This is a genomic window from Streptomyces cellostaticus (assembly GCF_023630175.1).
In the GTDB taxonomy this organism is placed as follows: Bacteria; Actinomycetota; Actinomycetes; order Streptomycetales; family Streptomycetaceae; genus Streptomyces; species Streptomyces cellostaticus_A.
In genome coordinates this window covers 1-57,671 of the sequence record NZ_JALLIN010000037.1, presented here as the reverse complement: position 1 = coordinate 57,671, position 57,671 = coordinate 1, and the positions used below count along the sequence as shown (strand labels likewise).

Genomic DNA, 57,671 nt, shown 5'->3' with positions numbered 1-57,671 from the left:
CCGGTGCCACTTCGTGGACGACTCCCGGAAGATGTACGAGGAGTCCGCCCGCCTCGCGGTGGAGACCGGCGGCCACTACATGGACCAGTTCACCTACGCCGAGCGGGCCACCGACTGGCGCGGCAACAACAACATCGCCGAATCCATCTTCCGGCAACTGGAGTTGGAGCGCTTCCCGGAGCCGGCCTGGATCGTCGCCACGGCCGGCACCGGCGGTACCTCGGCGACCCTCGCGCGCTACGTGCACTACATGCAGTACGACACCCGCATCTGTGTCGCCGACCCGGACAACTCCTGTTTCTTCGAGGGCTGGACCACCGGCGACCCGGACGTCACCTGCGACTGCGGCTCCCGGATCGAGGGCATCGGCCGGCCGCGCATGGAGCCGAGCTTCGTGCCCGGCGCGATCGACCGGATGATGAAGGTCCCGGACGCCGCGAGCGTGGCCGCCGTCCGCGCCCTGGAGCGGGCCATCGGCCGCAAGGCGGGCGGCTCGACGGGTACCGGCCTGTGGAGCGCGCTGAAGATCGTCTCCGAGATGGTGGCCGAGGGCCGCACCGGCAGCGTCGTCACCCTGCTGTGCGACCCCGGTGACCGCTACCTGGACAAGTACTACTCCGACTCCTGGCTCGAGGAGCAGGGCCTGGACATCGCCCCGTACACCGCCGCCATCGAGTCGCTGCTGGCCACGGGCGTCTGGCCGGACTGAGACCCCCGGCCGGCGCGCGGTCAGACCTCCTCGTCGCCCTCGGTCTCGCCCGCCACCACCAGCCGGTGCAGATGCTCGGCGATCTCGGTGCGCGCCTCGGCGGGCAGACCCGCGTCGGTGACCAGCGTGTCCACCTGGGCCAGCCCGGCGAACGAACTCAGGCCGACCGTCCCCCATTTGGTGTGGTCGGCCACCACCACGACCCGGCGCGCCGACTGCACGAGCCGGCGGTTCGTCTCGGCCTCCGCGAGGTTCGGCGTGGACAGTCCGGCCTCCACCGATATCCCGTGGACGCCCAGGAAGAGCAGATCGAAGTGGAGCGCGGCGATCGCCTGGTCGGCGACCGGCCCCACCAGCGAGTCGGACGGGGTGCGCACCCCGCCGGTCAGCACCACCGTCGCCGCGCCCTGCCGCTGCCCGGACGTGCGCTGCGCGGCGTGGAAGACGTCGGCGACCCGCACCGAGTTCGTCACCACGGTCAGGTCGGGCACCTCCAGCAGGTGCTGCGCGAGCGCGTAGGTCGTCGTGCCGCCGGACAGGGCGATCGCCGCGCCCGGCATCACCAGCCGGGCGGCGGACCGCGCGATGTCCTCCTTGGCGGTCAGCTCCAGAGCCGACTTCGCCTCGAAACCGGGCTCGTGCGTGCTCGCCTCGACCACCGGTACCGCGCCGCCGTGCACCTTCTCCAGCATTCCCTGACGGGCCAGCGCGTCCAGATCGCGCCGCACCGTCATGTCGGACACGCCGAGCTTGCGGGTCAGCTCGTTGACCCGGACGCCGCCCCGGCGCCGGACCTCGTCCAGGATCAGGGCGCGGCGCTGCTCCGCGAGGAGGTTCTGATTCTCGCTCACGTGCGCTCCGGTCCCTTCGCCGCGATCCGTCGTCCGACCCGCCCGCCGTACCGGCTCCGACCTGGTGGTCCGGCGGCCCGCGGGGCAGGGGCGCTCCATCCTTTCACGGGACGGCGGCGGTCGCGCCACCACCTTCCCGACGCGCACATGCCATCACGGCCGGTATCCGGCGCCGGTGACCCGGGTCCTGTCACACGGATTGGCGGGATTCGCCGGCCGGAGGTGTACGCGGGCCCGGAAACGGAGAACCTGAAGCCCGCGTGGGCAGCTGCCCGGCAGGCGCGTCACGGGGGAGGTGCTGACAGTGGAACGTCCGCGGCAACGCCTCACCGGGCCGCAGACGGACGGCTCCGCCCTACGGCCCGCACCGGCCGGCGCCGAGCTCGAACTCCTGGTGCACGGGGTGGGCGGCGCCACTCCCGAGAAGATGCTCGACGACCCGCGCACCGTCCGGATCACCGGCGACGACACGGCCGCGATCTTCCGGCGCGCCGCCGACGCCGGGAAGCCGGCCGCCGCGCAAGGTCCCCGCGGCGAACCGGTCCGGGAGGCGTACGTCTGGTGCAACCTCACCTCCGGCGACGGCACCCGCGCCCTGTGGCTCCTGCTGCTGCCCTTCATGGTGGTCAACCTCGCCCACTGGATGCGCCCCGCCACCCACGGACGCAGGCGGACCGTCCGGTTCTACGGCGTCCTCGTGCGGCTGGCCGCGCTCACCCTGACCGTGCTGTTCACGGCCGCCGCCTGCGAGGTCGCGCTCGACCTGGTCGCCTGGCAGTGCGCCGGCGTCCCGGACTGCGCCCGCCGCCACACCTGGCTGGGCTTCCTCTCGCCGGCCGTGGCCGGAGACGCCTGGTGGACCCGGCCGGGCCGTCGCCTCGCGCTCGCCGCGCTGGTCCCGGCCGCGCTGACCGCGCTGCTCTGGTACCTCTCGCACCGCACCTGGAACGCCTACGAGTCCCACCGGCCGATGTCCCGCGACCCGGGGCCGCAGACCGACGGGAGCGCCCTGGCCCGGCCCGGGTTCTGGTACGGGCGCCGCCTGGTGGCCCGGCTGCGCGCCGCCCACACCGCGGCCGGTCTGCTCACCGTCGCCGCCGCCGTCGCCGTGCCCACGGCCCGCTTCGACCACCGCCCCGGCGGGCCGGCCGCCCTCGACCTGCTCGGCCGGCTCCTCGGCGCGGCCCTGCTCTGCTGCGCGGCGGCCGTGGTGTGCGTCGTCTGCCGCCGCGGCCGCACCGAGCGGCGCCCCGACCACAGGCTCGACCGCCACCTCGTACGCGGCCTGCCGCTCGGCGCCCTCGTCCTGCTGCTGCTCACCCTCGTCCACGCCGGCTGGTCCCGCCCCGGCTGGCGGTCCGCCGGCCGGCTGCCCGGTGACGCCGCCTTCGGCACCCTCATGCTGGCCCAGGGACTGCTCGTCGTCGTCCTCGCCGTCGTCGCCCGCGACCTGTACCGCCGGCGCCCCGACCCGCGCGCCGCGGGACGCGGCCTCGGCGGGCCGGCGGTGGCACTGCTCGCCTGCGCGCTGGGCGGGGTCATGTCCGGCGGCGTCGCGCAGCGCGTCGCCGACTGGCTGGACGGCACCCGTGTCCTCCTCGACGGGCCGCCGGTGCTGCTGACCTGGCAGGCCTCCGTCATCCCTCCGCTGCTCGCGGTGCTGCTGCCCCTCGCCGCCCACCTGGCCCGGCGCACCGCCCGGCTCGCCCGCACCGAGCGCGACCGGGTACGGCACGAGCATCCGGGCGAACCCGAGGACCCCGCCCGTACCCGCCGTATCGCCCATGCACGGGCCACGGCCACCCTCACCGACCGGGCGCCGCTGGTCATCGGCGTGCTCTGCGCCACCACCCTGTCGCTGGGTACCGTCGCGCTCGCGGGCGCCCTGGCCACCGGCGAGCCTCCCGAAGGAGCGGCCCGCGGGACGTACGGCGTGGTCCGCGCGGTCGCCGAGACCTCGCAGGCGCTGGGTTCCTGGCTGGTCGGAATAGGGTTCCTGCTGTTCGTCACCTGGGGCCGGCGTGCCTACCGGGACGCCTCCGCGCGGCGCACCATCGGCATCCTCTGGGACGTCGGCACGTTCTGGCCGCGCGCCGCCCACCCCTTCGCCCCGCCCTGCTACGCCGAGCGCGCGGTGCCGGACCTGACCTGGCGGATGGCCACCTGGACGGCGCGCACCGGCGGCAGGCTGGTCCTGTCCGGCCACTCCCAGGGCAGCGTGCTGGCCGCGTCCGCCGCCTGGCAGCTCGGCCCGTCGGCCCGCGGACGGGTGGCCCTGCTCACCTACGGCTCCCCGCTGGAGCGCCTCTACGGCCGATGGTTCCCGGCCCACTTCGGCCCGCCCGCGCTGGCCGCGCTGCACCGGGACGTCGCCTGCTGGCGCAACCTCCACCGCCCCACCGACCCCATCGGCGGCCCGGTCCGGGTCCCCGGCGGCCGCGGCCCCGAGGTCGACCACGAGCCCCTGCGCGACCCCCTCGCCTACGGCCGTACCCCCGAGCACCCGCTTCCGGCCCCGGTCCTCGGCCACTCCGACTACCAGGCCGACCCGGCGTTCGCCCGTGAACGAGCACGCCTCCTGGCCCGCCTGCGCCCGGACCTGCCCACACAGCGTCCGGAACACCCCGAACGCTGACGGCCCGGGGCGCTTCGGTCAGGGCAGCTCGGGCAGGTCCTCCCCGTACAGCAGGGTCAGGTCGTCGGTGCTGGGGTCCGCGAGCTGGGCGACCCGGCCGGCGTGCCGTTCCACCATCGCCTCGAAGGTCTGACGCGCCGTCCGGCCGTTGCCGAACGCGGCGCCCTTAGGGATCGCGGTGAAGTACTTCAGCAACTCCTCCGAAGCGCCCGGCGCCAGCCGGTACTCGTGCTCCTCGGCCTGCTGCTCCACGATCCTGAGCAGTTCCTCGGGGCCGTAGTCGCCGAAGGTGATGGTCCGGGAGAAGCGGGAGGCCACACCGGGGTTGACGGAGAGGAACCGCTCCATCTCGGCCGTGTAGCCCGCGACGATCACCACCACCGCGTCCCGGTGGTCCTCCATCAGCTTCACCAGCGTGTCGATGGCCTCCTTGCCGAAGTCGCGCCCGGCGTCCTCCGGGGACAGCGCGTACGCCTCGTCGATGAACAGCACACCGCCGCGCGCCCGCTGGAAGGCCTCCTGGGTGCGGATCGCCGTCGAGCCGATGTGCTCACCCACCAGGTCCACCCGGGACACCTCGACCAGATGGCCCTTCTCCAGCACCCCCAGGGACGCGAGGATCTCGCCGTAGAGCCGGGCCACCGTCGTCTTGCCCGTGCCGGGGGAGCCGGTGAAGACCAGGTGCCGTTTGACCGAGGCCGCCTTCAGGCCGGCCTGCTGCCGGCGCCGGCCCACCTCGATCATGTCGGTCAGCGCCCGGACCTCACGCTTGACGCTCTCCAGGCCCACCAGCGCGTCCAGTTCGCCGAGCACGGCCTGCGACGACCGGGCCGGCTGCTCCGGCTCGACCGCGGCGACGGCCGGTTCGGCGTCCAGGGCGCGCTGACCGGGGATCGCGCCGAGCAGGCCCGCGGCCGAGGGGGACGCCGACTGCCCGGCCGTCGCCCGCGGTGGCGGCGGCCGGAGGCCGCCGCTCTCGTCGCTGGTGCAGTCCTCCACCACCGGACCCGTCCCGGAGTCCGGGTCCGGACCGCCGTCCGCGAACTCGTAGCCACCGCGCGCGCACCGCTCCGTACGGCACTTGCGCAGCGTGGTGCGGCATCCGTCGATCACGTGGAAGCCGTAGCCGCCGCTGCCGCTGACCCGGCAGTCCACGAAGGTGCCCCGGCCGCCCGCGGACACGTAGAAGCCCGCCTCGGCGGGGGAGTCCACCGTGCACCGCTCGACGGTGGGGTCGGCGCCCTTGGTGACGATCACACCCGTCTGGGTGCCGTCCAGGGTGCAGTTGCCCAGGTTGCCGCCGCTGCCGTGGTCGCGGAACCAGGCCCCGGTGGCCGCGTCCCGGATCCGGCAGTCGTCGAGCTGCGCCGTGGCGCCGTCGCTCACCGACACCGCCGTGTTGCGCACCTGGTACAGATCGCTGTCGACGACGTCCACGCGTGAGCCGCGGTCCAGCACGAACAGGGCGTCCGGCACGTCGTGCACCCGGCAGGCGTCGAGCACCGCGGTGGCGCCGTCGCTCACCCACACCGCCGGGTAGTCACCGGTGCTGTCGAAGATCTCGCACTGGTTGGCGTCGACCCGGGTGCCCGGGTCCCACACCGACAGGCCGTTGCGGCCGAACTGCCGGACCGTCGTCCGGGTCAGCGTCAGCACCGAGCGGGACCGCAGGTCGATCGCGTTCTCCGGCACGTCGTGGATCCGGCAGTCGGCGAGCGTGAGCACCGCGTCCGTGTCCAGCGTGACCCCGTCGGCCGTGGTGCGGTGCAGATCGCAGTCGGTCAGGTGAGCCGTGGCCCGGCCGGTGACCTGCACCCCGGAGCCCCGGACCTCGTACACCTCGCAACCGACCGCCTCCAGCGCCGAGTTCTCCCCGGTCGCGGTCAGCCCGTTGCCGGCGGCGTGGTGCACCCGGCAGCGCGCGAGCCGGGGGTGGGCGCCGCCGTGGACCGAGACCCCCGCCTGCCCCGCCGCGACGACCTCGCACTCCTCGAACACCCCGCCGGCGCCGTCGAGCACGGCGATACCGATGCCGGCCGGGTTGTCGACGGTGCAGCGGCGCACGGTCGGGCGCGCCCCGCCCCGCACCTCGATGCCCGCGGCGGACCGGGTGACGATCCGCACGTCCCGCAGTTCGGGTGTGCCCTCCTCCACCAGCAGTGCGGGCGCCGCCGCGTCCTGGCCCTCCACATGCAGGTCCTGCACCACCGCCGAGGCCCGTACGGTCAGCGGGACGCCGTCCGCCGGGGCGATCCGCACCGAGCCGGGCGCGCCCTCGGGACCCCGCAGGGTCACCGGCCGCCGCACGACCAGGTTCTCCCGGTAGGTGCCGGGAGCGATGGTGAGGACGTCGCCGTCGGCGGCGGCCTCCAGGGCTGCGGCGAGCGATGCGTACTCACCCGTGCGGCGACGCCACCGCGACGTACCGCTGTGCGTCACCTGGACCGTGCCCTGTGCCATGGCGTTGCCGTGCCCCCACCTCGTAGTACGCGGGTTTTGGTGCCGAATGCGAGTCGGCCGCTCCACCGTAGCGTGCGCGCGGGTGGTGGGATGACCAGAGCCGGAAGCCGTCAGCTGCCGGTGCCCGCCTTGCCCCAGTCCGGACCGGCCCGGTCCCAGGCCCGGTCCCAACGCGCGTACCGGCGGCGGACCATGCGCCACACGATCAGCCGCCGGCCGCAGTCGACCAGCCCCGTGGTCAGCAACGCGGCGCCCACGCCCGCGAGTACGGCGTGCGTCGTCGCCGTGGGGGAGTCCAGCGGGCGTGTCGTCACCTGGCCGTTCCGGTCCGTCCAGAGCGCGAAGCGGTCGCCCGGACGCGGCGATCTGAGTTTCGCCAGGGCCGGTCCGCGGCGGTGGCCGCCGTCGGGCGCCGTCCAGTCGGCGAGGACCCGGCTGTGGGCGTCCCGCACCGCGCTGGTGTCGGGGTCGGTCTCCACCGGGGCGCCGTCGAGTCCTCGCACCACGGTGGCCTCGACGAGGTGGCGTTCGTGCTGCTGCTCCCGCGCGGAGCGCTGCAGGGAGTCCTGAGCCGCCAGGCCGACCAGGACGCCCGCCACGGGCGCGGCCACGGCGATCAGCACCAGTGCCACGACGGCCACCCAGGCCTCGGTCAGATCGGTCGCGCGGCGCAGCGGATTGTGCCGCCAGCGCCACAGGCCCATGATGGCCCGCACGTCCTCCACCCCCTTCCGCCCCCCGGTGGTCCCCCGAGGAGCCACCCGCCCCCGGGCCCGGGTCGCGGCGGGTGAGCCGCGCCCCGGGCCGTTCACGCCCCGCTCATGGTGCCCCAACGACCGGGCCACGCGCCGCGGTTCCCGTGAGTCACGACAACACCCGTACCGGGTCACCCACCCTGATGGTGCCGGGTGCGAGCGGCACCAGGTTCTGGCCGAACAGCAGCCGGCCGCCGGTCCTGCGGTGCCGGGCCAGGGTGTGCAGCGGCTCCCGGCCGCGCCGGGTGGTGTCCTGGTCGGTCGTGGTCACCACACAGCGCGCGCAGGGCCTGGCCACCCGGAAGTCCACCTCGCCGATGGAGAGGGCGGACCAGCCGTCCTCCGCCCACGGCTCGGTGCCCTCGACGACGACGCTCGGCCGGAAGCGGTTCATCGGCAGCGGACCCTCGGCGGCGTGCTCGCCCCGCGCGATCAGTTCGTTCAGGGCGCCGAGGGAGGCGGCGCCGGTGAGCAGCAGGGGATAGCCGTCGGCGAAGCTCACCGTCTCGCCCGGCCGGGCGAACTCGGGGTCCAGCGGACGGCGGGAGCCCGGCTCGTCCATGTGGACGAGCCGGACATCCTCGCCCAGATGGGCGGAACACCACGCGTGTGAGGTGCCGGACGCCGGGACCGCCGCCACCTCGGTGCCGAAGACGTCCACCGCCACCGTGGCGGCCGGTTCCGGGACCGCGACCTCCAGCGGTTCCCGTCCGGGCGCGGACAGGCGAACGCCGCCGCCGGGCAAGGGCTCGGCGGCGGCGAGCGCGAGACGCGGCTGCTCGCGTCGTGTGACGACCTTTCCCCCGTCGTCGATCAGTGTCCAGCGCCGGTCCCCGGCCAGCCCCCAGGGCTCCACCACGGCCTCCCGGGGCGATACACCCCGGAACGACTTGACCGGATGGACGTGGATCGACCGCAGTCGTGCGTTCCCCATGCGGTCATCGTGCCAGGCGGGGACGGCAGCCGGGGGCGCGGGTCAGTAGCCGCGGTACTGCTGGCCGTTGTACGGGTCCTGGTACGGAGCCGGCGCGGGCCGGGGGGGCGCCGGGCGCATCGCCTCGTACCCCGTGCCGCCGGCCATCGGGCGCTGCTGCTGCGCCTGCGGGCCGGGGTAGCCGCGCGGTGCGCTCGCCTGCTGCGGGATGTACGCCGTGGGCGCCTGCTGCAGCGGGGAGGAGTGCTGCGCCTGCGGATAGCCGTAGGAGGGGACCTGGTGCGACGGACCCGCGGGGAGGGCGGGCAGCGCCGACGGCAGCGCGGGCAGACTGCTGCCCGTGTCGTACGCGGCGGGGACCCGGATCGGGGCGATCTGCGGGGTACCCCGCTCGGCCACGAGGGAGTCGTAGATCGGGGTGTCCGGGAAGGAGGCGGAGTAGTAGCCGCCGCCATAAGTGGAGCGGGGGGAGGTCATGGCACATAAGTTAAGCCCACGATGTGCTGGTTGGGGAGACCGATAAGAGGGTTGTTTTCCGTGTCGGCAGTGACTCGGGATCCCCAATACGAGCGAACTCGGCAAAAATGGACGCCGATCAGGGTTCGGATCGTGTAAAGGCCGAGTTCCTGGCAGGTTACCGACGGTTGACCGGTGATCTTCAGCGGCCGGCCGGCGCCGCTCATGCGCGTTCGCCGCCATCGGGAATAGGTTGGGCGGGTAGCGATCATCCGGGGTGCCCGGGGACGTCCGGGACGCACACCGACACACCATGGGGGCGGACATGACAATGGCGAAAGGATCGAATGCGCCGGTGCCGACCACGGCCCTGCGCGTCGAACTGGGCTGGCGCACGGGACCCTCGGTGCCCGACGCGGACGCCTCGGCGCTGCTGCTGGCGGCCGGAAAGGTCCGCTCCGACGGGGACTTCGTCTTCTACAACCAGCCCGCGCACCCCTCCGGCGCCGTCCGGCACGAGGGCAAGCGGACCGCCGGCGGGCGGGTCACCGACACCCTGCGCGTCGACCTCGCGCGCGTGGAGAGCGGAATCGACCGGATCGTCGTCGCGGCCTCGTCCGACGGCGGGACGTTCGGGCAGGTGCCCGGCCTCTACGTCGAGGTGACCGAGGACGGCGGCGGTGCGGTGGTCGCCCGTTTCGACAGCCCCGGCGCGACCTCCGAGACCGCCTTCCTGCTCGGTGAGTTCTACCGCCGCCAGGGCGGCTGGAAGTTCCGCGCCGTCGGCCAGGGCTACAGCAGCGGACTCGAGGGACTGGCAACGGACTTCGGCATCACCGTCGACGAACCGCAGCGGCCCGCCGCGCCGCCCGCACCCCCGTCCCCGCCCGTGCCGCCGCCTTCCCCCTCCACCGCCCCGCCGCCGGCGCCCGGCGCCCCGTCGGTCACCACGCCGCCGCCGCCCGGCGCTCCGTCGGTCACCACGCCGCCGCCGGCGACCGCGCCCGTCCCGCTGCCGCCGCCCCCGGCCGCGCCGGTCCGCCTCGCCAAGGTCACCCTCACCAAGGCCGCCCCCTCCGTCTCGCTGGCCAAGCAGGGCGGCACCTCCGGAGCCATGCGGGTCAACCTCAACTGGCAGGTGCGCAAGCAGTTCCCGGGCCGGCGCGGCCGATGGGGCGGCGGCCCGGGCGACGTCGACCTCGACCTGTGCGCCCTGTACGAACTCGCCGACGGGCGCAAGGGTGTCGTACAGGCCCTCGGCAACGCCTTCGGCTCGCTGAACCGCCCGCCGTACATCCACCTGGACGGCGACGACCGCACCGGCGCCGTGGCGGGCGGCGAGAACCTCACCGTCAACCTCGACCACAAACAGGACTTCCGGCGCATCCTGGTCTTCGTCACCATCTACGAGGGCGCCGCGTCCTTCGCCGACCTGCACGCCACGGTCACCCTCCAGCCCCGGCACGGCGCCCCGATCGACTTCGCCCTGGACGAGTGCACGGTCCCGTCCACCGTCTGCGCGCTCGCCCTGATCACCAGCGCGGGCGGTGACCTCGTCGTCCAGCGCGAGGCGCGGTACCTGGTGCCCGACCGGGGAGTGAGCCCGCAGCGGACCGTGGACCGCGCCTACGGCTGGGGCATGAACTGGACACCCGGCCGCAAGTGAGCCGGGTCAGCCCTCGTCGGGCCGCACCTCAGGACGCGCGTACGTGCGGCCCTTCCAGGCCGCACCCCGCCCCCGGTAGTGCTGCACGGCCGAGTCCACCGTCATCAGGAGGTAGAGGAGCGCGGTGAACGGCAGCAGCGGCGCCAGCCACGGCGGCTGCCGGTAGTAACGGAGCATCGGCAGGTACGTCCCCGCCATCACCGCCCACGCCGACGCGCCCGCCGCGGCCGTGGCCGTACCGCCCGTGGCCGCTCCCGCCACCACGGCGGCGGGCGGCACCAGGTACACCAGGGCGAGCCCGGCGACCGTGCCGAGCAGCAGGGGCGGGCTGTGCCGCAACTGGGCGTAGGCGCTGCGCGAGACCATCCGCCACAGGTCGTGCAGCCGGGGATAGGGCCGCACGCTGTCCACCCGGTCGGCGAGCCCCAGCCACACGTGACCACCGGCGCGCTTCACCGCGCGCGCCAGGGCGACGTCGTCGATGACGGCGTGCCGGATGGCGTCCGGGATCCCCGCCCGCTCGGCCATGTCCGCGCGCAGCAGCACACAACCGCCCGCAGCGGCCGCCGTACGCGAGCCCCGCCGGCCGATCCGGCGGAACGGATAGAGCTGCGCGAAGAAGTAGACGAAGGCCGGCACCACGAGCCGCTCCCACAGGCTCGCCACCCGCAGCCGCGCCATCTGCGACACCACGTCGAAGCCGCCGGCGGCGGCCGCGGCCACCAGTTCGCGCAGGCTGTCCGGCGCGTGCGCGATGTCGGCGTCCGTCAGGAGCAGGTACTCGGGGGCACGCGCGCGTGCGAGGGCGACGCCGTGCCGCACCGCCCAGAGCTTGCCCGTCCAGCCCGCGGGCGGCTCGCCCGGGGAGTCCACCGTGAGGGGCAGCCCTCCGCAGCGGGCGGCCAGATCGCGGGCCAGTTCCCCGGTGCCGTCCGTGCTCCCGTCGTCCACCAGGACGATCTCGGCGCGCCCCGGATAGTCCTGGGCGAGCAGCGACGGCAGGCTCGCGGGCAGCACCGCGGCCTCGTCGCGGGCCGGGACCACCACGCACACCGACGGCCAGTGGCCCGGAACGCGGCGCGGTGGCAGCCGGACGTCCGTGCGCCAGAAGAAGCCCTGGCACAGCAGCAGCCAGCACCAGGCGGCGAGGGAGGCGACGGCGATCCACACGAGGGCGCTCACGGGCGCAGTCTGCCCCACCCGACCGGCCGCCCGGAGCCCATCGTCTATCGTGGCCGGGTGAAGATCGCGCTCATGGACTCCGGAATCGGCCTGCTGGCGGCCACCGCCGCGGTACGGCGCCTGCGGCCCGACGCGGACCTCGTCCTCTCCCTCGACCCCGACGGCATGCCCTGGGGGCCGCGCACCACCGAGGACCTCACCACACGCGCCCTGGCCGTCGCCGACGCCGCCGCGGCCCACCGGCCGGACGCCCTGATCATCGGCTGCAACACCGCCACCGTGCACGCGCTGCCCGCCCTGCGCGCCCGTCTGGAGCCCGGCATCCCGGTGGTCGGCACGGTCCCGGCGATCAAGCCGGCCGTCGCCGGCGGCGGCCCGGTCGCCATCTGGGCCACGCCCGCCACCACCGGCAGCCCCTACCAGCGCGGCCTCATCGAGGAGTTCGCCGACGGCGTCCGGGTCGCCGAGGTGCCCTGCTGGGGACTGGCCGAGGCAGTGGAGCACGCGGACGAGGCGGCCATCGACGCCGCCGTCGCCGCCGCGGCCGCACTGACCCCGGACGACGTCACGACCGTCGTCCTGGGCTGCACCCACTACGAACTGGTCGCGGACCGCATCCGCGCCGCCGTGCGCACCACCGGCGCCGGCCCGCTCGCGCTGCGCGGCTCCGCCGGGGCGGTCGCCGCCCAGGCGCTGCGCCGCCTCGGCGAACGGCCCGCCCCCGAGGCCCCGGCCGGGGGCACGCTGACGGTCATCCTCAGCGGACGCGAGGGCACGCTGCCCGCGAGCGCGCTGCACTACCCCGAGGGACGGCTGCTGCCCTCCGCCGGCCCGCTCGCCGACCGGCACTGACCTGAGGCGCCCGTCCGGCCGCTGTCCGGGCCGCCGGCACGGTCACCCTCCGCGAGCGGGTACCCGCGCACCGAAACCTGAGTAACCTCGTATCCATGAGCGAGCACCGCCACGCCGAGGACGCCTCGCACTCCGACGTCTGGACCGGCCGCGCCACCAACCGGGTCCAGTGGCTGCTGGCGCTGGCCGGCGCTGCCTGCATGGCGCTCGGCATCGAGCTGGCCGTGGACTCCGCCTGGACCTCCGGCGTCGCCGCGCTGGCGATGTCGGTCGTCGGCTGCATCGCGGCCGGCCTGCTGGTCCTGTTCGGCACGCTGGCCTTCGTACACGTCGACCTGAAGCTCGAGAAGGACTGCCTGGAGGTGCGCTGCGGCCACATCGGCGTGCCGCGCCGCCGTATCCCGCTGTCCGAGGTCGCCGGAGCCGACTTCGCCGCCCTCGTCACGCCCCGCAACTGGGGCGGCTGGGGTTACCGCTGGCGCCCCGAGAAGGGCACCGCGGTCGTCGTCCGTCGCGGCGAGGGCGTCGTGCTCAGGCTCTGGGACGGCCACACCTTCACGATCACCGTGGACAACGCGGAGTCCGCCGTCCGTGTCATCAGAGCCCGGCTGCGGGCGATCACCCCGGGCACCATCAGCTGACGCGTGGCCGGCTCCGCCGTCGCGGACCGGCCACGGCTCCGCGCCGCCCTCCGCCCCGGGACGCGCCGCCTCCCCCCCCCGCCCCGGGACGCGCCGCCCTCCGCCCCGGGACGCGCCGACCGGCCCGCGGGCGTGCCCGCGTCCGCCCGGACCGCCGCGAAGGCCGCCCCTGCCGCCCGCCGCGCGGACCCGTCGTGCACGCACGCGTGACCGGTGCTGTGACCGGAAAGGTCTGCCGGAGAGCTCGCGGCGTCCGGTGGGGTGCAGCGCAAGGCGGAGCGTCGTCCGCGTACTACTGGACGTACTCGGGTGAGGCGACAACGCGGCGAGGCGCCGTGCCGGGCGTCGCGAGCCGGTGAACCTTTCCGGTCGCGGCACTGGCTCCGGGACTCCGCAGGCGCCCGGGACGTCCTGGACGGCGCTGTCGGCATCCGGGGCGACCGCCGTACACTCCCCGGGTGACCGTCACCGCAACTTCCGTGGACCAGTCCGACCAGCTCAGGCCGCCCTCCGCGCGGGCCGCGCGCGGCGGACGGCTGCTGCGTCTGATCCCGGCCGCCGCCTCCGCCCTCTGCGGAGCGCTGCTCTACGTCAGCTTCCCGCCGCGCACCCTGTGGTGGCTGGCCCTGCCCGCATTCGCCGGCTTCGCCTGGGTGCTGCGCGGGCGTGGCTGGAAGGCGGCCCTCGGTCTCGGCTACCTCTTCGGGCTCGGTTTCCTGCTGCCGTTGCTGGTGTGGACGGGCGTCGAGGTCGGTCCCGGGCCCTGGCTCGCCCTGGTCGCGATCGAGGCGGTCTTCGTGGCCCTCGTCGGCGTCGGTGTGGCCGCGGTGTCGAGACTGCCGGCCTGGCCCCTGTGGGCGGCCGCCCTGTGGACGGCCGGCGAGGCCGTACGCGCGCGCGTGCCCTTCCGCGGCTTCCCCTGGGGCAAGATCGCCTTCGGTCAGGCGGACGGCGTCTTCCTGCCGCTCGCCGCGGTGGGCGGCACCCCCGTGCTCGGCTTCGCCGTCGTCCTGTGCGGGTTCGGCCTGTACGAGGCCGGGCGCCTGGTCGCCGAGCGCCGCCGCACCCGGACGCTGCGCCGCGGTGCGGCGGCGGCCGCCCTGCTGAGCGTCGCCGTCCCGGTGGCCGGGGCGCTCGCCGCGCGGCCCCTGGTGAGCGACAAGGCGCAGGACGGCACCGCGACCGTCGCGGTCATCCAGGGCAACGTGCCACGGGCCGGTCTGGAGTTCAGCGCCCAGCGCCGGGCCGTGCTCGACCACCACGTGCGCGAGACGCTCAGGCTCGCCGCCGACATCAAGGCGGGCAGGGCCGCCCGGCCCGACTACGTGCTGTGGCCGGAGAACTCCTCCGACATCGACCCCTTCACCAACCCGGACGCGGCCGCCGTCATCAACGAGGCGGCCAGGGCCGTCGGTGTGCCCATCTCGGTCGGCGGTGTCGTAGAGAAGGACGGCAGGCTGCTCAACGAGCAGATCCTGTGGGACCCGGTCGAGGGACCGACCCAGACCTACGACAAGCGGCAGGTCCAGCCGTTCGGCGAGTACCTTCCGCTGCGCGGCCTGGTCGGTGCGATCAACAAGGACTGGACCGGCATGGTCCGCCAGGACTTCAGCCGGGGCAGCGAACCGGGTGTCTTCGACTTCGGCGGCGCCAGGGTCGGCCTCGCCACCTGCTACGAGGCCGCCTTCGACTGGGCGGTCCGGGACACCGTCACGCACGGCGCCGAGATGATCTCGGTACCGAGCAACAACGCCACCTTCGACCGCAGCGAGATGACCTACCAGCAGCTCGCCATGTCCCGTGTCCGGGCCGTCGAGCACAGCCGGACCGTGACCGTGCCGGTCACCAGCGGCGTCAGCGCGATCATCATGCCGGACGGCACGATCACCGGGAAGACCGGCATGTTCGTGCCCGCCTACCTCGTGCAGAAGGTGCCGCTGCGCACCTCCGAGACGCCCGCGACCCGGCTGGGCGTCCTGCCGGAGATCGCCCTGGTGCTGGTCGCCGCCGGCGGACTTGGCTGGGCGATCGGTTCCGGTGTGCGCGCCCGGCGCGCGGGTGACGCGCAGGCCCACCCGGCCGTACGCCCCTGACGGGCGCGGGTGGCCGCGCACCGGCCCGTTAGGGTCGGTGCATGGCTACTCCTGACTTCATCCGCACCCTGCGGGCCAGCGCCGGTCAGCAACTGCTCTGGCTCCCCGGGGTCACCGCGATCGTCCTCGACGACGACGGCAGGGTGCTGCTGGGCCGGCGGTCGGACACCCGCAGATGGTCGGTGATCGGAGGCATCCCGGAGCCGGGCGAGCAGCCCGCGGCCTGCGCGGTGCGGGAGGTGTTCGAGGAGACGGCGGTGACGTGTGTTCCCGAGCGCGTCGTGCTCGTCCAGGCCCTCGAGCCGGTCACCTACGCCAACGGCGACGTCTGCCAGTACATGGACATCACGTTCCGCTGCCGTGCCGTGGGCGGCGAGGCCCGGGTCAACGACGACGAGTCGCTGGAGGTGGGCTGGTTCACGGTGGACGCCCTGCCGGACCTGAACGAGTTCGGGCTGCTCCGGATCAAGCAGGCCATGTCCGATGCACCCACATGGTTCAGCCCTATGACTATGGGCTGAAGTGTGGGTGGTGACCACATGTGGTGAGGGGTGGGCCCCGCCTATCGTCGGCTCATGACCACGCCCAGCCCGCCACCGGCCGTCCAGCCCCCCGCCCCGCACCCCACCCTCGACCTCGGCGGCCGCACCGCCCTCGTCACCGGAGCCGCCGGTGGCATCGGGCGCGCCTGCGCGCTGCGGCTCGCCGCCGCCGGCGCCGAGGTGAGAGCCGTCGACCGGGACGCGGCCGGCCTCGCCGAACTGGCGGAAGCCGCCCGGCGGGCCGGAGACCTCACCGGCACGGTCGTCCCGCACGCCCTGGACCTGACCGATCTCGACGCCGCCGAGCGCGTCGCCGCCGGCACCGACGTCCTGGTCAACAACGCCGGGCTGCAGCTGGTGCGCCCTCTGGAGCAGTTCCCGCCCGACGTCTTCCACACCGTGCTGACGGTGATGCTGGAGGCACCGTTCCGGCTCATCCGCGGCGCCCTGCCCCACATGTACGCGCAAGGATGGGGGAGGATCGTCAACGTGTCCTCCGTGCACGGACTGCGCGCCTCGGCCTTCAAGTCCGCCTATGTGGCGGCCAAGCACGGCCTCGAGGGCCTGTCCAAGACGGCCGCACTGGAAGGCGCCCCGCACGGGGTGACCTCCAACTGCGTGAACCCCGCCTATGTGCGCACCCCCCTGGTCGAGCAGCAGATCGCCGACCAGGCGCGGGCGCACGGCCTCCCCGAGGAACGCGTCCTGGCCGAGATCCTGCTGAAGGACAGTGCCCTCCGGCGGCTGATCGAACCCGAGGAGGTGGCCCACGCCGTGGCCTACCTGTGCGGCCCGCAGGCCTCCTTCGTCACCGGCACCTCCCTCGTCCTCGACGGTGGCTGGACGGCCCACTGAGCGGGCCGGCGCCGCCGGGCCCGGGAGTTTTCCACAGGCCCGGCAGGCCGGGCCGCCGATGCGGAATCCTGTGACCATGTCTCGCGATCACGTCCAGCCGGCCGGACCCCCCGCCCCCGGGGGCGGCACCGCGGTGCCCGACGACGTCCCGGGCACCCCGTACCTCGAGCTGCTGGCCCGCGACGCCCCCGTGGAGGCCTACGAGCAGCCGGTGCTGCTCGCCCGTGCCGAGGGCCGGCCGGCCGAGAGGGTCGCCGCGCTGGAACGGGCCAAAATGCTCGCCCTGCGGGTCCGCTCCGAGCTGGAGGGGCGCCGCAGACGCGAGGCCGAGCTGTCCGCGCTGTTCGAGACCGCCCACGACCTGGCCGGCCTGCGGGACCTGGACGCCGTCCTGCAGGCCATCGTGCAGCGGGCCCGGTCCCTGCTGGGCACGGACGTCGCCTATCTCAGCCTCAACGACCCGGCCCGCGGCGACACCTACATGCGGGTGACCGAGGGCTCCGTGGCCGCCCGCTTCCAGCAGCTCCGCCTCGGCATGGGCGAGGGGCTCGGCGGACTGGTCGCGCAGACCGCGCGGCCGTACGTCACCGACGACTACTTCAAGGACGCCCGCTTCCAGCACACCCGCGCCATCGACGCCGGCGTCGAGGACGAGGGCCTGGTCGCCATCCTCGGCGTACCGCTGACGCTCGGCCCGAACGTGATCGGGGTCCTCTTCGCCGCCGACCGGCGCGCCCGCGTCTTCGAGCGCGGGCAGATCGCCCTGCTCGGCTCCTTCGCCGCGCTCGCCGCGGCCGCCATCGACACCGCCAACCTGCTCACCGAGACCCGCTCGGCGCTGGCCGGTCTCGAACGGGCCAACGAGATCATCCGCGACCGCAGCGCGGTCATCGAGCGCGCCTCCGAGGCGCACGACCGGCTCGCCGAACTGGTGCTGCGCGGCGGCGGGGTGCACGACGTGGCCGCGGCCGTCTCCCAGGTCATCGCCGGCACAGTCGAGTTCACCGAGACGGGCTCGGCCCCGGCCGGAGCCCTGAAGGCGTCCCGGAACGAGGGGCACGCGGTGCGGCACCGGGGCGACTGGATCGCCGCGGTGGCCGCGGGCGGCGAACTCCTCGGCGCGCTCGTGCTGCGCGGCCACCCGGACCTCGACCCCGTCGACCAGCGCACCCTGGAACGCGCGGCGATGGTGACCTCGCTGCTCCTGCTGGCCCGCCGCTCCGCCGCCGAGGCCGAACACCGTGTGCGGGGCGAACTGCTGGACGACCTCCTGGACGCCCGCGACCGCGATCCGCGCCTGCTGCGCGAGCGCGCCGCCCGGCTGCGCGCCGACCTGGACGCCGCCCACGTCGTCCTCGCCGTCCGGCTCGACGGACCGGCCGCCGACGCCGACGAGGAGGCCGCCGCCCGGCGGCGCCTGTGGTCCGCCGCCTCCCATCTCGCCGCCACCCGGCACGGCCTGGCCGCCGCGCGGGACGGCGGCACGGTCCTGCTCCTGCCGCTCGCCGCCGGCGACAGCGCCACCGAACTGGCCCGCCGGACCGCCCGGCATCTCGGCACGGCCGTCCACCAGCCCGTCACGGTCGGCGCCTCCGCCCCGGTCAGCGATCTCACCGTCCACCACGACACCGTCGCCGGTGCCTACGCGGAGGGCCGCCGCTGCCTGGACGCGCTGCTCCTGCTGGGCCGCGGCGGGGACGGCGCGGCGGCCGAGGACTTCGGCTTCCTCGGCCTGCTGCTCGCCGGAGACCGGGACGTGGGCGGCTTCGTCGGCCGCACCATCGGTCCGGTCGTGGACTACGACGAGCGCCGCGGCACGGAACTGCTGCACACCCTGGACGCCTACTTCGCCTGCGCGATGAGCCCGGCCCGCACCAAGGACGCCCTCCACGTGCACGTGAACACGGTCGCCCAGCGGCTGGAGCGGGTGGGCCGCCTGCTCGGCGGGGACTGGCAGACGCCGGCCCGCACCCTGGAGATCCAGCTCGCCCTGCGGCTGCACCGGCTGGCGACCCCGGAACGGCACTGACCGGCCCCCCGCGAGGGGAGCCGGCCGGTGGGGGAGTCGGCCGGTCAGACGGTGCCCGCCGCCGCGGCGGCGGGCTTCGCGTCGGCGGGCTCGCCGTCCCGGTCCTCCACCCGGGCGAGGTCACGGTGCCGGGTCTCCTTGGCCACGCCCACGGCGATCAGGGTGAGCACGGCCGCCGCGATCACGTACAGGGCGATCGGGGTGGAGCTGCCGTAGTCGGACAGCAGCGCCGTCGCGATCAGCGGGGCGGGCGCACCGGCGGCCACGGAGGCGAACTGGGCGCCGATGGAAGCCCCGGAGTAGCGCATCCGGGTCGCGAACATCTCGGCGAAGAACGCCGCCTGGGGCGCGTACATGGCACCGTGCAGCACCAGCCCGACGGTCACGGCGAGCAGCAGGTACCCGAAGGAACCGGTGTCGACGAGCGAGAAGAACGGGAACATCCACAGTCCGACGCCGGCCGCGCCCAGCAGGTACACGGGCCGCCGTCCGACCCGGTCGGAGAGCGCGCCCCAGGCCGGGATCACGGCGAAGTGCACGGCGGAGGCGATGAGCACGGCGTTCAGCGCGGTCTGCTTCGAGACGCCGGCGGACGTCGTGGCGTAGACGAGGATGAACGCGGTGATCACGTAGTAGCTGATGTTCTCCGCCATGCGGGCACCGACGGCGACCAGCACGTCCTTCCAGTGGTGGCGCAGCACGGAGACGAGCGGCGGCTTCTCCGGCTCTCCGCCGCGCCGGGTCTCGGCCCGCCGCAGCGCCTCCCGGAAGACGGGGGACTCGTCCACGGAGAGACGGATCCACAGACCGACCATCACCAGCACACCGGAGAGCAGGAACGGTATCCGCCATCCCCAGGTGCCGAAGGCGTCGTCCGAGAGCACGGCGGTGAGCAGCGACAGCACACCGGTCGCCAGCAACTGCCCGGCCGGCGCCCCCGTCTGAGGCCACGCGGCCCAGAACCCGCGCCGCCGCGCGTCTCCGTGCTCGGAGACCAGCAGTACGGCACCGCCCCACTCGCCGCCGAGCGCGAATCCCTGCACCAGGCGCAGCGTGGTCAGCAGGACCGGCGCGGCGGAGCCGACGGTCGCGTGCGTGGGCAGCAGACCGATGGCGAAGGTAGCCCCGCCCATCAACAGCAGGCTCAGCACCAGCAGCTTCTTGCGCCCCAGCCGGTCGCCGTAGTGCCCGAACACCAGTGCCCCGATGGGGCGGGCCGCGAATCCGACGGCATACGTCAGGAACGACAGCAGCGTTCCGACGAGCGGGTCGGAGTCCGGGAAGAAGAGCTTGTTGAACACCAGCGCGGCAGCGGAACCGTACAGGAAGAAGTCGTACCACTCGATGGTGGTGCCGATGAGGGACGCGGCGACGATGCGACGGAGGTTGGAGGGCTGTGGGGGAGCGGTCGCGGGGGAGGACATCGGCACCACTTCCTGGCGTGTGACGGGGACGTTTGCGTGTCGCCACACCGTAGAAACACACAGGTCAGAGGCGTATGTGGTGGGACACCATAGTTCCAGGTGTGGGAGTGCGCGCGCCCACCATGGAGCCGGTACTGGGGTCTTCGGTGGAGCCTCAACGAGGCCACGGAGCACGCTGTCCGAGTTGCGCTATTCGGGCATGATTTGAAGGCGCCGTGCTGACTCCCGTGCTGGTTTCGTGCTGACTAAAGGCCCACGTCATCACCCCTTCTCACCGGTCCCGTGCTGACTTGGTGCTGACTACGCCGCGTTGAAGTCCGGCATCTGCGGCAGATCGGATTCTGGACCGGCGGGCCGTGGCTGGGGCGCGGCTGCTCCTGGATGATCGCAGTCGCGGTAGCGCGGACGGTCCCTCGGGCAGGCCGGCGCATTGCCATCGATCGCGTTCCACATGCGTGGCGATGTTGTTCCTGTGGTGTCTGGAAGTCGCCCGTAGATCGGTGATCCACGTCGTAGGCCTTCCCGGACAGCCGCGTACAACTGGGGAGTGTGGCGCGGGGGGATGCGCCTGCGCCCACCTGCGGCGTCGGCCCTTCGGTGGGCGCGCCATGTATCTGGCCACGCTGACGGCTGAGAACTTGCGCGTTTTCGGTGCCCGGAGGTCATCCGGGGACGCGGGAGATTCGCTCGAACTAGAACCGACGCCTGGGGTATCCGTCCTCGGGGACCGTCTCCGCCGCGAGCCGCTCGAAGGCCGGCACGACGTCTGCTATGGACTGCTCGGCGAAGACGATCAGAGCTACCTTGCCGACTGGGGACGAGCGTGGCCGGCACCATCCAGAGGGCCAAGGGGGAAACACACGCCGCAACCCTGATCCTCGACTGCCTCGGACGCACCGGACAGAGACATGATGTCGGGCAGGCGATAGCCTTCCTCGCCGGGCAAGGCGAACCCACTCGGGCTTCGGAGACCGTGAAGCAGGCCATGCAGCTGATATTTGTAGCTGTCACTCGCCCACTCACCTTCTCGCCTTCGCGACCTTGAAGGACCATGCAGCGCCCCACACGGCAGTACTGGAAGACCGCGGTTGGTTGATACGTGACGTATCTCCACCGCGGTGAGCCTGCCGATGCCCGCCCACCACGCGCCAAGGTTGGCGGTTGCGTCCCTGCGCTGTCCGCTGGACACCAGCAGATGCTTCGTCTGCTGGCGGTACACGGCCCAATCCGTCGCTGACCTGAGGAGATGCGTGAAATCGCCGGAGGAGAAGCGAAGTTGGTCCGCTCCTGGTCCGGATCTCGGTGGCGGGGGCCGCGCTGGGCGTTGATGCTGGGAGTGTCCCTGTGGCACCACATGGCTCCGCACAGGCAGGTCCGGCTGTCGTTCCTCGGCTGAGCGGCGCGCCAGGGGAGGCCCGGACGGCGTGCCCCGTGCTAACGTTCCGCTTTTGCTGTGTCGCTGTGTGGGTGCTCCGTTGGGTGTCTCTGGTCGGCGGCCGCGTCCCTGCCGCGCCTTCCTCGGTACGGTCCCTTCGGAGGAAGGCTCTCTGTGAGCGAATCAACACGTGCCGATGCCCGGCGGCAGGACGATGTGTCCGAGGCGTCGGGCGCCACTTCGGCAGTGCCCACGGCGGCGTCCTTCGCCCAGCTGGGGTTGCCGGCCGAGGTTCTGCGGGCGCTCGATGAGCAGGGTGTGACTGTGCCCTTTCCTATCCAGGCGGCGGCGCTGCCGAACACGCTCGCGGGACGGGACGTCCTGGGCCGGGGCCGCACAGGATCCGGCAAGACGCTCGCCTTCGGCCTGGGGATGCTCGCCAGGACGGCCGGGCAGCGCGCGCAGCCGAAAGAGCCGCTGGCGCTCGTTCTGGTGCCCACCAGGGAGCTGGCGCAGCAGGTCGGTGAGGCGCTCACCCCGTACGTCGAGGCGCTGCGACTGCGGCTCGCGACCGTGGTGGGCGGCGTGTCCATCGGACGGCAGGCCGCCGTGCTGCGGGATGGCGCCGAGATCGTCGTCGCCACGCCCGGTCGGCTGCACGACCTCATCGAGCGCAAGGACTGCCGACTGGGACGGGTGCGCATCGCGGTCCTGGACGAGGCCGACCAGATGTGTGACATGGGGTTCCTGCCGCAGGTCACCGGGATCCTGGACCAGGTACGTCCCGGCGGGCAGCGGATGCTGTTCTCCGCCACCCTCGACGGCGACGTCGACCGGCTGGTGCAGCGCTACCTACGCGACCCCGCCGTCCACTCGGTGGATCCTTCGTCCAGCGCCGTCTCCGCGATCGAGCACCACGTCTTCGTCGTGCACGGCCCGGACCGGTACGCCGTGACCACGGAGATCGCCGCTCGGGACGGCCGCGTCCTGCTGTTCCTGGAAACCAAGCACGGCGTCGACCAGCTCACGCGGCATCTGCGGGCCAGCGGCGTGGCCGCCGCCGCCCTGCACAGCGGGAAGTCCCAGCCGCAGCGCACCCGGACCCTGGCCCAGTTCAAGAACGGGCAGGTCACCGCGCTGGTAGCGACGAACGTCGCCGCACGCGGCCTGCACGTCGACGACCTCGACCTCGTGGTCAACGTCGACCCGGCCACCGACCCGAAGGACTATTTGCACCGCGCGGGCCGCACGGCCCGGGCCGGCCGCGCCGGCACCGTCGTGACACTCGTCCTGTCGGGACAGCGCCGCGAGACGAGCCAGGTCATGGCGGACGCCGACGTCGACCCCAAGGTCACCAAAGTGCGGTCCGGCGAGGCGGAGCTGAGCCGGATCACCGGCGCCAAGGCCCCCTCCGGAAAGCCTCTCGCCGACGGGCCGGCCGTACCGCGCCCCAAGAACCACAACGTTCCGTTCGGCGGCCTGGGCAGCACCAAGGACGCGAAGAGCGGTTCCGGTGGCAGGTCGTCGTCCCGCAGGAGCAGCGAGGCCCGCAAGCTCGCGGAGGCCCGCAAGGCGGCCCGGGTGCGGCGCGGCGGCTGAGACCGGCTTCCCGGACTGCCGGGCGGTGTCTTCGTCCACGCTGCCGGACGGATACGCGGGACCGGAGGTCGGCCGGGGTGCATCGGACGGCGTCACGTACGGGTGACCGTGCGCAGAGGGAGGCGTGCAGGCGATGGAGAACGGAGCGGACCTGCCACGGCGGATCGGTGTCTGCACCGTCGAGCGGGAACCGGGCGCGAGCGGCATGGGAAGCGGGGGCGGCCTTCGGCACTCCCGGACACCTCGCGCCCGAGCAGGCGCAAGGCGACGAAGCCGGCGGTGCCGCCGATGTATTTCGCACTCGGGCCGTACTCGTCGCGGCGGCCGGAGGCAGCACGTGCGGCATCGGCACGCCCATGTGGCGTCGACCACACCGCTCTCCAGCTCCTCCGCATCGGTTCGGGCGTCCAGCGGCTGCTTGCGGGCGGCCGATCCGGCGGCCGTGACGTGGCCGACCGGGGCCTGGGCGAGCGGTTCCCGGGAGCGGTGCGGGAACGCCTGCCCGAGCAGCCGACCCGCCGTACGAAGGCATTTTCTGGTGCGAAATACTCTCCCGATGAGTTCACGCCCTTTTCCGATGAGCCAGCCGATCACGATACGGAGGGCCGTCGCGCGGGATGCCAAACGGCTCACGCGGCTCGTGCGTGGCTCAGGTGCCTACGAGGGCAAGTACGCAGCCGCAGTCGCGGGCTACCGGGTCGGTCCTGATTACATCGAGGAACACCGCGCCTTCGTGGCGGTCGGCGCCGATGAGCATGGAGGCCGGGTCCTCGGGTTCTACTCGCTCGTCCTCGCTCCACCGGAGCTCGACCTGCTGTTCGTCGCCGACGAAGTGCAAGGACGGGGTATTGGACGGCTGCTCGTGGCGCACATGCAGTCCGAGGCCCGTGCCGCCGGGCTCGACCGTCTCAAGGTCGTGTCGCATCCTCCCGCCGAGGACTTCTACCACCGCGTTGGTGCGGTGCGGACCGGGACCGCGTTCGCGAACCCGCCCGCCGTGCCGTGGGACCGTCCCGAATTCGAGTTTCGCGTTCCTTCGGAATGATGCGGTGTGCCGGTTGGCGGGGCACCGGCTTCGCCTGCATGGTGGTCGGCATGCAGGAGCCGCCGGACGCCGCGCGCTCCGTGTGCGCCGTCGTCTCTGCCCTGGCGGGTGATCGCTTGCGCCAGCGGCCTCCCCCGGCTACTTCCTTGCCTCCGGCACTCCCAGAGCGTTGAGCTCGTCCATCAGCCTCTCCCGCTCAGGTGGCCGAAAGCCCGCAACATGTGCATCGCGACCGAGGAAGTCTTCGGCCCGGTGGTCACAGTCACCGCGTTCTCCTCAGAGAACGAGGCCGTCGAGATCGCCAACGGATCGGACTACGGACTGCTGGCCGGGGTCTACAGCCGCGACAGCGCGACAGCGTTCCGGGTGGCCAGGCGGCTGGAGGTCGGGATGGTGTTCGCCCGACAACTGTTTCCGCAGCATCCTCGGCGCCCCCTTCGGAGGCACCGAGCACAGCGGCTACGGGCGCGAGCACGCCCCCGGAACACTGCGCACCTGCGCGAGGAGTAATAGTCAAGACTTGTGGATGAGTTGTAGGGCGCGGATCGTCCCTTGGCTACGTGATGCCGGCGGCCGGTGTTTGTCGGCTCAGTCCTTGGTCGGTTCGACGCGAACCAGGATCCCACTCTCGAACCTCGCGCCAGCCCGGACCAGAGGCACCAGGTGCGCTCCCGTGATCGCCCGCCAACGGGCCTGCGCGGACTCGACCAGCTTGAACAGCATCGCCAGGGCCGCGGCCGGACTGCCGGCCCCGCGGGTGACCTTGGTACGTAGCCTGACCGTTGAGAACGTCGACTCGATCGGATTCGTGGTCCGCAGATGGATCCAGTGCTCGGCCGGGAAGTCGTAGAACGCCAGCAGTTCCTCGGCGTCGTCGGTGATCTTCGCGACGGCCTTGGGCCACTTCGCGCCGTAGGTCTTCTCGAACGCCTCGATGGCCTTTTCGGCGTGTGCGCGGTCCTCGGCGTTGTAGATCTCCTGCATCGCCTTCGTTGCACCCGGCTGTGCGGACTTCGGAAGGGAGTTCGTGACGTTGCGGGCCGTGTGGACCCAGCACCGCTGGTGCCGGGCCGCCGGGAACACCTCGGCCAGCGCCTTCCACAGCCCCGTCGCGCCATCGCCGACGACCAACTCAGGATCGCGCATGCCGCGCCGACGGCAGTCGCGCAGCAGTTCGGCCCACGACTCGGTGGACTCGCGCAAGCCCTCGGGCCAGCGCGATCAGCTCCTTGGTGCCGTCCAGCCGGACGCCGGGCAGGACCAGCACACACGAGTGCGCCTGCCCAAGCCGGACCTTGGGGTGCACGCCGTCGGCCCACACGTAGGTGTGGCGGCAGCCGCGTGTGGGACACACCAGGCGCCACACCCGTACGCGGACCACAACCCGCCGGCCGTCGACCGGTACGTCGGCCACCGTCCGCCAGCGATAGCCGTGCACCCGCCCCGACGACGCCCCGCACACCGGACAGACCGCAGTGTCCTGCGGAGTCCGTGCCCGCACGACGACCCGCTCGCCCTCGTCGACCACATCCTCGACGACCAGCGGGGACAGCCCTGAAAACACCGTCTGTACAAGCTCGTTGGCATCCCTACCACGGATGCCAACGACCTCTCACGACTCTGCGTCACCACCGAATGTGGGACAGGGCCGTTAAATTGACACACCCCCTGCCGGGGATTACGGGACAGCCCTTGGCCGTCCCGCCGGGTGGAGGAGGGTCTCCGCCATGGACGGCCGGGCGGGGGCGGATTCCAGGGTGCCGCCCTTGCGGTGCGCGCCCATCTCAGCCGCCCTCCGCCGGCGTCCCGACCTCGCCCGTGCGCCGGAGCTTCTGCCAGCGCAGCCGTCCTCCGGTGAGGGCGGTGACGCAGGAGTGGATCAGGACGAGGTACATCATCTGCCGGTAGGCCAGTTGCTGCAGCGGCAGCATCACCAGGCAGCGGTACTTCTCTCCGTCGAGCCGGAAGGCGTAGGCCGCACAGACCAGTTGAACACCCAGCACCGCAAGCCAGGCCACCAGGCCCGCCTGGAAGTCGACGAAAAGCATCGAGTAGACGGTGAACACGTCGATGAGCGGGGCGAACAGAGGCATGAGGATCTGGAACAGCGCCACCAGCGGCAAGCCCACCCGCCCGAAGCGGCCCGAGGGTCCCTTGTCCAGGATGGAGCGGCGGTGCTTCCACAGCGCCTGCATGGTGCCGTAGGACCAGCGGTAGCGCTGCGACCACAACTGTCCGAACGAACCAGGCGCCTCCGTCCAGGCTCTGGCGTGCTCCTGGTACACGACCCGCCAGCCCGCGCGGTGCATGGCGATGGTGATGTCGGTGTCCTCGGCGAGGGTGTCATCGCTCATCCCGCCGACCGCGAGTACCGCATCCCGACGGAACGCGCCGATCGCGCCGGGGATCGTCGGCATACACCGCAGCAGGTCATACATGCGGCGGTCCAGGTTGAAGCCCATCACATACTCGATGTGCTGCCAGCCACCGATGAGCGTGCGCCGGTTGCCGACCTTCGCGTTGCCCGCGACCGCGCCTACTTGCGGGTCGGCGAAGGGCCGCACCAGTTGCCGTACCGTGTCGGGTTCGAAGACGGTGTCGCCGTCCATCATGACGACGATGCGGTGGCTGGCCTGCCTTACACCGTTGTTGAGAGCGGCGGGCTTTCCTGCGTTCTGCTGCCGTATGACGCGGACGTTCGGCAGACCCAGTGACTCCGCGATGTCGGGGGTGCCGTCGGTCGAGCCGTCGTCCACCACGATGATCTCGATCGGGTGGGTACTGCGCGCCAGCGAGCCGAGCGTGGCCGCGATGCATTCCTTCTCGTTGTACGCCGGGATGATCACGCTCACCGCTTCCGTGACCGGCGGCCCCCAGCTGAACCGCCTTCTGTTGCGCTGCCGGTGGTGACGCCGGGCGAGGATCAACATCATCCCGAAGCGGGCGAACACCGCCACACCGACGACCAGCAGTCCGACGGACAGCGCGGGCACCGTCCACTCGGCGACAAAGACGGCGGCGACGAGGGCCTTGCCCATGTAGAGGGTCGCACCGGTGGCCCGGTGGTGGGCTGCCTGGAGCCTGGAGGCGGCGTTCGGGCCGGCGCCGAGGCCGACACCCGGCACGGTCACCGCGCGCTTCGCGGCGCCGGGCGCCTGCTGTGCCATGACCCCACTGACGGTGGTGAAGACGTAGCCCTTCGCCTTCATCTTCTCGATGTACTCGGGCAGCGCCTCGATCGTCTGTGAGCGGTCGCCGCCCGCGTCATGGAAGAGCACCGACGCGCCCGTGCCGCCCTTGGGCGTAGCCCACTGGACGATCTTCGTGGCGCCCGGCTTCTTCCAGTCGTTACTGTCGGTGTCCACGAATACACTGGTGTAACCGTCCTCGCCGAGCTTCTTGTAGACGGGCCAGCTGTAGTCGTCGATGGCGTCCGTCTGCGAGGAGTACGGTGCGCGGAACAGCGTGGTCGTGATGCCGGCCGCGCCGGCGAGGGCGAGTTGCGACTGCTCCATCTCGCGCTCGACGCGGGCCGCGCTCTGGTACGACAGATCGACGTGCGTGAAGGTATGGATGCCAACCTCGTTGCCCTGGGCGACCATAGTCTTCACGGCCCCCGGGTAGCGCGACACCTGCGAACCCACCAGGAAGAACGTCCCGGGCACGTGGTACTCGTCGAGGATCTTGAGGACCTGGGGCGTCCAGGTCGGATCCGGCCCGTCGTCGAAGGTGAGCGCGATCGTCTTGTCCGGGACGGAGACGGTAGCGGCCCGGCCTCCCCGGAAGGTGAGGATCGGGCCGCCGTCGAGGATCTGCTTCGGCACGCCGTCGGCGCTCGCGTCAGTGCGCACTCGCTGGTCACCGCCGATTTCGGAGCGAAGATAGCCGTCGAGCAGCATCACGCAGGTGAGCGCCAGCAGAAGCAGCAGCGCGAGGATGACGCGCGGTCTCTGCAGCGCCGCCGCCCTGACTGCCGCCCGCTCCATCCGGGTGGGGGCGCGCCGTCGGCCGCGCGCGGGACTCGATGGGGTCATGGGGTGCGGTCCCGTCAGTCTGTGGAGGCGGTCGGGGTCGGAGTGGCGGCGGTCGGGGTCGGCAGCGCACTAGGCGCCAAACCCGGACGACCGGCCGGCCCACCAGGTTTGCTCCAGGGAGGGAGCCGACGCGGCGCCCGCCCCCTGCCGTCCTCCCCGGCGAATGGCAGCAACGTGGATGGCAGGGAAGTGCCCCAGCCCATGAAGGCGGCCCCGAGGATCACGGCGTACGCGAGGCAGGCGACACCGAGCGCCAGGCCGACACGACGCAGCACCTTTGACCGGCGCCCTGAGGAGTCGACGAACACGGGACTCTCCACAGCCCCTTTGCCGCGTTCACGACTGCTACTGCGCTCGCCGGCATGGCTTTCAGTGGCGGATTCGAATTGCATTCCCTGGAGACTAGAGAGCTTTCATGTGAACACCTTTGGATATCATTTGAGTCTCCTGTGAAAGGGCCCTCGACCTCTCCTTTCTCTGAGAATCCCGGGACCGCCGCTCCTGTCGGCGTGTAAGTATGGGGATTCAACTCCGGGCCGCAGCGGCCGCAGGCGGGACGCAGATCACGAGAGCGAGTGCAGAAGCAATGAGGAAATCCCCGATCCTGGCCGCGGTTTCCATCTGTCTGTTCGCACTGGCCGTAACGGGATGCTCCGCGCAACGGCACACGGGCTCGACGGCGTCGGCGGAGCCGACAGAACATGTGGCCCCGGTCACCTCCTACGCTCCCTACGTCAGCGCCACCGACGACTCCGACACCGACACCAGCGGCTCTCCGACGACACTCAACCTGGCCTTCGTGATCTCCGACAGCGACAACTGCACACCGACGTGGGACGGGACGTCCTCCATAGGCAGTACGACGGTGAAGTCCCGGATCAACCGACTGAAGCGGAACGGCGCGACCGTCCGGGTCTCCTTCGGCGGTGCGGACGGCACGGAACTGGCGCGCGCCTGCGACAGTGCGTCCGCCCTGGCGGCGGCCTACGGTGAGGCCCTGGACGCGGCAGGCTCCGAGCAGGCCGACTTCGACATCGAGGGCGACACGCTCACCGACTCCGCCTCGGTGAACCGTCGTTCGGCGGCGATCGCCCTGCTCCAGCACGAACGCCGCGGCTTGGAAGTCACGTTCACGCTGCCAGTGATGCCGTCCGGACTCGACTCCGACGCTGTTGCTCTGTTGGAGTCCGCCAACGAACACGACGTCCAGGTCTCTACCGTGAACATCATGGCGATGAACTACGGCGCTTCCTACGACGACGACATGGGCGATTACGCGATCGCCGCGGCCGAGGCGACACAGCGCCAACTGAAGGAGGTCTTCGGCCTGTCCGACGCGATGGCCTGGCGTGGCATGGCGCTCACCGCGATGCTCGGCGTCAACGACGCGGCGGGCGAGACGTTCACGCTGTCCGACGCGGGCCAGGTCCGGACGTTCGCCGAGGAAAGGCAAATCGGATGGGTGTCGATGTGGGCGACGTTCCGCGACCGGCAGTGCGAGGACGGGAATTCCGAACAGAACGACCCGGCCACCGACTGCAGCGGGGTGAAGCAGGGCACGGGGACGTTCTCGGAGGCCTTCGGTGGCCACTGAGTCCCAAATGGAGTTGGTAACCAGTAGGACTCCGTTAGCCTGCGTGTTTCGCTCGCCACGGTGTCCGGATTTTGAGCGGGAACGCGAAAGTGACTCCTGAGCTGGGACGATGAGGCTTGTCCAAGGTCTCCGTCGTTCTAGCAGGAAGGCACTTCCTGCGTGCACCCCACCGGGTCGCGCCCCAAGCTCGTCGTTTTGCGGGTCAGTTCGAAGAAGGTGCCGCGCTGGATCGTGCCCTTGTTCCTGTTGGGGGCGTGGCTGTAGTTACGGGAGCCGTCCTTGGCGGAGACGTCCTTGCCGATCTTGCCGACGGCCTGGCCGGCGGGGAGCCTGTAGCGCTTGGGTTCCACGGTGTACCAGGTGCTCTTCACGCCCATGGAGCAGATGTGCTGCTTCTTGTACTTGCGGTACTCGATGGGGACCTTGTACTGGTGGGCGTAGTAGGAGCCCTTTTTCATGTAGCCGGTCGACAGGCCGAACTCGTTGGAGAGGTTACGGTTCGCGCCGGCCTTCCAGTTGCCGTTGCTGTTGATGGCGAGTTCGACTGAGCTGTTCATCGAGGAGTCGTACTGGAACGATGCCTTGGCGTCCCAGGTCGCGTGCGCCTCACCGACAACGGTGTACCTGATCTTGCTCCACTGCTCGTACGCCGCGGTCTGGCAGTCGCCGACCTGCGGAGTCACCGTCTCGGCGCTGATGTCCTTGCCCCCTACGGAGTAGGGGTTGTAGTCGGCGGGCAGGATGCTGTGGTCGCTTTGCCACAGGGGCGTCTCCTCGCCGGTCGCCTGGGGTTCGGCTTCCACCTTGGCCGCAAGTGACTGCTGCTCCTGCTCCGCGGAGGAATCCTTGGCGGCGTCGTCCACGGTGTTGGGGATCAGCGGGACCGTGTGGTCGCCGTCGGTCGCCTCTGCGGCTTTGGAGTTAAGGTCTGTCCCGGCGGTGAGGGATGTGCCCTGGGAGGGCACGGGCACTGCCGTGAGGGCGTCGATGCCGAGCACTGGCGCACCTGTGGTCGTGGTGGCCGCGCTGGTGGCGTTGAGGTTGAGCGCGCCACCGTTGTCATCGGTGGCCCGCTGAACGCTTGCCGGAAGCTTGGCGGGCAGGTCCAGCTTCCAAGTGCCGTCCGCCGCGGTGGTCGCGGTGCCCAGGACCGGTTCGTCGACGCCGGCGCTACTGTCGCCGGCGAGGGTGGCGTCAGCTGCGGTGACTGTGACGGTCAGGCCTTGCACGGGCTTTCCATTACCCAGGGCGAATTTGCCGCTCACCGTGTTGGACGGTGTGGTCGGCGAAGGGTCCTCGCTTGGCTGCTGCGCTGTAGGTATGTCGGTGTCGCCGGCCGGTGCCGTGCCGAAGTACGGCACAACCTCCGGGTCCGGGTCGGTGAGGCAGGGGCCTGCGTCGGCCATGATGTCGCCGACGATGCCGGCGCGGACATCGTCGTCCGCGGTGGTCAGCGGGCCGGTGGTGTAGGAACGGACCTGGCCGGTGGTGTCGGGGTCGCTGGTGACCGATTGGGTGCTCAGGGCGTTCGGGCCGGGTGCCCATGCCTGGGCCGCGTCGACGCCGGTGGCCGCAGTGGTGGGCGCTTCCAGCCGGATGCCCGAAGGTGTGATGCTCCCGATGCCGGGAGGCAGGTTGCTGATGGTGCTCTGCTGGACCTTGCCGTCAGTGAGCCACTGAATGGCCGAGTTGACCATCCAGGCACTGTCGGCGGAGGCGAGCGAGGTGGTGACGGACGCCTTCAGGTCGTCCATGACCTTGGTAGTCGTGCCGTCGCCGGTGGCCGGGTTGGACTGGTTGTAGACGTCCGTGGTGCCGTCGGCGCCGATCACCAGGATGCGGGTGCCGTTGGTCAGGATCCACTTGGCTGAGGACCAGTTGAGGCTGTAGGTCTTGACCGAGGCGAGCAGCGGGCCGCCGGTTGCGGTGTTGTCCTTGTAGGTCTTCACCTGCCCGCCGGTGGCCTGCAGAAGGAGAACGCCGAACTCAAGCGGGCCAACGAGATCCTGAAGGCCGCGGCGAGTTTCTTTGCGGCCGAGCTCGACCGGCCGCACACTCGCTCGCAGCGTTCATCGACGAGTACCGGGACCGCTTCGGTGGAGTCGAGCCGATCTGCAGGACGCTCACCGAGCACGACTGCAAGATCGCCCTTCCACCTTTTACGCCCACAAGAAACGCCTCGCAACTCCCTCCGCCCGTTCCGTGCGCGACGAGGAACTCAAAGAGCGGATCCAGGAGGTCCACAGGCCCAACTACCGCGTGTACGGCGCCCGGAAGATCTGGCGCGAGCTGAACCGTCAGAGACATGCGGTGGCCCGCTGCACCGTCGAGCGCCTGATGCGCGAGCTCGGGATCCAGGGGGCGGTGCGCGGCAAGCGCGTCATCACCACGATCCCCGGCGGGCAGGCCGAGCGAGCCCCTGACCTGGTCGACCGTGACTTCGTCGCCGCCGCTCCGAACCGGTGCCGGGTGGCGGACGCGGAGAGCCGCGGCAGCCCCTCACCATCACTCCTCCCTCAAGAGGTCTCTTCGGCGTCCTGCGTCGGCAGCACCCGCAGAGCCGTCACGGTGCCGTCGTCGCCGAAGGAAACGGGACCCCACAGCGGGGCCGTGGTGCTGGTCGGGTAGGTGTCGCGTAGCTCGTACGTCCGGTTCCGGTATGCCTCCACCTGTCCTTTGACCAGCAGGTCGTACAGTTCCTCGGCCATCCCTGAGAACGCCTCGACGCGGATCCGGTTGAGTCGGAACACTTGATCGGTTCCGACGTAGACCGTCGGGCCTATCCTGTGCCGCGCGTCCCGGACGCCGGACGAACCGGCGAAGGTCTGCTGCTTGTAGTGTTTGTGGCCCTGCTTGTCGGTCAGGTACTGGGCGATTTCGGTGCCGGCTCCGGCGAAGGCCAGCCGGCCTGCGGCTCCGGTGCGCGCGAGCAGCCGGCCGTACCAGCCGAGTTCCTTGTGGGGGATGAGGAACCCGTCCTGGATCCGTTCTCCGTGGCCGTCGGCAGGTACCTTCACCGCGCCGGCGTATGCGAGGTTCCGTTCCGAGCGCACTGCGTCCGCGCTCCCTCGCCCTGGGGCCGGCCTCGCGGGCAGCAGTCCCTTGCCCGGCGCCTGCAGGGCGTTGACGGTGATGTCGTCCGGCGCGAGCAGTTCGGTGGACATCAAGAGACACGGCGTGGTGTTCCACTCGGCGAGGTGGAAGTGCTCGGCCCGCTCGCTGCCCCTGGCCAGTTGCTTGGTTCAGGGGACCGGTGGTGGCCGAGACGAGTGCCCTCCGGGACGCGTGGTTCAGGGTGATGACGACTACGCAGTAGCAGGTCAAGGCATCGAGGTGCGGAAGAGTCCGCGTAGTTGGCGACAGGTCCGTGACAGCGTCGGTGACAGGGCGAGAGACCTGCCGGGGGACATCCAGGTCACCGGGCTGCGGACCGCCCACCCACCGGGGTCACCACCCTCGTGGGCGCCACCAAACCCAAGCGGGTGAAACGCATACCAAAGCACTAACTTACCGGCATTGAGGTCAGGAGAAGAGCGAAGAAACCCCGTGTTGCGACATTCGCTCATTACGGGAGTCACTATTCTGCCGGTTACCAGACCAGCGGCAGGCGGCACTGATCCGGACGATTCCGGTTGCCCGCATGCTCCGATCCACGAAAGAGCTGCTTATGACGAGAAATCACTGGGGTGCTGTAAAAAAGATCACGGCGCTAGGCATCGGGCTATTCGTTCCCCTGATGCTGTGCGGCGGCACGAGCGCAGCTCAGACAGCCACCCGTCCTCCCACGCATGCGGCCCGGCAAACGGACAGCACTTTCGCCAAGGGAGACTCCTTCCACCCTGGCATCGGAAGCGGTCCTGTCATCCTGTCCACTGACATGACGATGGGTTTGACCACCGGCAATCGCAACGGCATCGCCCCCACGGTTCCCGACATCGACGACTCCTACGCTTTCGCCCTTGCCGTCGCGCACCATCTCGATGTCCGGGGCATCGTCGTGACGATGGGCAACTCGTTGGTCAAGCCCTCCATGGTCACGGCACAAGCCGCCCGGCGTGCTCTCGGTTCCCGGGTCCCCGTGGTCCAGGGGGCGGACGCCTGGCTGCCGGTCGAGCCCCAGAAGACCACCGGCGGAGCGAACCTCACCAAAACGTGCGTCAACGACGGCGTCCGGTTCATGGCCGACCAGTTGCGTCGGACGCGAGGACTGACCATTCTCGCCATCGGGCCACTGACCGATGTGGCCTGCCTCGCCATGAACTACCCGGCGGAGGCCGCGCACATCAAACGGATTGTCGCGCTGGTCGGCAGCAAACCGACGACACCCCTGGAACTGTTCGGCCATCCGGTGGTGGATTTCAACTACATCATGGATCCCCGCGCGGAAGCGGTCGTACTCGAACAGACGTCAATCCCGTTCACCGCCATCAACTTCGAACTGTCCTCCCTCGCGCCGATCCCGCTCGACCGGCTGCGGAAACTGGCCGCGAGCCCGGACCCGCTCGCGCACTTCTTCGGCCAGTCCTCACTACCGCTGGTGGCCGAATTGGCAGCGGACGGTTTCCCGGCGAAGCCCATCTTCGACGCCGCCGTCGTATGGCACCTGATCCGTCCCGAGGATCACGTCTGCAAGCAGACCGGCTTCCGTCTGACAACCGGCTCGCCAGCGATCACCCAGGCGAGCGACGACAACGTCACCGACTGGTTCTCCCCCGAATTCACGGACACCCGGCAGGTCACCGCGTGCACGGGCTTCACGACTCCACAAGCCGAAGCGGCCTTCAAACAGGCCGTCCTGGCTGCCGTCCACGGGTAGTGCGGCTGTCTCTTGAGCCGATGCGGAGCAGTTCACCCTCCTCGGCGCCGCGGACGACCACGTCGTCCACTGCACCAGCGCGGCTCCCGGCCACGCGGGCGCACTTGATGAGAGTCCCGTCCAGGATCACGTGCGTCATGACTTCGCGTCGGCAGCGGTCCAGGACCTGGCGCAGGTCCGGTGCCTTCCTGGCGAGGACGTCGATGCCTTCGTGCAGGTAGCGGTAGCCGGTGGCCTGGGAGCCGCCGGCGTCGCGGGCCGGGCGGTGCATGCACGCAGTCGCGCTCGCGGAACCAGCGCAGGATCAGCACGGCTTGGCGGAACGGGCCCAGTGCCCGACCGCCGCGTGGGGTGCCGATGTGCCGTCGGTGCGCTGCGAGCAGGCGGGCCAGGTACTCCACGACACGGCGCGGGACGTCGTGCGTGGCAACATGGGTGACCAACGTGAAGCCTCTGGTGGTTGCGGACATGATCTTGTGGTGAGACCTGTCCCACCAGGGGCTTTACGTCTGTCCAGAGCCGGGGCCACCCGGCCCGTTCCACCCGGGCATGCGCCTGCCGGACCGCTTCACGGAGACCATTTAGCCGAGCAACCCTCAGTGCCCCGGTAGCCGTCGTCGGCGATCACGGTAGTGCGGCTGACAGCGTCCGTCGTGCCGGTCAGCCCCGCGCCGTGCGGTCGTTGCTGTTGCCTGGCACCGAACGGCCTTTGCGGACCGGATCGGCTCCCTTGCGCCGCAGCGCGATGGCCGGTTTGCCGAACAGCCGTGGGCCCACCCCGGTGAACGGGTTGTCCAGGAGGAGTCCGACGCCGTCCGCACACCGGGCACACAAAGATCGTCACATCCGAGGCCGGCAGTCATCGGGCGGCCCCTAGGGTGGGTGGGTGATCGAACGTGACGCGCGGGATACGCGGGTCGGACTACCGGCGTACGCGATCGAAGTGGGCACCGAGGCTCTGGCCCAGCCGACGCGGAACTCGGTGGGCGGCTGGCCCTTCCTCGACGAGGGCCAGGAGTGGCCGGAGTGTTTCTGCGGCGAGCGGATGGTGTTGTTCTTCCAGCTCGACGTCCCTCCGGAGCTGGAACCTTTCGGTGGAGAGCATCTGTTGGTCTTCCACTGCCGCGCCCACAACGACGCTTCCAGTCCTGAGCTGACTGATGGCCGGCTTGTCTCCCGGTACTGGGACGCTCCCCAAGCGCCCTACCCGCGCCCCTTCTGGCGGGTATTGCTTCAGCGTGACGCGGTACTGCCGACGACCGAGCCCGAACCCTCCCTGCGCGCCCTGCCACTGTCGCTGCGCCCCTTCACGGACGTCCCCGATGAGCGGGAGCGGGGGGCTCAGACGTTCAAGGTGGGCGGTGCGCCCTCCTGGGCACAGTTTCCCGAGTACTACCACTGCGCGTGCGGCGCGGAGCTGGTGTACGTGTGCCAGGTACCGGAGGACATGGAATTCGCGGCCCATCCCGGCCCATCAGAGCAGCCCTACAGCGTCGCCACCGACACATACAACCTGTTCCTCGGTAACGAGGTCTACCTGCTGGCCTGCCCGGCCCGCTGCGATCCGGCGGCGGTCTGGCCGGTGAACCAGAACTGAGTACGACCGCCGGACACCGCGGGACTCATCGCGACTCGCGTCGAGGCCATGCCGCGTGCTAGATCTCGCGCCGGCGCCGGAAGGCGAATGCCCTGACCGCATTCCGGCCGAGCAGTGGTGAGGGGGGCGCTCCCTCCCCCTTGATCACGGTGGACCCGGTGCGCGTGATGGTGATCACGCCCGCCGAGAAGGCTACGGCGAGAGCTTCCGCCAGCATGCCGTTGACTCCGGCCTCCGGGAACGGAGTGATCGTGTGAAACGCCTCTTGGCCGTAGGGTCCCAGCCAGTCCTTGTCGGCGGTCACGACCAGCCAGTCCCTCTCGGACTGGATGTGAACCGTCTCCGCGCCCAGAGTCAGAGCCTCGGTGGCGATCATCCCTGCCAGTTCGACCGCATCGTAGGTACCCGAGCGGAAGAACCGGCTCTCACCCATGCGCAGGTAGTTCACCGTGTCGAGTGCGGTGATGTCGTCCGGGTGATACTCCACTTTCGCCCTTCTGCCGGAATCGATGGAACAGTTCCAATGCGGTCGGGGGGATGCGGAACTCGCGCGGAGCGGACAGAGACGTCAACGACCAGGCGTGTCAGGGCACACCGGATCACCGTCCCGGCTGCCGAGATAGGCGACCCGCTCCGTTTCCGTGAGATCGCGATGGAGTCCGGTGCACACGGCGTCGCTGATCTCCTGGGCGCCAGGGAGGTCCACGTCCCACAGGCGGACGCTACCGTCGCGGCCGCTGGTCGCGAGGATCTTGCCGTCCGGGTGGAACGCGACCGCGTACACAGGGCCGTAGTGCCCGCTGAGCGTGGCGCGGAGCCTGCCGCTCCGCGTGTCCCACAGCCGTACGGTCGCGTCCCTGTTGTCACTGGCCGTGGCGAGGGTCCTGCCGTCCGGGCTGAACACCACCGAGGACACCCAGTCGCCCTGGCCGGTGAGGGTGGTCAGCAACTCGCCGGTCTCCGCGTCCCACAGCCGCGCGGTCCCGTCCCGGCTGCCGGAGGCGACCATCCGCCCGTCCGGGCTGAACGCGGTCGCCGTCACATAGCCGCGGTGCCCCTTGAGGGTCACACGTGTGCTTCCGGTTTCCATGTCCCACAGGCGCACGTGGTTCCAGCCGCCGGCGAAGGCGATGGTTCTGCGGTCCGGGCTGAAGGACACCGCCCCGCGTATCCGCTCGTCGCGGGGCAGGGTGGCGCGGAGTCCGCCGCTCCGCGTGTCCCACAGGCGCACGGTCGCGTCCCTGCTGTCACCCACCGTGGCGAGGGTCCTGCCGTCCGGGCTGAATGCCACCTCCGACACCCCGTCGTCCCGCCCGGGGACGGTGGTCCGGGTCCGACCGGTACGAGGATCCCGCAGTTGGACGCTCTTCGCTTCGTCGCCGGCGGTCGCGAGGGTTCTCCCGTCCGGGCTGTACGCCATCGCGTAGTGGGCGACCCGCCGGTCCATGAGGACGGTCCGGGCCGCACCCGTCGCCAAGTCCCGCAGTCTCAGGGTCCCGTGGCTCTCCACACTGGCGAGCGTCGAGCCGTCCGGACTGAAGGCCACCGCCGGCGCGATCTGTTCGGCGCCGAACGTGGCGTAGGTCTGGCCGATCCGGGCATCCCACAGGCGCACGGTTCCCTCGTCGGCGGCCGCCAGCGTCGATCCGTCCGGGCTGAACACCATCGAGTGGACGGCACCCTCGTGACCGGTGAAGCCGCCGCGGGACTGGCCGCTGCGCACGTCCCACAGACGCACCGTACCTGCCCGCGTGCCGAAGGCCATGGTCGTGCCGTCAGGGCTGAAGGCGAGCGAGGACACCATGTCGTCGCGACCGGTGAAGGTGCGGATCGGCTTTCCGGTGTCGAGGGCCAGGAGGGGTACGGCCGTCTCCTCGTCGCCGAGAACGGCGAGAGCCCTTCCGCCCGGGTGGAAGGCCACGGCGAGGACCGCATGTTCGAGTTCACCGACGACGGTCCGGGACCTACCGGTGCTGATGTCCAGCAGGCGTACCGACCTGTTCTTGTCGCCGGGCACGGCGAGGGTCGCGCCGTCCGGGCTGAATGCGATCGAATCCGTCGTCAGGAAGTCGGCATGAGTGGTGAGGGAAGCGAGGGCTTCACCGGTCCGCAGGTCCCACACGCGTACGGTCGTGTCGTCGACGGTGGCGAGCATCCTGCCGTCCGGACCGAACAGGGCGGAATCGGCGTGCGATCGGTGTCCGGCCGGGAGGATGCGGGAGCCACCCGTCCGCACGTCCACGAGCTGCACGGTGCTCTCCCCGGGCACGGCGAGTGTGGTGCCGTCCGTGCTGAGGGTCGTGTCGCCGCTCATGTCCTGGTGGTTGTCGGGGGTGGCCCGGCGCTCGCCCGTCTTCGTGTCCCATCGGCGCACGGTGGTGTCGTCGGCGGTGACGAGGGTCGAGCCGTCCGGACTGAAGGCCATCGAACCGACGAGCCCGGAGGGTGGCGGTCCGTGGTGGCCCGCGAGACGGGCGCGGAGGTCGGCCGCGGGGGCCGCGAAGAGTGCTCCGGCTGCTTCGTTGGTGTGTGCCGTTCGCCACGCCATGACGGCCAGGAGCGAGGACAGGTCCGGGTCGTCGCCCCGCAGGGCGGCGGACTGTGCGGCGAGCCGGCGCGAGCGCGCCTCGTGCTGCGCGGCCGTCGCCGTGTGCTGCTGGTAGAGGGCCGCTCCGACGGCGGTGAGGGCGAGCGCGAGCAATCCGGCCAGTACCGAGTTGATGCGCCGTGCGCGGCGTACCGCGGTCTGCTGATGCCTTCGGCTGGCCTCCAGGATCCCGGTGATCTCGGCGGGCAGCGAGCGTCTACCGGCCCAGTCGAGGCCCTCGGCCAGCAGCGTGCCGTCCAGCAGGTCGCCGGCAAGGCCGCTCCGGGCGTGGCGGGTCTGCTGCTCGGCGGCCCGCTGCAGCCAGAGCTGGAACCGGTGGTCCTGGGCCACCCAGTCACGCAGGTCGGCCCATTCGCGGACGAGGGCGTCGTGGACCAGTTCCGCTGTCGCCTCGTCGGCCACCGCGGCACCGGGGTTCGTCCCCCAGGGCGCGGCCGTGCCGACGGTGATGAGGCGGTGGCGGACGAGGGCCGTGAGCACGGTGTCGAACGCCTCGTCGGCGGCGGCTGCGTCGAGCCGCTGGTCGCCGGCGAGAGCGCGCAGCCGGGCGAGGGGTACGGCCTGGCGAGTGGCGGGGATGCCGTCGGGCTCGTCGGCGGGGCGGACGAGTGCCGTGAGGATCCGCCGCGCGATGGGGCGATGGCCGGCGCAGAGCTGACCGAGGGCGGTGTCGCACCAGACCGTCATGCTGCCGATGACCGTGCCGATCCTGCCGTAGGCCTCGTGGGTGAGCCGTCCGTCATCGCCGTTGCGGCGCACCCACAGTTCCCGGAGGGCCAGTTCCAGTGGCGGAAGGAGGGTGACCGGGACGTGCCGGACCGCCGAGTGGGCCTGCATGACATCGCTGATGATCCGGTCCACGAGGCCGTTCTCCAGCGGTAGACCGACGGCCTCGGCGGGGCGGGTGATGATCGCCCTCAGCTCGGGGACGCCCAGGGTGGTGGGGACGTTGAGGATGCCCGGCATGGCGGCGTTCAGGAGAGCGGGGGAGAGGGCGTCGAGTGCGGCGTAGAAGTCGTTGCGCATGATCAGTACTACGGTGACGGGGGCGTGGGAGTCGGTCAGCTCCACCAACTGCTCCGCGGCACGCACACGCCGGTCGGCTGCCGGGTCCGCCGTGCCCGGGGCCGACTGGGTGAGGAGTTCCTCGAACTGGTCGATGACCAACAGCACCCGGTCATGGCCGGGTTCGGCGGCCAGACGCGCCTCGGACGCGGCCAGGACACCGTCGGCGGAGGCACCGGGCAGACCGGCACGTTCCAGTTCGGCCAGAAGGTTTCGGCCCGGACGGGCCAGTACCGGCAGCCAGCGGTCGCTGCCCGGCACCGCCCCCTCGGCCAGGGCCGGCAGTACGCCGGCCTTGACCAGCGACGACTTCCCCGCTCCCGAGGGGCCCAGCAGCATGAGCATCCGCCGGTGTCCGCCGAGTGCCGCCAGCACACTCTCCACGGCCGCCTCCCGGCCGTGGAACCATGCGGCGTGCTGCGCGGTGAACGGTTGCAGTCCCAGGTAGGGGCACACCTGACTGACGGCGAGTTCCGGCCGTGTCTCGCGCAGTACCTCGGCCGGCGTGGCGTAGGCGATGCCCAGACCCCGGTGGTGGGTGTCGGGGGAGGCGATGGAGGTGACCATGCCGATGACCAGACCGGTCACCTCGTCCACGACCGGCCCCCCGCTGAACCCTGTGGTGAGGTCGTTGGCCGCCGACAACTGAAGCAGCCGGCCAGCGCCGCCGCCTTCGGCGAGCAGGCCCCCGGCCGTGCCGTAGCCGAAATGACCGCCGCGCGGCGCCTGCCCGGGAAACCCGTACGACAGCACCCGGTGTCCCCGGCATCCAGCGCTCGCCCCCAACGACAGGGGTCGCGCGCCCGAGGGAGCGCCCTCCAGCCGCAGTACGGCGATGTCCTCGTCCTCCGTCGCCCGCCACCCCTCGGCCAGGACCCGCGCGGTGGTCCGGGGAGCGCCCGGCAGGCGTGCGAAGACCAGTTCCACCTGCCCGCCGCCGTGCTGTCCGGCGAGGCTCACCACGTGCGCGCAGGTGAAGGCGATGCCGTCGCCGGCCAGGAAACCGGCCCCGGCGACGCCGCCGTCCGCCGCGAGCACCTGGAACACCGCGGTGGTCACCGCGATGTCCCCGGTACCGGACGGCACCACCGCGGTGGCGTCCCGGAAGGCCGCGGCCGGCTTCGGCGCGGCACCCGGCGGAGTCCCGGCCTCCGGGGTCATTCGGGTGCCTCGTCCCGGGCCTGCGGTATGGACCCGCCGTCGCGCCACACCACGCGGACCTTCAGGTGGACCGCCGCCTCGCCTGCGGTGATGACGACGCCTGCCTTCGCCGACAGGTCCACCCCGAACTCCACCTCGACCTCCTCGGGACCGGCCTGCCGCAGTTCCTGCAGCACGGTACGGGCGGTCTCGCGGACCGGCCCGAGCAACTCCCGTAAGGAGCGCGGCAATTCCTGCACCGCGTCGCTGATCCGCCCGGCCCGCACCGGCCCGTCGGGTTCCGGTGTCGCCTCGACCAGGATCGCCCCGCCGTCCTCAAGCGGCAGACGCGCAATACCCTTCATCAACTCCCCCTGCAAAGACGTCAAGTCTGCATCGCGAGCGCATGTCCGGACAACGGTCCCCGTTCCGGCGCCCACGCCGGCGTGTCCGCCGGCCGGCAGGTCCGTGGCGGTGCGGACGCGGCACCGGCGGACCTTCGCCGCCGGCATCCCGCACCCCGGGCAGGGCGCCGCGTCGTCCCGCTCGCGGGCCGTGACCACCACCATGCCACCGAGATCCGGTACATCCTCGATCACCAGCACGGACGGCTGGAAAACACCGTAGTCACAGGGGAATCGTCCTGCCATGCCGACCGGCGGGGAGCCGTCCGTGAACAGCGGGTGGTGCGTGGCGGGCCTGTGCGGCTTCGGGGCGGTGCCGGCGCTGGGCGTCCGCCGGGTCCGCTCGCCTGCCCCTGCCGGTACCCGCCCGTCTTCCGGTGCCCGCCTGCCCCTGCCGGTACCCGCCCGTCTTCCGGTGCCCGCCTGCCCCGCTCTCCGCCGCGGTCCCGGCGTGACCGGGGCGGACAGCGGGGCGGTCACGGGGAGGCTGCCGTGGTGCGGGGCATGAGCAGGGCGGCGAGCGTACCGAGAGCGGCCGCCGCCACCGCGCTGCCGATCGCGGTCCAGCGCAGTACGCCGTCGATCGAGGCTCGCAGCCCCGCCGATGCGGCCCACACCTCCATCACCATGGCCGCCGCCGCCACACACATGCCGGCCACGCCGATGACGATGGCCAGGGTGACCCCCGACGCCTGTCCGGCCCGCTCCGCGGGAACGACCGTCTGGGTGCCGACGCTCGCCATCGCCCAGCCGGTGCCGTACCCGAGGCCCACCAGGGCGAGGCCGAGCACATAGCCGCCGGGGGCGTCGGTCAGCGAGACGAGGAGCAGTCCGGCCGCGCCCACCCCGATGGCCAGCGCGATCGTCCGCGGGATGTCGAATCGTTCCCCGAGCCACCCCGAGGCCGGGCCCGCGAATCCGGCGGTGACGGAGGAGCCGAGGAAGATCAGCCCGGACGCGAGGGGTGAGTGGCCCTCGACCTGCTGCAGCGAGAGGGTGACGCCGTACATCGTGACCGCGAAGCCGATGTTGGCCACGGTCGCCATCACCGTGACGATGACGAACGGCTTGTTCCAGAAGAGGTCCAGGGCCATCAGCGGCCACCGCGCGCGGTGCTCGCGCAGCACGAAGGCAGCGAGCACCAGCAGCCCGGCCACAGCGACGCCGACCGTGGCCTCGGCGGGCCAGACGTCCGCCCGGTCGACCGCGAACGTGACGCCGGTGATGCCCACGACGACCGTGACCAGGCCGGGCAGGTCGATGTTCCGGGGCGCAGTGGTGTCCCGGGACTCCCGCACCCCCGCCCGTACCACCAGGAGCGTCACCATGACGGTCGGTACGTTCAGCAGGAGCACCCACCGCCATCCGACCAGCTCCGTCAGTCCGCCGCCCACCAGCGGCCCGAAGGCCAGTGCCAGGGCACCGATACCGTACGCGTTGCCGATGGCGCGCATCGTCCGCTCGCGCGGGTAGGCGTCGGTGACGACCGCGACCGCCAGGGGGAAGAGGATCCCGGCGCCGACACCCTGGAGGATCCGTAGCAGGATGACCACGGTCGCCGACGACGACAGCCCGGCCCCCAGCGAGCAGAGCCCGAAGATCACCAGACCGGTCATCAGGACCTTCCGGCGTCCGAAGATGTCGCCGAGGCGTCCGCCCGGGATGAGGAAAGCGGCCAGTGCGAGCATGTAGCCGCTGAGCACCCACTGCAGGTCGGTGGTGGTGGTGCCCAGCTCGGACGCCATCCGCGGCAACGCCAGGTTGAGCGCGAGGAAGTCGAGCTGCACGACGAAGATGCACAGGGAGGCTGCGGTGAGCGTCAGCCCCAGCCGTGGCTGTCCCCGGCCGCCGACGTCCTCGGCGGATGCTCGGATGTGTGGGCCGCCGTGGGCCATGTCGCTCCCCTTCGTCTCGTCTGCCGAGAGACCGGCCCGACATGGCGCGCCCGGCACGCCGGGCTCCGCCCGTGCGGGCCCGTGACCCCCGGGCGCATCCGTGGCGCGGACGACCACCATGCACGACGGGGGTCCGTATGCCCCGGACATCGCGGCCGGGCGAGGCCGGGTTCCCCCCGGTGGGCCCTCGGCCTCCGCCTCCCCCGCCCGTACCGGGGCCGGTCGGGTCACCCGCAGCCGCTGGTCGGCCGGCCCGGGAAGCACGGCGTCGCGGGTCAGGACGTACTGGCTGATGACGTGGTCGACACGGCCGACGCCCTACGGTGTGCCTCGCCGACGCAGCAGCAGCCGACGAGGGGTGCGGCCTGGCGAGTGGCGGGGATGCCGTCGGGCTCGTCGGCGGGGCCGACGAGCGATGTGCGGATCCGCCGCGCGATGGTGCGATGGCCGGCGCGGAGCCGACCGAGGGCGGTGTTCGCGCCAGACCGTCATGCTGCCGATGACCGTGCCGATCCCGCCGCAGGCCTCGTGGCTGAGCCGTCAGCGCGTCGCCGTGGACGGGCCCACGCTTCGGTGCGCCCGGGGGCGAACCGGGCCGGGGCCGCCCCCCGGCACCCGGCGCGGCGCACGCCTGCCGCTACAGCGGCGCCGGTGAGGAGGCCCCCGCGATCAGCAGGTGGGGAGTTCCCGAGCCGTCGGCGGGCACGGTCCACAGGTCGCTGCCGCCCACCTCGCCCTCGGCGGGCAGGGCGTAGGCGAGGGTGCGGTCGTCCAGCCAGGTGGCCTGGTCGTCGACGCTGTGCCGCTCGGCCAGTGGCGTCCGGCGCAGGGTGCGCAGGTCGAGGACGTACTCGTGCCACAGCGTGGCGCCGGACAGGACCCGCTTCTTGAAGGCGACCCGGGTGCCGTCGGGGGAGAGCGAGGGGCACTCCACGTTCTCGGCCAGGGCGGTGACCGAGCGCCGGGAGAGCGAGCCGCGCACCAGGTACGTCTTGCCGGCGGTGTTGAGGGTGGCGTAGAAGGTGTCGTCGTCGGCGGCGAAGGTGACGCCCCAGAAGTTGATGTCCGAGGCGTGGTACGGCTTGCCGTCCTTGACCACCGAGAACTTCTCCAGGCTGGGGATCAGCCGCATGGTGCGGGTGTCCAGGACGGAGGTCCGGGTGGAGAAGAAGGCGGAGGAGTAGGACTCGCCGGACACGAAGACGGTCCAGGCGGCGAACCGGCCGCTGGGTGAGACCCGGGCCCGGCTCGGTGTGCCCGCGAGCGGGAACTCGCGCCGGGTGCGGAGGTCCGCGTCCACGAGCAGGGCGCGGTTGCTCTGCTTGAGCACGCCCGGGTCGGACTGGAGGCAGACGCCGGTGCCGGCCGCCGCGTAGAAGCGCGCGCACTTCAGGTCCGAGGCGATCCGACGGCCACCGGGGTCGGCCGACGGCACCGAGGCGACCGCGGCGCGGTGGGGTCCGGCGGCCGCGTTGACGAAGGTCAGGCGGTTCTTCTGGGCGAGCGTCAGCCGCCCTACGCCGACGGCGGGGCCGCCGGCCCGCGGCCGGTCGGCGTGGTCGGCGCGGGCGGCGGCGTGCAGGACCACACCGGTGCCCAGGCCCCCGAGCAGCAGGACCGCCACGGCGAGTACGAGCAGACGGCGGTGGAGCGTTGTCATCCGGATCCTTGGGGCTGAGATGGTCATCGGGTCCCGCCGGCCGGCCGCAGCACCAGGCCCGCGACGGCCGCGCACACCAGCAGGCCGACCGCCGATCCGGCCAGGGCCGGGCCGTCCCCCCACACCGTCCAGGCGGCGCCGAAGGCCAGCGAGCAGCAGAACCTTGCCAGTGCCTGACTGGTGCCGACGATGGCGAGGCCGCTGGCGCGCAGTTCCTCGGGCACGACGCCGGCCAGGGCGGCCGGGAGCACGCCGTCGGTGGCCGCGTAGAACGTGCCGTGCAGGGCCAGCACGGCGGGGGCCAGGACCGGCGTGGCCGGCGCCCACAGCAGCAGGGCGTAGGCGATGAGCAGGCCCAGGTGCCCGGCGAGGAAGACGGTGCGCCGCCCGATCCGGTCGGCCAGCGCTCCGGCGGGCACGGCGAGCAGCAGGAACACCGCGGCGGTGCCCAGGGGCAGCAGCGTGAACCACTGCTCGGCGATGCCCGCGCGGCGTTGCAGGAGCAGATAGACGAAGGCGTCGCTGACGGTGGTCAGGCCGAGCAGCGCGGCGCAGCCGGCGAGCGCCCGCAGGCGCGGCAGGCGCAGCAGGGCCAGTGCCTCCCGCACCCGCACCGGCGGCCTGCCGTCCGTCCCGCCCGGTGCGTCCGCCGGCGCCGCCCGCCGCCCGCCGGGTACGAACAGCACCAGCACGAGCACGCCGAGCACGGCGACGCACGCGCTCACCCCGAACACGGCGTCGTAGCCGTCGGCCGCCGCGCGCAGGATCAGGAAGGCCGCGAGCGGGCCGAGCATCGCGCCGGTGGTGTCCATCGCCCGGTGCACGCCGAAGGCACGGCCCTGGTTCGCGGCCGGGGTGGACAGGGAGATCATCGCGTCGCGCGGGGCGGTGCGCAGGCCCTTGCCGGTGCGTTCCAGGGCGAGGACCGTGCCCAGGGTGCCGAGGCTGCCGGCGAGCAGCAGCAGCGGCTTGCAGAGCGCGGACAGGCCGTAGCCGAGCCCCGCCATCAGCTTGTGGTTGCGCACCCGGTCGGCGAGGTGGCCGCCGGTGAGCTGGACCAGGGCGCTGACGCCGTTGTAGACGCCGTCGAGGGCGCCGAACCCCAGCGGGCTGAAGCCGAGTCGGCTCACCAGGTAGAGCGGCAGGACGGCGGTGACCATCTCCGAGGAGACGTCGGTGATGAGGCTGACCGTGCCGAGCACGAGCACGACCGGGGCGACCGCGCGGCCGGGGCCGCGTCCTCGGCCCCGCGCGGTGTCCGCTCCGGCGGGTGCGGAGCGGTCGGTGAGGTACATGATCGGGGACTCCCGGTGCGGTGCGATCAGTTCTGCCGGCTGCTCTCGTCCCGCAGCCAGGTGCCGAAGTCCCCCGCGCCGATGGCCTTTCGGGCCCGCCACCGGGCGACCACCGCCGTGGCGACGAAGACCACGGCACCCGCGAGGAGTCCGGGTTCCTCGCGGACCACGGCCATCAGGTCCGCCCTGCTGGTGCGTGCCGACGCCTCCTGCGGGTCCTGCTGCCGTTCGACCTGGTGCCGTTCGACCTGGGCGGTGGACACCGCGGCCCGGATCCGTCGCCTGAGCAGGTCCGGCCAGGTGCGCGGCGGGTGGACCACCACCCGGGCCGCACCGACCACGAGTCGCTCCTCGGGGGCGAAGGCCAGGGAGGCGGCCAGGTCGTCCGCCATCAGCGGCGGCAGCGCCGCGATCCGGGTGTACCCGGCCTTGGAGACCGCGATGACGCCCCGGCCGAACAGCCCCTCGCGCACGGCCGGGAGCCGCTGCCACACGCGGTAGTAGGCCCGCACCGGCCAGGCGCAGCCGGCGAGTGGGAGCTGCCGCTCGGGGGCGGTGGCGAGGACGCCGGAGGCGTCCTCGCCGAGCGGCCCGGTCAGCGCCCGTACGTCGGCGCCCGTGATCACGACGTCGGCGTCCACGTAGACCCTCGGGAAGCCGCGCGCGTGGTCGTCGCCGGCCCGCAGGGCCGCGTGCTTGGAGGGGACGGGAATCTCCACCACCCTTACGCGCGGGCCGCGTTGGGCCGCGATCCGCGCGGTGTCGTCCGTGCAGCCGTTGCACACGACCACGATGTCGGTCTCGTCCCCGCAGGAGTCCGCCAGCAGCGAATCGAGGAGCCGGCCGAGGACGCGCGCCTCGTTGTGGGCCGGGATCACGATGCTCGTCACCCGGGCAGTATGCCGTCGGTTTCCTCATGGCGCTGTGTGTTTCGTCCAACTGTTCCCGCGACTGCGTCCAGTGGTCTAGATTGAGGTCCGCCGGGCCGGTTTGGGAGGGACATCCGCACCTGACGCTCAGTCAAGTCGCGGAGTCGTGAACCGGGTACGGCACAGGCAACAGCCAACATGCAGGGTGTGCAAGACGGTTGGGGAACCGCTGACCGCACCCTGGTTTTCCGGCGCCGTTGTGTTGAGGAGACGCACCGGCGCTGTTCCGGCCCTGGCCGCGGACTTGCGACCGTACGTCCGCATCGCTCGGTCAGGGGTAGCCGCGCATGTGGTGGGGGGCGCATGGCCATTGAGGTCACGCATGAGCAGGTGGTTCTGGAGCACAGGAGTCCAGAAGCGCGTCGAAGACCTTGGGAACGGAAGTACCGCACGATCCTGTTCGTCGCGGACGGCCTGGCGGCCGTGGCCGCGGCCTTAGTGATCCACGGGGCCTACGGCCGCTGGACGGTGGCCCTGGTGCTGCCACCGATGTGGATCGTGGCGATGGCGGCCCATCGCTCCTACGACCGGGGCGCCCTGGGCCTGGGAACCGAGGAGTACCTGCGGGTGCTGCGCGGGGCCGTCGCCCTGCCGGCGCTGGCCGCGTGCGCCTACTGGCTGTTCGCGCGCGACCTGAGACTGCTGCACGACATGATCGCGGCCGCGGTGCCGGCGGCCGCGATCGCCCTGGCGGTCCGGTACGCGCTCCGCCGCCGGCTGTACCGGCGCTGGGCACGGGGCCGGGACCGCAGCACGGCGCTCCTGGTCGGGCCGTCGCACGGGATCGTCGAACTGGTCGCCGTGCTGCGCAGGTCCGGCGGCGCACAGGAGTTGCAGGTCGCCGGCGTCTGCCTGAGCGACCCGGAGAACGCGGTCGCGGTCCGCGAGCTGGGGCTCCCCGTCCTCGGCGGGACCGGCGACCTGCACGACGTCGTCCGGGCCATGGGCATCGGCACCGTCGTGGCGCTGCCGGCGCCCGAGTTCGACGCCTCCGTCCTGCGCCGGATGTCCTGGGCGGCGGCCGTGCAGGGCGTCGACTTCCTGCTGGCACCCGTGCTGACGGACGTGTCCGCCTCCCGGCTGGTGGTGAGGCCCACCAACGGGGTCCCGCTGATGCGGATACAGGCACCGAACCTGTCCCGGGCCTCCCGGCTGCCCAAGGAACTGCTGGACCGGACGCTCGCCGCGGCGCTGCTGACGGTACTCGTGCTGCCCATGCTGGTGATCGCGCTCGTCGTCCGGCTGGACAGCACCGGTCCCGCGCTGTTCCGGCAGCGCCGCGTGGGCCGTTACGGAAACCACTTCACCATGCTGAAGTTCCGCACGATGCGGGAGGACTCCGAAGCCCTGCGGGCGGAACTGGAGCACCTCAACCAGAACAGCGACGGCCTGCTGTTCAAGGTGAAGGAGGACCCGCGGATCACCCGGGTCGGCTCGCTGCTGCGCCGGACCTCGCTCGACGAGGTCCCGCAGCTCATCAACGTGGTGCGGGGTCACATGTCGCTCGTCGGGCCCCGCCCCTCGCTGCCCGAGGAGGTCGAGGCGTACACGCCGGACATCAAGCGCCGGCTCCTCGTGAAGCCCGGCCTCACCGGGCTGTGGCAGGTGAGCGGCCGCTCCGACCTGCCCTGGGACGAGGCGGTCCGGCTCGACCTCGGATACGTGGACAACTGGTCGATGGGCCTCGACCTGACCATCCTGCTGCGCACCGGGTCCGCCGTGGTGCGCGGAGCGGGGGCCTACTGATGGACCGAAGGAAGAGGAACACAGTGACGCAGACCACGGATCCGCTGGGGGTCGCGGTCGTCGGGGCCGGCTACTGGGGTCCCAACCTCGTACGCAACTTCCAGGCCAGCGAGCGGTTCCGGCTGCGCTGGCTGTGCGACCTCGACGTGGACCGGGCCCAGCGGGTCCTCGGCGGCTACTCGACGGTGCAGGCCACCTCGGACTACGCGGCCGTCCTGGCCGACCCCGCCGTCGCCGCCGTCGCCGTGGCCACCCCCGCCGGGACCCACCTCGACATCGCCCTGGCCGCCCTGCGCGCCGGCAAGCACGTCCTGGTGGAGAAGCCGCTCGCGGCGACCTACGCCGACGGGATGCGCCTGGTCGCCGAGGCGGAGGAACGCGGGCTCACCCTCATGTGCGACCACACCTACTGCTACACACCGGCCGTGGGCCGCATCCGCGACATGGTCCGCTCGGGCGAACTCGGCGAGATCCACTTCGTCGACTCGGTGCGGATCAACCTGGGCCTCGTCCAGAAGGACATCGACGTCCTGTGGGACCTGGCCCCCCACGACCTGTCGATCCTGGACTTCATCCTCCCCGACAACGTGGAACCGGTCGCGGTCGCCGCCCACGGAGCCGACCCGATCGGCGCGGGACAGGCCTGCGTGGCCTATCTGACGCTGCAGCTCGACACGGGCGCCATCGCCCACGTGCACGTCAACTGGCTCTCCCCGACCAAGGTGCGCACCACCATGGTGGGCGGCTCCAAGCGCACCCTGATCTGGGACGACCTCAACCCGGTGCAGCGCGTCGCGGTCTACGACCGCGGCGTGGACCTGGCCGCGCCGCAGGAGATCGGCGCCGACCAGCGCCGGGAGATGCTGGTCTCCTACCGCTCGGGGGACATGGTCGCCCCCGCGATCGGCGAGAAGGAAGCGCTGCGCAGCATGGTCGACGAGTTCGCCGACGCGATCGGCGAGCGGCGCCCCGCGCTGACCGACGGACGGGCGGGCCTGCGGGTGCTGGACATTCTCGAAGCGGCCTCCCGGAGCCTGGAGTTCCGCGGCGCGGTCGTCGGCCTGCGCGCCGGACATTGACAGTTCCACCAAGGGAGAGGGCACTTCAGTTGAACAGCGTACGGGGCAAGAAGATCCTGGTCACGGGAGGCGCGGGGACCATCGGGTCCCATCTCGTCGACCTCCTGGCCGAGGGCGGTGCCCGTGAGGTCGTCGTGCTGGACAACTTCGTCCGCGGGCGGATGGCCAATCTGGCCCGGGCCCGGCGCAGCGGCGTCGTCGAGGTGATCGAGGGCGACATCCGCGACACCGCCGCCGTGCGGAAGGCCACGGACGGCGCCGACCTGGTCTTCCACCTCGCAGCGATCCGCATCACGCAGTGCGCGGAGGAGCCCCGGCTCGCCAACGAGGTCATGGTCGACGGCACCTTCAACGTCCTGGAGGCGGCGGTCGAGGCCGGGGTCGGCAAGGTGATCGCCTCGTCCTCCGCGTCCGTCTACGGCATGGCCGAGGACTTCCCGACGACGGAACGCCACCACCCCTACAACAACGACACCTTCTACGGCGCGGCCAAGGCCTTCAACGAGGGCATGCTGCGCAGCTTCCACGCCATGTACGGCCTGGACTACGTGGCGCTGCGGTACTTCAACGTCTACGGCCCCCGGATGGACATCCACGGCCTCTACACCGAGGTGCTCATCCGCTGGATGGAGCGCATCGAGTCGGGCGAACCGCCGCTGATCCTCGGCGACGGCAGCCAGACCATGGACTTCGTCGACGTCAGGGACATCGCGAGGGCCAACGTGCTGGCCGCCGAATCGGACCTGACCGACGAGGTGTTCAACGTCGCCAGCGGCACGGAGACCTCGCTGAAGGAACTCGCCCAGGGCCTGCTGGAGTCGATGGGAGCGCCGGGCCTGGAGCCCGAGCACGGGCCCGCACGCGCGGTGAACGGGGTGGTCCGGCGGCTCGCGGACACCACGAGCGCCGCCGAACGGCTGGGTTTCACCGCCCGGATCGACCTGCGCACCGGCCTCAGGGACCTGGTCGACTGGTGGCGTGCGGAGCGTGCCGCGGGGGAGGGCGCCCGGTGAGCACCGACCGCATCCCGGTGATGATCCCCTGGCTCGGCGAGGAGGAGGCCCGGGCCGCCTCCGAGGCGGTCCTGTCCGGATGGGTCGCCCAGGGCCCGCGGGTCGCCGCATTCGAGCGGGCCTTCGCGGAGCGGGTGGGCGCCGAGCACGCCGTCGCGGTCAGCTCGTGCACCACCGCCCTGCACCTGTCCCTCGTGGCGCTCGGCCTCGGGCCCGGCGACGAGGTCGTGGTGCCCTCGCTGTCGTTCATCGCCACCGCCAACGCGGTGCGCTACGTGGGTGCCGAGCCCGTCTTCGCCGATGTCGAGGCCGCCACCGGCAATCTGACCACGGCCACCGTGGACGCCGTCCGCACCCCGCGGACCAGGGCCGTCCTCGCCGTCCACCAGGGCGGCGCGCCGGCCGACGTGCACGCCCTGCGGGCCGCCTGCGCCGACTGGGACCTGCCGCTGGTGGAGGACGCGGCCTGTGCCATCGGCTCGACCGTCTCGGGCAAGCCCGTGGGGCACGGCGCGCTGGTCGCCGCCTGGTCCTTCCACCCGCGCAAGGTCGTCACCACCGGCGAGGGGGGCATGGTCACCACCGACGACGGCGCATGGGCCGAGCGGCTGCGCCGGCTGCGCGAGCACGGGATGAACGCCTCGGCGGCCCAGCGCCACGCGAGCACCAAGCCGGTCCTGGAGAGCTACCTCGAGGTCGGCTACAACTACCGGATGACGGACATCCAGGCCGCGGTCGGCCTGGTCCAGCTCGACAAGCTCGACGCGATGATCGCCCGCCGCCGTGAACTGGCCGCCCGCTACGAGCGGTTGCTGCGCGACGTCCACGGTCTCACCCCGGTCCGCGACCCCGCGCACGGGCAGAGCAACTTCCAGTCCTACTGGGTGCTCCTGGACGAGGCCTTCCCCGTCGGCCGGGACGACCTGCTGGCCGCGCTCGCCGGCGCCGGAGTCTCCGCCCGGCGCGGGATCATGGCGGCCCACCTCGAACCCGCCTACGCCGACCACCCCCGTGCGCCGCTTCCGGTCACCGAGCGGATCACCCGGGACTCGCTGATCCTGCCGCTGTTCCACACCATGACCGAGGCCCAGCAGGACCGTGTCGTGACGGCGCTGCGCGAACAGGCCGGAAGATGAACGGGCTCCTGATCGTCGGCGCCGGCGGCTTCGCCCGCGAGACCGCGCAGGCCGTGCGGGACGCGGGCGGCACCGAGCTGCTCGGGCACCTCGACGACAACACGGCCCTGCACGGCACCGAGGTGGACGGAGTCCCCGTCCTCGGCGGCTGCGACCTGGTCCACGACCTGCCCGAGGCCGGCGTGGTGGTCTGCGTGGGCAACCCAGGGGACTACGCGGCCCGCGCACGGCTGGTCGGCAGGCTCGGCCTGCCCGCGGAGCGCTACGCCACCGTGGTCCACCCGACGGCCTCGGTGTCGAGGTCGTCCCGGGTCGGCCCCGGATCGGTCCTGCTCGCGCACTGCGCGCTGACCGCGGCGGTGCGGGTGGGCGCGCATGTCGCGGTGATGCCGCAGGCCGTCCTCACCCACGACGACGTGGTCGAGGACTGCGCCACCATCGCCTCGGGCGTCCGCCTGGGCGGGGGAGCCCGGGTGGAGCGGGGCGCCTATCTGGGCGCGGGCGCCCTGGTCAGAGAAGGCACGACGGTCGGCGCCTGGTCGCTGATCGGGATGGGGAGCGCCGTGCTCGGCGACGTGCCGCCGGGCGAGGTCTGGGTGGGGAGCCCGGCCCGGCGGCTGCGCGCGGCGGACGCGCCCGCGCTCGACCGACTCGCCGCGCGCGAGGGCGGCTTCGCGACGCACACACTGGGGGGACCAGTCACATGAACCAGATTCCGCTCGTGGACCTCAAGGCGGCCCACGAAGAGGTCGCCGACGAGGTACGGGCCGGCTTCGAACGCGTCCTGGCGGGCACCGCGTTCATCGGCGGCGAGGAGGTCCGCCTGTTCGAGCGGGAGTACGCCGCCTTCGGCGGTGTCGCGCACTGCGCGGGCGTCGCCAACGGCACGGACGCCGTCGAACTCGCCCTGCGGGCGAGCGGGGTGGGGCCCGGCGACGAGGTCGTGGTGCCCGCCAACACCTTCATCGCCACCGCGGGCGCGGTGGCCCGCACCGGCGCCCGGCCGGTCCTCGCCGACTGCCTGCCCGACAGCCACCTGCTCGACCCGCAGGCCGCTGTGGACGCGGTGGGCCCGGCCACCCGCGCGGTCGTGCCCGTCCACCTCTACGGCCAGATGGCCGACGTGACGGCGCTGACCGGCCGGCTGCCCGGACATGTGACCGTGGTCGAGGACGCCGCACAGTGCCAGGGCGCCACCCGGGACGGCCGGTCGCCGGGCAGCGGCGGCATCGCGGCCACCAGTTTCTACCCGGGCAAGAACCTCGGTGCCTACGGGGACGCGGGCGCGGTCCTCACCGACGACGAGGAACGGGCCGGACTGGTGCGGGCCATCGCCAACCACGGCGGTGTCGCCAAGTACCGCCACGACGTACCCGGTTTCAACAGCCGGCTGGACGGGCTGCAGGCCGTCGTGCTGCGGGCGAAGCTGAAGCGCCTCGCGGCCGGCAACGCCGCCCGCCGCGCGGCCGCGGCCCGCTACGACGAACTGCTCGCCGGCCTCGTGGCGGCCGGACGCGTCGTGCTCCCGGTGACGGCATCCGGCAACGTCCACGTCTGGCACCTCTACGTCCTCCAGGTCGACGGGGCCGACCGCGACGGCATCGTCGGCAAGCTCAACGCGGAGGGCATCGGCGCCGGGGTGCACTACCCGGCACCGGTCCACCTGACCCCGGCCTACCGTCATCTCGGCCACTCCCGGGGCGACTTCCCGAACGCCGAGAGGGCGGCGGAGCGGATCCTGTCGCTCCCGCTCCACCCGCACATCACCCCCGACCAGCAGCAGCGCGTCGTGGACGCTCTCGCCCACGCCCTGCGCGGCTGACCGGTCACTGCTTCACGGCTCCACCCCGACCGCACGGGTCGGTCCTGCACAGCACCGTGAGAGGTACACATGAACAAATGGAGCAGACGGATCCGGGGCGGCCGCCTCGCCGTCGTAGCAGCGTTGATCTGGGCGGTGCTCCCGCAGGCGGGGACCGCCCTGGCAGCCTCCGATCCGTGCGGAACGGGTTCCAACCCCGTCGTCTGCGAGAACTCCAAGCCGGGCAGCCCGAAGTCCGACTGGTTCTCGCCCAACGCCTACGGTGACATCAAGGGCTTCTCCACCAAGGAGAGCGTCCAGGCCGGTGACACCGTGCAGTTCAAGGTGCAGTCGAAGGTCCCGTACCAGATCGAGATCTACCGCCTGGGCTGGTACGGCGGCGACGGCGCGCGCGAGATGTCCACCGCGGCCCAGGCCGCCGTCACCTATCCGGCCAACTACTCGACGAACCCGGCCGGTTGCACCAAGAAGAGCAGTACCGGACTGGTGGACTGCGGCAACTGGCCGGTGACCGCCACCTGGACGGTGCCCAGCGACGCCGTCTCCGGCCTGTACATCGCGAACCTGACCCAGACGGACGGTGACGGCCTGATGCCGTACCCGTTCGTGGTCCGCAAGGACTCCAGCACCTCCGACATCGTCGTGCAGACCAGCGACCAGACCTGGCAGGCCTACAACGACTACGGCGGCCAGGACCTCTACGGCGGCGCCGGACCCGCTCCCGACGGCCGCGCCTACGAGGTCAGCTACAACCGTCCGCTGGACATCGGCGGCGACAACGGCATCTACGGCTCCGAGTACATGATGCTGTCCTGGCTGGAACGCAACGGCTACGACGTCAGCTACCTGTCCGGCGTCGACGTGTCGGCCAACGGTGCCACCCTGCTGAAGAAGCACCAGGTGTACCTGTCCTCCGGCCACGACGAGTACTGGACGCAGAGCCAGTACTCCAACGTCCTCGCGGCCCGCAAGGCCGGTGTCCGGCAGGGCTTCTTCAGCGGCAACGAGGTCTTCTGGAAGACCCGGCTCACCCCGAGCATCGACGGCGCCAGCACGGCCAACCGCACCCTGGTCTGCTACAAGATGACCAAGATGGCGCAGAACAACGGCGTCGCCGACCCGAGTGGCACCTGGACCGGGACCTGGATGGACCCCACCAGCACCCAGTACGGGCAGGACTACCAGCCGCCGAACATCCTCACCGGGACCATGTTCACGGTGAACGGCTACCGCAGCGACGCCATCACCGTCCCCGGCTCGTACGGCAGGAACCGGATCTGGCGCAACACCTCCGTCGCCGGCCTGTCGTCGGGCCAGACCGCGGTCTTCCCGACGGGGACGCTCGGCTACGAGTGGGACAGCGACCTCGACAACAGCACCCGGCCCGCCGGGGCGATCGACGTGTCGTCCACGACGGTCGACATCAACGACGGCAAGCTGCGCATGGACTGGGGCAACGTCTACGGCAACGGGACGGCGACGCACAACCTGGTCGAGTTCCGCGACCAGGACTCCGGCGCCCTGGTGTTCGGGACGGCGACCGTGCAGTGGTCCTGGGGGCTGACCAACATCCCGACGTACAACCCCGACGACACCGTGGTCACCGAGGACGCCCGCATGCAGCAGGCGACCGTGAACATCCTCGCCGACATGGGCGTCCAGCCGCTGACCCGGCAGAGCAACCTCGTCGCCGCGGCGGCCACCACCGACGCCACCGGCCCGGCGGTCACCGTGACGGCCCCGGCCTCGGGAGTGACCGTCCCGGCCCTGAAACCGGTCACCATCACCGGCACCGCCTCCGACTCCGGTGGCGGCGTGGTGGCCCGGGTGGAGGTGTCCACGGACGGCGGCACGACCTGGAAGGCGGCCACCGGCCTGGCGTCCTGGACGTACACCTGGACCCCGACCACCCCCGGCGCCGCGTCCGTCAAGGTCCGCGCGGTGGACGACAGCGTCAACATCGGCGCCGTCAACACCCTCCCGCTCACCGTCGGCCCGCAGGCCTGCCCCTGCACCGTCTGGCCCGCCTCGGCCGTCCCCGGAACCGTCAACGGCGGTGACGGCAGCTCCGTGGAGCTGGGCGTCAAGTTCCGTACCACCGCCGCCGGTTCGATCACCGGTGTCCGCTTCTACAAGTCGCCCGTCAACACCGGCACCCACACCGGAAGCCTGTGGAGCGCCTCCGGCACCCGCCTGGCCACCGGCACCTTCACCGGCGAGACGGCCTCCGGCTGGCAGCAGCTCAACTTCTCCACCCCGGTGCCCGTCAAGGCCGACACGACCTACGTCGCCTCGTACTTCGCCCCCAACGGCGGATACTCCTACGACGGCGGCTACTTCTCCGGCGGCGCGGCGGGCCTCGCCCCGCTCACCGCCCTGAAGTCCGGTACCGACGGCGGCAACGGCGTCTACCACTACGGCTCGACCAGCGCCTTCCCGTCCTCGCAGTCCTCGGGCAGCAACTACTGGGTCGACGTGGTGCTCGACACCTCCACGGCCAGCACCACGCCGCCCACCGTCACCTCGACCTCCCCGACGTCCGGAGCGGCCGGTGTGTCGATCACGGCGCCGGTGTCGGCCGTCTTCAGCTCGGCCGTCGACGCCGACAGCCTGACCTTCACCGTGAAGGACCCGGACGGCGACGCCGTGCCGGGGTCCTGGACCCTCCCCGCGTCCAACAAGGCGACCTTCACCCCGTCGACGGAACTGGCCCTGCACACCACGTACACCGCCTCCGTCCAGGCCTCGGACCTGTGGGGCAACACCATGGCGGACCCGGTGACCTGGCCCTTCACCACCAGCACCACCCCGCCGGCGGTCACCTGTCCCTGCACGCTGTGGAGTTCCTCGGCCGTGCCCGCCACCACGGACATGACGGGCGACACCAACTCGGTCGAGCTGGGCACCCGTTTCACGTCCTCGACGAGCGGCTGGGTCACCGGTGTCACCTTCTACAAGGGCACGGGCAACACCGGCACGCACACCGGCAGCCTGTGGTCCGACGCCGGCACGCTGCTCGCCACCGGCACCTTCAACGGCGAGACGGCCTCCGGCTGGCAGCGGATGACCTTCAGCACCCCCGTGGCCATCAGCGCCGACACCCCGTACGTCGTCTCCTACCACGCACCCAACGGCCACTACGCGGTCGACGGCGGCTACTTCACCGCGGCCCACCAGTCCTATCCGCTGACCGGCACCGCCGACACCGCCACGCACCACAACGGGCTCTACCGCTACGGCGCGGACCCGGCCTTCCCCAACGGCTCCTACGGATCCGCGAACTACTGGGTGGGCCCGGTCTTCACCGCCGACGACCCCAGCGCGTCCCTGGCGGCGCCCGGCGCCTCCGAGGACAACGCGTCCACGCTGACGCGCACCGCCGACGCGAGCAGCCCGCTCGTCGCCACCCTGCCCGCCAGGACCGCGGTGTCGTCCGTCAAGGCGACCGTGACCGTCCTGTCCGGGCCCCGGGCGGCCGCGGCCAGGAAGCTCCACGTCACGGCCGTCACCTCCTACGACCGGGCGCGTCACAGGATGTCCGTGCACCTGTCCGCCCCGCTGCCGGACGGCACCCGGTTCAAGGTCACGGTCACGGCCCGGGACAAGCACCGCCACGCGGTGAAGTCCCGTAGCTGGACCCTGACCGCCCGGACCGTCCACAAGAAGAAGAACTGACCCGTCACAGCGCACCGGTGGTGGCCCCCCGCCCCCCCCGGGGCCCCCCCCCCGGCGTGG

General features: G+C 71.9%; 41 protein-coding genes and 2 pseudogenes (1 of these 43 running past the window's edge). 23 read left to right on the top strand and 20 right to left on the bottom strand.

Annotated elements, in window-relative coordinates; genetic code table 11:
* On the top strand, positions 1-709 hold the 3' portion of the coding sequence (locus MXD57_RS22720) for a PLP-dependent cysteine synthase family protein (RefSeq protein WP_250403603.1). It extends 416 nt beyond the left edge of the window; only the last 709 of its 1,125 coding nucleotides appear in the window; its start codon lies beyond the left edge, outside the window; the stop codon is at positions 707-709.
* 20 nt (positions 710-729) lie between these two features.
* On the opposite strand, the gene MXD57_RS22715 is transcribed toward MXD57_RS22720, so the two are convergent.
* Positions 730-1,560, bottom strand: a complete 831-nt coding sequence (locus tag MXD57_RS22715; RefSeq protein ID WP_250403602.1) for a DeoR/GlpR family DNA-binding transcription regulator — start codon at positions 1,558-1,560, stop codon at positions 730-732.
* A gap of 304 nt (positions 1,561-1,864) precedes the next feature.
* Between MXD57_RS22715 and MXD57_RS22710 the strand changes: the two genes are divergently transcribed.
* Positions 1,865-4,195 carry a hypothetical protein gene (locus MXD57_RS22710; protein WP_250403601.1) on the top strand — a complete coding sequence of 777 codons (2,331 nt, stop codon included), beginning with the start codon at positions 1,865-1,867 and terminating at the stop codon, positions 4,193-4,195.
* 18 nt (positions 4,196-4,213) lie between these two features.
* Here the strand turns inward: MXD57_RS22710 and MXD57_RS22705 are convergent, their stop codons facing one another.
* The 4 genes from MXD57_RS22705 to MXD57_RS22690 all read right to left on the bottom strand — a co-directional run bounded on the left by MXD57_RS22705 (position 4,214) and on the right by MXD57_RS22690 (position 8,821).
* On the bottom strand, positions 4,214-6,655 hold the full coding sequence (locus MXD57_RS22705) for a right-handed parallel beta-helix repeat-containing protein (RefSeq protein WP_250403600.1): 2,442 nt from the start codon (positions 6,653-6,655) through the stop codon (positions 4,214-4,216).
* Positions 6,656-6,765: 110 nt separating this feature from the next.
* Positions 6,766-7,371, bottom strand: coding sequence for an Rv1733c family protein (locus MXD57_RS22700; RefSeq protein ID WP_250403599.1), 606 nt, complete (start codon positions 7,369-7,371; stop codon positions 6,766-6,768).
* Positions 7,372-7,519: 148 nt separating this feature from the next.
* On the bottom strand, positions 7,520-8,344 hold the full coding sequence (locus MXD57_RS22695) for an MOSC domain-containing protein (RefSeq protein WP_250403598.1): 825 nt from the start codon (positions 8,342-8,344) through the stop codon (positions 7,520-7,522).
* A gap of 42 nt (positions 8,345-8,386) precedes the next feature.
* Entirely contained in the window at positions 8,387-8,821 is a 435-nt protein-coding gene (locus MXD57_RS22690; protein WP_250403597.1) for a DUF6643 family protein, read from the bottom strand.
* A 292-nt stretch (positions 8,822-9,113) separates the two neighbouring features.
* Here MXD57_RS22690 and MXD57_RS22685 point away from each other — a divergent pair, with 292 nt between their 5' ends.
* A complete protein-coding gene (locus MXD57_RS22685) occupies positions 9,114-10,466 on the top strand; it encodes a TerD family protein (RefSeq protein WP_250403596.1) in 1,353 nt (450 codons plus the stop codon).
* A gap of 6 nt (positions 10,467-10,472) precedes the next feature.
* On the opposite strand, the gene MXD57_RS22680 is transcribed toward MXD57_RS22685, so the two are convergent.
* Positions 10,473-11,648, bottom strand: a complete 1,176-nt coding sequence (locus tag MXD57_RS22680; protein ID WP_250403595.1) for a glycosyltransferase — start codon at positions 11,646-11,648, stop codon at positions 10,473-10,475.
* Between the two features lie 57 nt (positions 11,649-11,705).
* Between MXD57_RS22680 and MXD57_RS22675 the strand changes: the two genes are divergently transcribed.
* The 6 genes from MXD57_RS22675 to MXD57_RS22650 all read left to right on the top strand — a co-directional run bounded on the left by MXD57_RS22675 (position 11,706) and on the right by MXD57_RS22650 (position 18,660).
* Positions 11,706-12,500 carry a glutamate racemase gene (locus tag MXD57_RS22675; RefSeq protein ID WP_250403594.1) on the top strand — a complete coding sequence of 265 codons (795 nt, stop codon included), beginning with the start codon at positions 11,706-11,708 and terminating at the stop codon, positions 12,498-12,500.
* Between the two features lie 95 nt (positions 12,501-12,595).
* On the top strand, positions 12,596-13,141 hold the full coding sequence (locus MXD57_RS22670) for a hypothetical protein (protein ID WP_250403593.1): 546 nt from the start codon (positions 12,596-12,598) through the stop codon (positions 13,139-13,141).
* Positions 13,142-13,599: 458 nt separating this feature from the next.
* A complete protein-coding gene (gene lnt / locus MXD57_RS22665) occupies positions 13,600-15,234 on the top strand; it encodes an apolipoprotein N-acyltransferase (protein ID WP_250403592.1) in 1,635 nt (544 codons plus the stop codon).
* A 41-nt stretch (positions 15,235-15,275) separates the two neighbouring features.
* Positions 15,276-15,755: an NUDIX hydrolase gene (locus MXD57_RS22660; RefSeq protein WP_250403591.1), complete on the top strand. Its 480-nt coding sequence runs from the start codon at positions 15,276-15,278 to the stop codon at positions 15,753-15,755.
* Positions 15,756-15,809: 54 nt separating this feature from the next.
* Positions 15,810-16,631 carry a 3-hydroxybutyrate dehydrogenase gene (locus MXD57_RS22655; RefSeq protein WP_250403590.1) on the top strand — a complete coding sequence of 274 codons (822 nt, stop codon included), beginning with the start codon at positions 15,810-15,812 and terminating at the stop codon, positions 16,629-16,631.
* A gap of 76 nt (positions 16,632-16,707) precedes the next feature.
* Complete coding sequence (locus tag MXD57_RS22650; protein ID WP_250403589.1) at positions 16,708-18,660, top strand: helix-turn-helix domain-containing protein; 1,953 nt, start codon at positions 16,708-16,710, stop codon at positions 18,658-18,660.
* Positions 18,661-18,704: 44 nt separating this feature from the next.
* On the opposite strand, the gene MXD57_RS22645 is transcribed toward MXD57_RS22650, so the two are convergent.
* On the bottom strand, positions 18,705-20,084 hold the full coding sequence (locus tag MXD57_RS22645; protein ID WP_250403588.1) for an MFS transporter: 1,380 nt from the start codon (positions 20,082-20,084) through the stop codon (positions 18,705-18,707).
* 1,621 nt (positions 20,085-21,705) lie between these two features.
* On the opposite strand from MXD57_RS22645, the gene MXD57_RS22640 reads away from it, so the two are divergent.
* The 3 genes from MXD57_RS22640 to MXD57_RS32060 all read left to right on the top strand — a co-directional run bounded on the left by MXD57_RS22640 (position 21,706) and on the right by MXD57_RS32060 (position 24,613).
* Complete coding sequence (locus MXD57_RS22640) at positions 21,706-23,058, top strand: DEAD/DEAH box helicase (protein ID WP_374114740.1); 1,353 nt, start codon at positions 21,706-21,708, stop codon at positions 23,056-23,058.
* 556 nt (positions 23,059-23,614) lie between these two features.
* Positions 23,615-24,103, top strand: coding sequence for a GNAT family N-acetyltransferase (locus MXD57_RS22630; protein ID WP_250403587.1), 489 nt, complete (start codon positions 23,615-23,617; stop codon positions 24,101-24,103).
* Positions 24,104-24,322: 219 nt separating this feature from the next.
* Positions 24,323-24,613 carry an aldehyde dehydrogenase family protein gene (locus MXD57_RS32060; RefSeq protein ID WP_374114739.1) on the top strand — a complete coding sequence of 97 codons (291 nt, stop codon included), beginning with the start codon at positions 24,323-24,325 and terminating at the stop codon, positions 24,611-24,613.
* A gap of 78 nt (positions 24,614-24,691) precedes the next feature.
* Here MXD57_RS32060 and MXD57_RS22625 read toward each other — a convergent pair.
* The 3 genes and pseudogenes from MXD57_RS22625 to MXD57_RS22620 form a co-directional block, all read right to left on the bottom strand.
* Positions 24,692-25,427: pseudogene (locus MXD57_RS22625) on the bottom strand (IS256 family transposase); the annotation flags it as partial.
* Positions 25,425-25,703 (bottom strand): annotated as a pseudogene (locus MXD57_RS32170) (transposase family protein); the annotation flags it as partial. The pseudogenes MXD57_RS32170 and MXD57_RS22625, both read right to left, overlap by 3 nt.
* A 184-nt stretch (positions 25,704-25,887) precedes the next feature.
* Entirely contained in the window at positions 25,888-28,137 is a 2,250-nt protein-coding gene (locus MXD57_RS22620) for a bifunctional polysaccharide deacetylase/glycosyltransferase family 2 protein (protein WP_250403586.1), read from the bottom strand.
* A gap of 586 nt (positions 28,138-28,723) precedes the next feature.
* Here MXD57_RS22620 and MXD57_RS22615 point away from each other — a divergent pair.
* On the top strand, positions 28,724-29,731 hold the full coding sequence (locus MXD57_RS22615) for a chitinase (protein ID WP_250403585.1): 1,008 nt from the start codon (positions 28,724-28,726) through the stop codon (positions 29,729-29,731).
* A gap of 137 nt (positions 29,732-29,868) precedes the next feature.
* Here the strand turns inward: MXD57_RS22615 and MXD57_RS22610 are convergent, their stop codons facing one another.
* Positions 29,869-31,785: a hypothetical protein gene (locus MXD57_RS22610; protein ID WP_250403584.1), complete on the bottom strand. Its 1,917-nt coding sequence runs from the start codon at positions 31,783-31,785 to the stop codon at positions 29,869-29,871.
* 148 nt (positions 31,786-31,933) lie between these two features.
* Between MXD57_RS22610 and MXD57_RS32055 the strand changes: the two genes are divergently transcribed.
* Entirely contained in the window at positions 31,934-32,359 is a 426-nt protein-coding gene (locus MXD57_RS32055) for an IS3 family transposase (RefSeq protein ID WP_374114738.1), read from the top strand.
* Here the strand turns inward: MXD57_RS32055 and MXD57_RS22605 are convergent.
* Positions 32,248-32,895 (bottom strand): hypothetical protein, encoded by a 648-nt coding sequence (locus MXD57_RS22605; RefSeq protein ID WP_250403583.1) that lies wholly within the window; start codon positions 32,893-32,895, stop codon positions 32,248-32,250. The genes MXD57_RS32055 and MXD57_RS22605 overlap by 112 nt on opposite strands.
* Before the next feature lie 503 nt (positions 32,896-33,398).
* On the opposite strand from MXD57_RS22605, the gene MXD57_RS22600 reads away from it, so the two are divergent.
* Positions 33,399-34,547, top strand: a complete 1,149-nt coding sequence (locus tag MXD57_RS22600) for a nucleoside hydrolase (RefSeq protein ID WP_250403582.1) — start codon at positions 33,399-33,401, stop codon at positions 34,545-34,547.
* Here the strand turns inward: MXD57_RS22600 and MXD57_RS32050 are convergent.
* Positions 34,513-34,818 carry a hypothetical protein gene (locus MXD57_RS32050; RefSeq protein WP_374114737.1) on the bottom strand — a complete coding sequence of 102 codons (306 nt, stop codon included), beginning with the start codon at positions 34,816-34,818 and terminating at the stop codon, positions 34,513-34,515. The genes MXD57_RS22600 and MXD57_RS32050 overlap by 35 nt on opposite strands.
* A gap of 672 nt (positions 34,819-35,490) precedes the next feature.
* On the opposite strand from MXD57_RS32050, the gene MXD57_RS22585 reads away from it, so the two are divergent.
* Positions 35,491-36,144 (top strand): hypothetical protein, encoded by a 654-nt coding sequence (locus tag MXD57_RS22585; protein ID WP_250403581.1) that lies wholly within the window; start codon positions 35,491-35,493, stop codon positions 36,142-36,144.
* 58 nt (positions 36,145-36,202) lie between these two features.
* On the opposite strand, the gene MXD57_RS22580 is transcribed toward MXD57_RS22585, so the two are convergent.
* The 7 genes from MXD57_RS22580 to MXD57_RS22550 form a co-directional block, all read right to left on the bottom strand.
* Positions 36,203-36,631, bottom strand: a complete 429-nt coding sequence (locus tag MXD57_RS22580; RefSeq protein WP_250403580.1) for a hypothetical protein — start codon at positions 36,629-36,631, stop codon at positions 36,203-36,205.
* Between the two features lie 81 nt (positions 36,632-36,712).
* Entirely contained in the window at positions 36,713-40,978 is a 4,266-nt protein-coding gene (locus tag MXD57_RS22575) for an nSTAND1 domain-containing NTPase (protein ID WP_250403579.1), read from the bottom strand.
* Positions 40,975-41,562 carry a CU044_2847 family protein gene (locus MXD57_RS22570; protein ID WP_250403578.1) on the bottom strand — a complete coding sequence of 196 codons (588 nt, stop codon included), beginning with the start codon at positions 41,560-41,562 and terminating at the stop codon, positions 40,975-40,977. The genes MXD57_RS22575 and MXD57_RS22570 overlap by 4 nt, the downstream gene beginning before the upstream one ends.
* A 275-nt stretch (positions 41,563-41,837) precedes the next feature.
* Positions 41,838-43,256, bottom strand: coding sequence for an MFS transporter (locus MXD57_RS22565; RefSeq protein WP_250403577.1), 1,419 nt, complete (start codon positions 43,254-43,256; stop codon positions 41,838-41,840).
* A gap of 637 nt (positions 43,257-43,893) precedes the next feature.
* A complete protein-coding gene (locus tag MXD57_RS22560) occupies positions 43,894-44,916 on the bottom strand; it encodes a TolB-like translocation protein (RefSeq protein WP_250403576.1) in 1,023 nt (340 codons plus the stop codon).
* Positions 44,917-44,939: 23 nt separating this feature from the next.
* Positions 44,940-46,211, bottom strand: coding sequence for an MFS transporter (locus MXD57_RS22555; RefSeq protein WP_250403575.1), 1,272 nt, complete (start codon positions 46,209-46,211; stop codon positions 44,940-44,942).
* A 26-nt stretch (positions 46,212-46,237) separates the two neighbouring features.
* Positions 46,238-47,101: a glycosyltransferase gene (locus tag MXD57_RS22550; RefSeq protein WP_250403574.1), complete on the bottom strand. Its 864-nt coding sequence runs from the start codon at positions 47,099-47,101 to the stop codon at positions 46,238-46,240.
* 342 nt (positions 47,102-47,443) lie between these two features.
* Here MXD57_RS22550 and MXD57_RS22545 point away from each other — a divergent pair, with 342 nt between their 5' ends.
* From MXD57_RS22545 to MXD57_RS22515, 7 genes are all read left to right on the top strand, one after another.
* Positions 47,444-48,886 carry a sugar transferase gene (locus tag MXD57_RS22545; protein ID WP_250403573.1) on the top strand — a complete coding sequence of 481 codons (1,443 nt, stop codon included), beginning with the start codon at positions 47,444-47,446 and terminating at the stop codon, positions 48,884-48,886.
* A 23-nt stretch (positions 48,887-48,909) separates the two neighbouring features.
* Positions 48,910-49,965 (top strand): Gfo/Idh/MocA family protein, encoded by a 1,056-nt coding sequence (locus tag MXD57_RS22540; RefSeq protein WP_250403572.1) that lies wholly within the window; start codon positions 48,910-48,912, stop codon positions 49,963-49,965.
* 29 nt (positions 49,966-49,994) lie between these two features.
* Positions 49,995-50,978, top strand: coding sequence for an NAD-dependent epimerase/dehydratase family protein (locus MXD57_RS22535; RefSeq protein WP_250403571.1), 984 nt, complete (start codon positions 49,995-49,997; stop codon positions 50,976-50,978).
* Positions 50,975-52,114, top strand: coding sequence for a DegT/DnrJ/EryC1/StrS family aminotransferase (locus MXD57_RS22530; RefSeq protein WP_250403570.1), 1,140 nt, complete (start codon positions 50,975-50,977; stop codon positions 52,112-52,114). The genes MXD57_RS22535 and MXD57_RS22530 overlap by 4 nt, the downstream gene beginning before the upstream one ends.
* Positions 52,111-52,821: an acetyltransferase gene (locus tag MXD57_RS22525; RefSeq protein ID WP_250403569.1), complete on the top strand. Its 711-nt coding sequence runs from the start codon at positions 52,111-52,113 to the stop codon at positions 52,819-52,821. The genes MXD57_RS22530 and MXD57_RS22525 overlap by 4 nt, the downstream gene beginning before the upstream one ends.
* A complete protein-coding gene (locus tag MXD57_RS22520) occupies positions 52,818-53,936 on the top strand; it encodes a DegT/DnrJ/EryC1/StrS family aminotransferase (protein ID WP_250403568.1) in 1,119 nt (372 codons plus the stop codon). The genes MXD57_RS22525 and MXD57_RS22520 overlap by 4 nt, the downstream gene beginning before the upstream one ends.
* 69 nt (positions 53,937-54,005) lie before the next feature.
* Positions 54,006-57,611, top strand: a complete 3,606-nt coding sequence (locus MXD57_RS22515; RefSeq protein WP_250403567.1) for a DUF4082 domain-containing protein — start codon at positions 54,006-54,008, stop codon at positions 57,609-57,611.
* Positions 57,612-57,671: the final 60 nt, after the last annotated feature.

Excerpts from the sequence above, each read along its gene's own strand:
- MXD57_RS22695 (WP_250403598.1), bottom strand. The coding sequence starts at position 8,344 with ATGGGGAACGCACGACTGCGGTCGATCCACGTCCATCCGGTCAAGTCG.
- MXD57_RS22620 (WP_250403586.1), bottom strand. The coding sequence starts at position 28,137 with ATGACCCCATCGAGTCCCGCGCGCGGCCGACGGCGCGCCCCCACCCGG.
- MXD57_RS22605 (WP_250403583.1), bottom strand. The coding sequence starts at position 32,895 with ATGTCCACCGAACTGCTCGCGCCGGACGACATCACCGTCAACGCCCTG.
- MXD57_RS22615 (WP_250403585.1), top strand. The coding sequence starts at position 28,724 with ATGAGGAAATCCCCGATCCTGGCCGCGGTTTCCATCTGTCTGTTCGCA.
- MXD57_RS22565 (WP_250403577.1), bottom strand. The coding sequence starts at position 43,256 with ATGGCCCACGGCGGCCCACACATCCGAGCATCCGCCGAGGACGTCGGC.
- MXD57_RS22600 (WP_250403582.1), top strand. The coding sequence starts at position 33,399 with ATGACGAGAAATCACTGGGGTGCTGTAAAAAAGATCACGGCGCTAGGC.
- MXD57_RS22650 (WP_250403589.1), top strand. The coding sequence starts at position 16,708 with ATGTCTCGCGATCACGTCCAGCCGGCCGGACCCCCCGCCCCCGGGGGC.
- MXD57_RS22525 (WP_250403569.1), top strand. The coding sequence starts at position 52,111 with ATGAACGGGCTCCTGATCGTCGGCGCCGGCGGCTTCGCCCGCGAGACC.
- MXD57_RS22545 (WP_250403573.1), top strand. The coding sequence starts at position 47,444 with ATGGCCATTGAGGTCACGCATGAGCAGGTGGTTCTGGAGCACAGGAGT.
- MXD57_RS22555 (WP_250403575.1), bottom strand. The coding sequence starts at position 46,211 with ATGTACCTCACCGACCGCTCCGCACCCGCCGGAGCGGACACCGCGCGG.
- MXD57_RS32060 (WP_374114739.1), top strand. The coding sequence starts at position 24,323 with ATGTGCATCGCGACCGAGGAAGTCTTCGGCCCGGTGGTCACAGTCACC.
- MXD57_RS22685 (WP_250403596.1), top strand. The coding sequence starts at position 9,114 with ATGGGGGCGGACATGACAATGGCGAAAGGATCGAATGCGCCGGTGCCG.
- MXD57_RS22645 (WP_250403588.1), bottom strand. The coding sequence starts at position 20,084 with ATGTCCTCCCCCGCGACCGCTCCCCCACAGCCCTCCAACCTCCGTCGC.
- MXD57_RS32050 (WP_374114737.1), bottom strand. The coding sequence starts at position 34,818 with ATGCACCGCCCGGCCCGCGACGCCGGCGGCTCCCAGGCCACCGGCTAC.
- MXD57_RS22560 (WP_250403576.1), bottom strand. The coding sequence starts at position 44,916 with ATGACAACGCTCCACCGCCGTCTGCTCGTACTCGCCGTGGCGGTCCTG.
- MXD57_RS22575 (WP_250403579.1), bottom strand. The coding sequence starts at position 40,978 with ATGACCCCGGAGGCCGGGACTCCGCCGGGTGCCGCGCCGAAGCCGGCC.
- MXD57_RS22670 (WP_250403593.1), top strand. The coding sequence starts at position 12,596 with ATGAGCGAGCACCGCCACGCCGAGGACGCCTCGCACTCCGACGTCTGG.
- MXD57_RS22655 (WP_250403590.1), top strand. The coding sequence starts at position 15,810 with ATGACCACGCCCAGCCCGCCACCGGCCGTCCAGCCCCCCGCCCCGCAC.
- MXD57_RS22705 (WP_250403600.1), bottom strand. The coding sequence starts at position 6,655 with ATGGCACAGGGCACGGTCCAGGTGACGCACAGCGGTACGTCGCGGTGG.
- MXD57_RS22515 (WP_250403567.1), top strand. The coding sequence starts at position 54,006 with ATGAACAAATGGAGCAGACGGATCCGGGGCGGCCGCCTCGCCGTCGTA.
- MXD57_RS22520 (WP_250403568.1), top strand. The coding sequence starts at position 52,818 with ATGAACCAGATTCCGCTCGTGGACCTCAAGGCGGCCCACGAAGAGGTC.
- MXD57_RS22690 (WP_250403597.1), bottom strand. The coding sequence starts at position 8,821 with ATGACCTCCCCCCGCTCCACTTATGGCGGCGGCTACTACTCCGCCTCC.
- MXD57_RS22660 (WP_250403591.1), top strand. The coding sequence starts at position 15,276 with ATGGCTACTCCTGACTTCATCCGCACCCTGCGGGCCAGCGCCGGTCAG.
- MXD57_RS22630 (WP_250403587.1), top strand. The coding sequence starts at position 23,615 with ATGAGTTCACGCCCTTTTCCGATGAGCCAGCCGATCACGATACGGAGG.